A 57,671-nucleotide genomic window follows, 5' to 3' on the forward strand; every position below is an offset into this window, starting at 1 on the left:
GCACTTGGTCATTACCTTTACCGGTTGCACCGTGCGCGACGGCATCAGCACCAACTTTCAGTGCGATTTCAACTTGCGCTTTAGCGATAATTGGACGCGCCATCGACGTACCCAGTAAATAGCTGCCTTCATACAATGCACCGGTTTTCAGTACTGGGTAGATGTATTCCTTGATGAACTCTTCACGCAGGTCAACCACATAGCATTCAGAAGCGCCTGATTGCAGGGCTTTTTTCTCAACACCGACTAAGTCTTCTCTGTCTTGACCCACATCAGCAACGAATGCCACGACTTCACAGTCATCGTAGTTCTCTTTTAACCATGGAATGATAGCCGACGTGTCTAATCCACCGGAGTACGCTAATACAATCTTCTTAATGCCCTTTTTCATAAATTACCTATCCCAATTCTTTTAAAATAAATGTGTTTAAAATAAATGTATGGCTTGTCTGTTTGCTTGCTCAGCCCATCACTCAAGAAGCAAGAATTCGTGTACCAATCGCGGTGCCATTAAATAGTGATGGCAACTGTTCCGCATGACGCCAGCTCGCAATATCCACTGGGCGTTGCAATGTGGAAGCCGCGTCCAATGCCGCATTCACTTTGACTATCATTCCATCCGTGATGATGCCTTGGTCGATAAGTTTTTGGGCTTTGGCTGTCGTCATTTCATCAATCTTTTGACCTTTACCATCCAAAATACCGCTCACATCAGAAAGCAGGACTAAATCGGCATTCAGTGCTTGGGCAATCGCCGTAGCGGCTTGGTCTGCATTGACGTTCATCAGTTGCCCCTCTTCGGTGATCCCGATAGAGCTAATGATTGGCAAGTATCCCGCAGACAGTAATAGTTTCAGTAACTTCGCATCACCCGCTTTCGCGCTACCCACATGACCTAATTCATCATTAATTTGCGTAACCACTGCGCTGTGTCCATCCCCAAGGGATAAACCCACCGCTTGCAATTGATGTTTAATCGCCCATGCCAACAAGGTTTTATTCGCGGTTCCGGCTAGTGCACCCGTAATAATGTCAATTTGATCTGCTGGCGTGACGCGCAACCCTTGCTTTTTCACAACAGGTAATTGCAGTTTTTGCATTAATTCATCGACTAAACATCCGCCACCGTGAACAATCACCAGCTCACGTTGATGAGCCTGACGGTAGGTTTGGATCGCCGTAAATAATCTTTCTAGGGCTTCTTCGCTATCGAGTAGCACACCACCCAATTTAATGACTAAAGGTTGCATGGGGATTTATCCTTAATAAATTGCCATAAGAGCATTAAAGTAATGACTGCGTTTCGTTGAAACCAAACCGAATATTCATGCACTGAACGGCTTGCGCTGCGGCACCTTTTAATAGGTTATCTTCTGTTCCCACTAAAATCAGGTGCTCACCTTTCAATACAAAGCCGATATCACAAAATGGCGTGCCAACCACCGATTTCAGTGCAGGAACCCCTTTGTCATATAAACGGACTAACGGTTTGTTGTGATACGCATCTTTAAATGTTTGGCTAATTTGCTCCGCTGTAACGCCGGCTTTCACTTTGCAAGTGATGGTCGCCAGTATGCCCCGTGCAAAATTGCCTAAATGTGGCGTGAAAATCACGTCTCTACCTAGATGTGTCGCGATTTCAGGTTGATGACGGTGGGTGAAAATACCGTAAGGCTGTAAGCTCACTTCGCAAAAGCTGTTCGTCATGGAGGCTTTACGCCCTGCCCCTGAAACGCCACTGGTCGCATTAATCACTGGCCACATGTTTTCATCGAGTAAATCCGCTTCAATCAGCGGCTTTAATGAAAGTTGAGAAACCGTTGGATAACACCCCGGTACCGCAATCAGTTGAGCTTGACGGATTTTATCTGCCTGCCATTCCGCTAAACCGTAAACTGCTTGCATTAACCACTGGGTATTTGTATGTTCGAAGCCGTAGTATTGCGGATAAAACGCCGCATCTTGAACACGATAAGCGCCCGAAAGGTCAAACACCACGCAGCCCGCTTCAAGAAACTGGGGTGCGATGTCATGACTGACTTCATGGGCGGTCGCGAGGAAAACAACATCGACCCCTTTTGCTGCCTCAGCTACATCGGTAAGCGGCTGAACCGGAAGATCGATAATGCCTTTATACTGGGGATGTAAATCAGAAAAGTATTTACCCGCATCCGCACTTTGTGCGGAAACCATCAGCCCAGAAAGATGAATATCGGGATGACGTTGTAAGTAAGCGGCTAATTCTGCTCCAGTATAACCACTGGCCCCGATAATGAGTGTGTTCAACATGTGTTTTCTACCTTGTACTCGTGACCCAAACAGTTTAATGTGTATTTTTATTCAGATAAAGTGCATGAATATTGATACTATTATGGATAAAGGCTGTCAACAGTGAATATTAAATTACCTGCATTTATTGAGATTTATCGTCAATTAATCGCCACGCCGTCGATTAGTGCGACCGATTCGCAACTCGATCAGAGTAACCGAGCGCTGGTGGAGCTATTAGGTGGATGGTTAGAAACCTTAGGCTTTACTGTGAATATTCAACCGGTCCCTGATACCCGAGATAAATATAACCTGTTAGCCTCGATTGGCGAGGGTAACGGAGGGTTAATGCTATGCGGTCATACGGACACCGTGCCATTTGATGACGGACGCTGGAGCAAAGATCCGTTCAAGCTCACCGAACATAATGGCAAGCTGTATGGGCTAGGCACCGCCGATATGAAAGGCTTTTTTGCCTTTATTATTGATGCATTACGTGATGTTGACCTCAGCACCTTAAAGCGTCCTTTGCATATTCTCGCCACGGCAGATGAAGAAACCTCGATGGCTGGCGCTCGCTTTTTTGCCGCCAGCACGCAATTACGCCCTGATTTCGCTATCATCGGTGAACCGACGTCATTACAGCCTATTCGCGCACATAAAGGGCATCTTTCCAATGCAATTCGCATTACAGGTCAATCTGGGCATTCCAGTGATCCAGATAGAGGCGTTAATGCCATTGAATTAATGCATGAATCTATCTCTCACTTAATGACCTTAAGAAATACATTGAAAGAGCGCTATAACAACCCTGCGTTTGTGATCCCTTATCCCACCATGAACTTCGGTCATATTCATGGTGGTGATGCAGCAAACCGAATTTGTGGTTGCTGTGAATTACATATGGATATTCGCCCACTACCAGGTTTAACGTTGAAAGATCTGGATGAACTGCTCAATGAAACTCTCGAACCCGTTCGTGCAAAATGGCCGGGGCGCTTAGCCATTGAAGAGATGCACCCACCGATCCCCGGCTATGAATGCCCGACAGATCATAAAATGGTGGCGGTCATTGAGCAGTTATTAGGTAAAAAAGCGGAAACCGTGAACTACTGTACGGAAGCGCCATTTATCCAAGAACTTTGCCCAACACTGGTGCTGGGTCCCGGCTCAATTGAACAAGCGCACCAGCCTGATGAGTTCATCGACATGAGCTTTATTGAACCAACCCGCCAGCTAATCAGCCAAATGGTCGAACACTTCTGTTTTACTGAATAGTGTTTTACTGAATAATGTTGTTCCACATGCGGAGTCACTCGGCTCCGCATTTCCCTATCATGAATTTTTCTCTTGTTGCGTCTGAAAAAACATCAATTCCAAATTTGATTTAGGAGTTGACTCTCACTCAATATCGCGTAATCTCTATTTAGACGTCTAAACGTATAGAAGTATAAACAGATGCATATAATCGAATAACGAAAATAGTCATTAAATAATGAGTTTCTTGAGGCGAGGTCACAGGGTATGAGTTTCTTTCACGCAAATCAGCGCGAGGCGTTGAACCAAAATTTAGCTGAATTAGATGGGCAGATTAATGTCTCATTTGAATTTTTCCCACCTCGCTCAGCAGAAATGGAACAAACATTGTGGAAGTCTATCGATAGGCTCAAGGTCTTAAAACCAAATTTTGTCTCTGTCACCTACGGCGCTAACTCCGGTGAGCGAGATAGAACCCATAGCATCATTAAAGATATCAAAGATAAGACAGGATTAGTGGCCGCACCGCACTTAACGTGTATTGATGCCAGCCCTGATGAGCTAAAAACCATCGCTCGAGACTATTGGAATAACGGTATTCGCCATATTGTAGCACTACGAGGAGACCTTCCTGATAACAGCCGTAAGCCCGATATGTACGCTGAGCACTTGGTTGAGTTACTGAAAACTGAAGCTGACTTTGATATTTCCGTCGCCGCTTACCCCGAAGTACACCCTGAAGCCAAAAGTGCTCAGGCAGACTTAATCAATTTGAAGAAAAAGATTGAAGCCGGAGCCAACCGAGCTATAACCCAATTTTTCTTCGATGTCGAAAGCTATCTACGTTTTCGTGACCGCTGCGTAGCAACAGGCATTGACGTGGAAATCGTACCGGGAATTTTGCCTGTCTCTAACTTCCGCCAGCTAGAGCGTTTTGCCAAGCTCACCAATGTGCGTATCCCTAGCTGGATGAATAGAATGTACGAAGGCTTAGATGATGACCCTGAAAGCCGCAATCTTGTTGGTGCGTCAATAGCTATGGACATGGTGAAAATTTTAAGTCGTGAAGGCGTAAAAGATTTCCATTTTTACACCTTAAACCGCTCTGAATTGACTTACGCCATTTGCCATACATTGGGCGTTAGGCCGCAATAGCCACTTTATTACATATCACTTATCGGGTTAATTCATTTATCGTGAATTAACCCAGTAATATTCGCCTTCCCTCTATTCTATTTATCGCCATTCTCTATAATTAATGCAAACCAAAACCAGTCATTATTAGACTAGATATTAAATGTATTGCAGAAATAATTTCTTAAACATATCCAAATATAATAAAAACACAGTAAATATTTAATTAAAAAACTGAAATTAGATCAATCCAAAAAAAATAGTCTTTTATTGATGTGATGATTAATATCATTAAAAATCACATAAAACGCTATTTTATCCTTATTCACCACGATTTCCCTAACAATGGAAATATTGTTTTTCAATAGCTTACATACCCAGCAAAAACACATACACCATTGATGCAACTCATTTTTTTACATTGAATGACTTAGTGAAAACCCAGATTAACAATGTTATTGATTTGTTATACCTGATTAACTTCAAATTTAAATCATATTTACCATGAAAACAAATAATCAAAATAACCACTATTAAAATAAGACTTTCTTTTAAAGAACTTTATTCCAATTTATTTTTATGCTTATATGAAAATATAAGATTATTGATCCTTCCTAGTAATAACATCTCAATTATTGAGGAGATTCGTTGTATGAATAATAAATCAGTATCTTCAAAATATAGTGAATTAGATGATGTCTATGCTTCATTTGATTTATCCCAATCCTTACCAAAAACGAAATTCCCAATCAAAGAAAGCGACCCGAGAAATGTATTTAGCGCAGTACGTGATGAGCTAATGCTAGATGGTAATTCCCGACAAAACTTAGCGACATTTTGCCAAACATGGGTAGATGACGAAATTCGCAGTTTGATGGATCTCTCTATCGACAAAAACATGATTGATAAAGACGAATATCCGCAAACCGCTGAAATTGAAAACCGCTGCGTGCATATGCTCGCTGATTTATGGCACTCTCCTGACGCACTCAATACATTAGGCTGCTCAACTATTGGCTCTTCAGAAGCCGCAATGTTAGGGGGACTAGCGTTAAAATGGCAATGGCGTAAAAAACAAGCCGCCAAAGGAAAACCAACCGATAAACCTAACTTAATCTGTGGCCCTGTGCAGATTTGTTGGCATAAATTTGCCCGTTATTTTGATGTCGAGTTGCGTGAAATTCCGCTTGAAGGCGACCGCCTGATCATGAGCCCAGAAGAAGTAATCAAACGCGTCGATGAAAACACTATCGGTGTTGTTCCGACTCTAGGTGTGACGTTCACTTGCCAATATGAACCCGTGAAAGCCGTTCATGATGCATTGGATAAACTGCAAAAAGAGACTGGCTTAGACATTCCTATTCACGTAGATGGTGCAAGTGGTGGTTTCCTCGCACCTTTCTGTGCGCCTACTCTGGAATGGGATTTCCGCTTACCACGCGTTAAATCCATCAACGCATCTGGGCACAAATTTGGTTTAGCCCCATTAGGTGCCGGTTGGGTGATTTGGCGTGAAGCAAAAGATCTCCCAGAAGAGCTCATTTTCAATGTGAACTACCTTGGCGGTAACATGCCAACCTTCGCATTAAACTTCTCGCGTCCAGGTGGACAAATCATTGCACAGTATTACAACTTCCTGCGCCTTGGTCGCGAAGGCTACGCGAAAATTCATAATGCCTGCTATGCCACTGCTCAATACCTTGCCCGTGAAATTGAAAAACTGGGTCCATTTGAGATGATCTTTGATGGCGATAGTGCCAAAGGGATCCCAGCACTGGCATGGAAATTAAAAGACGGTGCGAAAACCAGTAACTATTCTTTATATGATATTGCAGATAAATTACGTAGCCGCGGCTGGCAGGTTCCCGCTTACTCAATGCCAGCAAACCGTGAAGACTTGGTTATCCAACGTATCTTAGTTCGTCATGGTGTCAGCCTCGACCTTGCCTCATTACTCATCGAAGACTTCAAACGCACCCTCGAATATTTCGATAAGCACCCTGTCAGTACACCACTTTCTGAAGAAGAAAGCGGCGGTTTCAATCACAGCTAATCCTTAGTCGTTATCCAGTCGGCGTATTCATTTATGCGCCGACTGACTTCGTAAAACATATGACAGGAGAATAGGCATGGCGACGTCAACAACAGCTCCAGCCGCAAAACAACTCACCTTGTTAGGTTTTTTTGCGATCACCGCGTCTATGGTGATGGCGGTCTATGAATATCCGACATTCGCCACATCGGGTTTCAGTTTAGTCTTCTTTTTACTCTTAGGGGGATTTCTGTGGTTTATCCCCGTCGCCTTATGTGCTGCCGAAATGGCTACCGTTGAAGGTTGGGAAGAAGGGGGGATTTTTGCTTGGGTTTCCAACACATTGGGAGAACGTTGGGGATTTGCGGCGATTTCATTTGGTTATCTGCAAATTGCGATAGGCTTTATTCCGATGCTGTACTTTGTACTCGGCGCTCTATCCTACATATTAAATTGGCCAGAACTCAATACCGATCCCGTCACCAAAACCATCGGCGCTCTGGTCATTTTATGGGTTCTCGCCTTTACCCAATTTGGTGGAACCAAATATACGGCAAGTATCGCAAAAGTCGGTTTCTTTGCTGGGATTTTATTACCTGCTTTAATTCTCGTTGGGTTAGCGATTAGCTACTTGGAAAGCGGTGCACCTTTAGCTATCGAAATCAGCGCAAAAACCTTTATTCCTGACTTCACACAAATCGGCACATTAGTGGTCTTTGTCGCTTTTATTCTCAGCTACATGGGTGTTGAAGCTTCAGCAACCCACGTCAACGAGATGAAAAATCCCGGTCGAGATTACCCTATAGCAATGTTTTTACTAATGATTGCTGCTATTTGCTTAAGCTCTATTGGCGGTTTATCTGTTGCTGCCGTGATCCCTAACAGCGAAATCAACCTGTCTGCAGGTGTGGTACAAACCTTTAATGTCTTAGTTACCCACCTAGACCCTAGCTTACAATGGGCAGCACGAATTATTGCCGCCTTACTGGTTCTTGGTGTATTAGCAGAAATTGCCTCTTGGATTGTGGGGCCTTCCCGTGGGATGTATGTCGCTGCACAAAAAGGAATTTTGCCGAAAAACTTTGCCAAAGTGAATAAAAATGGCGTGCCCGTCACATTAGTAATTTCCCAATTACTGATCACCACAGTGGCGATTATTGTCCTCACTAACACGGGTGGCGGTGGGAATATGTCCTTCCTGATAGCGCTGGCATTAACTGTCGTTATCTATCTGTGTAGCTACTTTATGCTGTTCCTTGGCTATATGCATTTAGTCTGCAAACAATCAGATAAAAAACGGGCATTCAACGTTCCGGGCGGTAAAAGCTTTAAATTGTTAATCGCTTTTGTTGGGTTAGTGATCTCAATTCTGGCATTTGTGGTGTCATTCTTCCCGCCAAGTTCATTGCCGGGCGGGGCAGATGATACGACTTACGTGACGTTGCTAGCGGTCAGTTTTGTAATTATCTTCCTGCTACCTTTTGTGATTTATGCATTCCACAATAAAGCTGGAAAATCCACCAATGTATCCATGGTGCATATCAAAACTCACAATGCCCCAACAAACCATTTCTTTATCCACCCACGGGCGCGTTCGCCTTATCATTTAATTCAAAAATCATCTGATAAATAATTTATCGTATGAAATAAGGGAATGCTTAATTGCATTCCCTTATTTTAAACTTAGCTTGCGAAATAGGTGAAATACGCTTTGTGTTCTTCAATTAGCGCCTCTAGCCCTGTGAAATCTGCATTATCATCGGTATAAGCGGTATATTGCATAAAATCATTCATCCATAACTCATTCACTGCGACGAACAGCAACATACTGTGATCAATTTCATCAAGATAGTGGATAAATTGCGTCATTAACTCCGATTTCTGGGTCAGCTCACCGATTTCTTTCTTAAGAAAATTCAGCATATCATCGACAAAAATACCCAATCCTTCAATCTCAGAGGATGATGCGCTCTCTAGCTGCGGGGATTTCACGTTATTTTTCTGTAAGGCATCTAGCTTAGCTTGAAGATATTCAATCTTTTTCTGCATCTTGCCATTTTCTTCAAGTAACCGTTGAGTAAGCGCCATGATATTCGCATCTTGGTAAGATTGGTGGGCCATACTGTATAAATCACTGGTATACCCCATCAAAAATCTCAGTATTCTTGTTGCATTACGCTGTTGCTCTTTAGCATTGATAATATCGATAAGTTCCAGAGTGTTTAGCTCCGAATTAATATAGAGATAGCCACAAGACTGAGCATCTCTTATTCGTTGAAAATAGACGAACAGGTTGCGGTATGAGCTAATAAGAATAGGATCAAACTTATCAAATTGCGTTTTCGTTAATGCTAGATAGCCCTCTTCCAACGCTGATCGTCTGATTTGTCTAACATCTTGCATGAGATTCCTTTTTTAAATTAATCAACAATTCCTTAAAACTAAGTGGAATTAACACGTTAATCAATTTTGAAAAAAGGCAGATAACCGATAGAAATTAACGATACTGTTTTTTAATAAGCCTGCCGATAAAGAGGCAGGCTTACCTCAACATGAAAATAACGTATTTAGCCCGTGTTACGCATTCCTGCTGCAACACCCGCAATGGTCACCATCAACGCTTGCTCCACACGCGGGTCTGGATGCTCTTGTTGACGAGAACGATGCAATAGCTCAGCCTGCAATACGTTCAGTGGGTCGGTATAGACGTTACGTAGTGCGATAGATTCCGCAATCCACGGTAAATCCGCCATCAATGCTTCATCTTTAGAGACCGCTAAAACACTCTTAATATCTTCGGATAACTGGTCACGCAGCTTTTGTCCAAGTGGCCATAAACGTTTTTCCACGAGGCAATGGTCATAGTATTCCGCCAGCCATAAATCGGCTTTCGCGTAGACCATTTCCAGCATCGCAATACGGGTTTTAAAGAATGTCCACTCTTGCCACATTTCATCCAGAACCGCTTGTTTTCCCTCTTTTTCGATGACATGTTTCAGCGCTGCACCTGCGCCTAACCATGCTGGTAACATCAAGCGGTTTTGTGTCCACGCGAAAATCCAAGGGATAGCGCGAAGGGTTTCAACGCCCCCAGTAGGACGACGTTTTGCAGGGCGAGAGCCTAATGGCAATTTACCCAGCTCTAACTCTGGGGTCGCCGCGCGGAAATACGGGACAAAATCAGGCTGTTCACGCACATAATCACGATACATTGCACAAGACACGTCAGACAGCGAATTCATCACCGCCTTCCACTCTTCTTTTGGCTCTGGCGGTGGTAGTAAGTTAGCTTCAAGAATAGCGCTTGCGTACATGGCCAAACTGCTAATCGTCACTTGTGGTAGACCAAACTTAAAGCGGATCATTTCCCCTTGCTCTGTGACTCGCAGCCCACCTTTTAAACTTCCCGGTGGTTGGGAAAGTAATGCGGAGTGCGCTGGCGCACCGCCACGACCAATAGTGCCGCCACGACCGTGGAACAGAGTCAGTTTCACGCCTTCTTTATCGCACAACTTAATCAGGGCATCTTGTGCACGATACTGCGCCCACGATGCTGCCATTACACCCGCATCTTTTGCAGAGTCGGAGTAACCGATCATCACCATTTGGCGATCATCAATCAGCTCACGATACCACTCAATGCTGAGCAACTTAGTCATCACGCTTTCGGCGTTATTTAAGTCTTCCAGTGTTTCGAACAGTGGTGCAACTGGCAATTTAATCGAAGCACCCGCCTCTTTTAGCAGAAGCTTAACCGCTAAAACATCGGATGGTACTTTCGCCATCGAGATCACGTAAGCAGCGATGGAGTCATTTTTCGCTTTGGCGATGACACGGCAAGTTTCGAACACTTCTTGCGTTTCTGCTGTCGGTTGCCAGTCTTGTGGGATCAACGGACGGCGAGATTGCAACTCAGTCAATAAGAAATCTTGTTTCTCTTGTTCTGACCAATTGCCATAGTTACCCAACCCTAAATATTCTGTTAGCTCAGACAGCGCATCGGTATGGCGAGTGCTCTCTTGGCGCACATCGATACGCACCAATTGCAGGCCAAAGCTGCGAATACGGCGCAGTGTATCTAACAGTGAACCATTCGCAATAATGCTCATATTACAGGCAACTAGCGATTGGTAGCAGGTATAGAGCGGATCCCACAATTGCGCGTTATCCGTCAGTAAATCCGCTGGCGGAAGAACTTGCTCGCCTTTCACTCGACGCTCTAAATATTCCAATGTAGAAAACAGTTGGCTACGCAGATTTTTGGCAATTTGGCGATAAGGCTCATCCACGTCATCACCACCTGCCAATGCACGCAGTTCTGGCGTTGCTTCCGTCATAGAAAGCTCCGATACCAAGACCTGAATATCTTTCAAGAATAAATCGGCAGCTTTCCAGCGGCTTAATAATAGAACGTGGCGAGTGACTTCCGCCGTCACATTCGGGTTACCATCACGGTCGCCCCCCATCCATGAAGTGAAGCGAATAGGGTTTGCTTCGACCGGTAATTGAGCACCTATGGACTCTTCAAGCTGCTCATTGAATTCCCGTAAAAATGCAGGAACGCCTTCCCACAATGAGTTTTCAACAACCGCAAAGCCCCATTTAGCTTCATCGATTGGCGTAGGGCGAATTTTACGAATTTCATCGGTATGCCAAGATTGCGCCACCAACTGGCGTAAACGGCGCATAATATTGTTGCGTTCGTAATCCGCTAAATCATCATGATCGAGTTGGGATAAACAGGTGTTCACCTCAACCAGTTTGTGAATTAAGGTGCGACGGGCGATTTCCGTTGGATGGGCAGTCAGCACCAGCTCAATAGAGAGCTCTTCAACGGCTTTTTGAATATCACCGTGGCTAAAATCGTGCTCTTTCAAACGCCCAAATAATTTCTGCAGGGCAACAGGGTTACTGGCCGCTTCACCATGGGGAGAAATACTGTGGTACTGCTCTGCCACGTTGGTTAAGTTTAAGAATTGGTTGAATGCCCTCGCAACGGGTAATAACTCGTCGTTGGTGAGTGTTTGCAAGGTCATTAATAATTTTTGGCGCTGAACTTCATTACCTGCGCGGGAGGATTTGGATAGCTTGCGAATAGATTCGACTTTATCGAGGATATCTTCACCAAGAGCGTCTTTGATGGTATCACCGAGTAGCTTACCCAACATACTGACATTACTGCGCATTGCGGAATATTGCTGATTCATGGGACTCCTGATCTTGTGCTGTTGGCAGGATGCCGCCCCGCTTCTCGTGAACGGTTAACAAACTGCGCTGGATTTCCTGTAATAAAATTTCAGTCGGCTAGAATTATGTTTTGTGATGCAGACCGCGAATTTCACCCTGTACCCTATATTCATATCAGAAAAAAAGTGCTTTGGGTGATTTTTATGAAATTTAATTACAACTCTATTTTTATTAATTTTTCTTATTTAAGTATTGCGTCAGCGCAATCTATCGTCGATTCAGCACTTTTAAGTCATGAATCTTATTTAAGAATAAAATAGGAATGGGAAAATTTGAGAAATGAAGAGAACGCACGAGTTTATCTAACCCGTGCGTTGCTGATTTTATAAAAGCTGAGAAAGTCGATTCAAGTCAGATTGGATAGCACCGGCTGTCACATCGCGACCCGCTCCTGGCCCGCGGATCACCAGTGGGTTATCACGATACCAACGGCTTTCAATGGCAAAAACGTTATCCCCCGGTAATAAAGAGGCTAATGGATGCTCAGGTTTAACCGCCTCAACACCCACTTTTGCTTTACCTTTCACCGCATCAAACCGCGCCACGTAACGTAGCACTAATCCCAGCTCCTTCGCGGCTTCTAAGCGCTGCTGCATCTGCTCGTTAATCACTGCACTGTTTTCAAAGAACTCATCCAGTGAGCCAGTTTCCGCTTGCGTTGGCACTAACGATTCCACGCGCACGTCATCCGGTTCGATGTCATAACCCGCTTCTCGCGCCAAAATAATTAACTTGCGCATCACATCTTGCCCAGATAAATCAATTCGTGGGTCTGGTTCCGTTAACCCTTGCTGCCAAGCTTGCTCAACAAGCTCACTGAAAGGCACTGAGCCATCAAACTGCAAGAATAGCCACGATAATGTACCGGAGAAGATCCCGCTGATCGCCAGAATCGCGTCACCGCTTTCTTTGAGATCGCGCACTGCGTAGTTGATCGGCAACCCAGCACCGACGGTCGCATTGTAAAGCCAATGCCGCCCTGTTTTCGCAAATGCATCTCGGATTTCACGATATTGTTGAGTTGGTGCTGCCCCTGCGAGTTTGTTTGCACTGATAACATGGAAACCGTAGCTCGCAAAGTCCACGTAACTATTGGCAAGCTCGCCACTGGCGGTGACATCCAACACAATTAGGTCATCATAAGGGTGCGCTCGCATCCATAAAAACAGATTATCGTCCTGATGCTCTACCGCTTCATCATCAAAGAAAGCTAATGCGCGGCTTGGGTCGATACCTTGGTAATTCAATAAACTGCGGCGGCTATCCACCACGCCCGCCAAGACAAAATCAAAGTCACTACGAGCAGAAATATTGTGCTGCTCGACTGAAAACAGCTCTAACCAGCGGGCACCAATATTACCTTTACCAAACAACACTAAACCAATGCGCTTTTCGGCGCGGAATAAGCTTTGGTGCATACCTTGAATAATATGCTCAGTTTGATTAGTACGCAGTACCGCGACTAAGCTAATGCCATCTTCTGAGTGCCAAATAAACTCAACAGGCTGCCCTTTGAGCTCTTCATAAAAACGGTGGCTGTGCAGCGGTTTTTTACACACGCCAGCACCGACCAGAGCAACCAATGAAAAACCTTCACGTAACGAAAGAGACCCCGGCAATGCCGCTTCTTCCAACACATTCAATGCGCTTTCCACCACTTCCGAGGTGTAACACAGCTGCAAGATGGCGCGATCATGGTGAATACCTCGTGCCAGTGGGCGAAGTTGGACGCGTTTTAATAATAAATCTACATCCTTGCAGATTTGGTTAAAGTCGCGCCCTGTAGCAATTCGCAGTTCAATTAAGCACACGTCGTTGTGGCTGGTGACAATTTTTGCGCCTGTACCCGAGGCTAATACACGCTCAATTTTGGTGGAACCTTGTTCCGGCTGGTAGCTACAGCGCAGCTGCAAATCAATATTGCTAACAGAGACAGGCTGCAAAGTACGCGTATGCAATACAGGCGCGGCAAGACGTGCCAATTCGCTCGCTTCATCTAAACGCAACAACGGTAATAGACATGCATCTTTCACCTTGCGAGGATCCGCACTGTACACCCCCGCAACATCACTCCAAATGGTGACTTTGCCGACATCTGCCAATGCACCTACTTGGGTGGCCGAGTAGTCACTACCATTACGCCCCAATAGGACGGTTTCACCTTTTTGGTTGCGGGAAATAAACCCCGTGACCACAAGACGGCGCTGGGGATGTTGCACTAATAATTGCTGTAAGAGATGGCGGGATTGAATCTCATCCACCTGTGGCTGTGCGGCTCTTTCTGCGCGTAAAAATGTACGAGCATCTAACCAAGTGCTTGCCATATCAAACTGTTCGAGCACTGCGGACATTAAACGCGCAGACCAAATTTCACCGTGCCCCACGACTTCTGCGTAAGTGGCATCATTGATAGGTTTATCCAATAGCCCGCTGAGGCGTTCTAAATCCGCAACAAATAGCTGGTTGAGTTCATCGGCCTTCTCTTCAGGAAGTAGACCGCTAATCAAATCTTGCTGGTAACGACGTAGCGCTTGCTGCACTTGATGAGCTGAAATGCGGTCACTTTGGCTTAATTTTAGCCAGCTAATCAGCTGATTTGTGGTACTCCCTGCCGCAGAAACAACCATTAAATCGCCCGGCTGGCTATAATTCGCCATAATGGTGGCGACTCGCTGATAACATTTCACATCCGCTAGACTACTGCCGCCAAACTTATGTAACTGTCGGTGACAAGGGATCACCTCAAATGCTGTTATTGCACTCATCAAAAACTCCGCTAACGTTATGACGCAACCTTAAATGCGTGGCTTAAATCTGCGATAAGATCCTGACTATCTTCAAGACCAACCGAAATGCGCAGTAAACTATCAGTAATACCTGCTGCGGCTCGCGCTTCAGGGGACATGCCTGCATGGGTCATGGTCGCCGTATGGGAAATCAAAGTTTCTACACCACCGAGAGACTCCGCTAATGTAAACAAGCTCAGCGCCTGTAAAAACTGACGCAGTTGCGCTTCATCGCCTGCAAATTCAAAGCTTAACATTGCGCCAAATCCAGATTGTTGCGCGGCAGCAATGTGATGTCCCGGATGGTCACTCAGGGCAGGATAATATATTTTCTTCACCAGCGGCTGAGTTTTAAGATATTTTACGATTTCACCTGCATTATGCTGCTGCTGTTTTATGCGAGGCAACAGTGTTCTCATACCTCTGAGTAGCAGATAACTGTCAAATGCACCGCCAGTGACACCGATATTATTCGCCCACCACGCTAATTCTAGAGCCCATTTCTCTTCTTTTGCAATTACAGCACCCGCAATAATATCTGAATGACCATTGAGATATTTTGTACAAGAATGTACAACAAAATCAGCGCCTAACGCTAATGGTTGCTGTAATGCAGGGCTTAAAAATGTGTTATCCACCACCACCAAAGCCCCTTCTTGATGTGCCAACGTCGAAATATGTTGAATATCGTAAATTCTCAGTAACGGGTTACTTGGGGTTTCGATCAGGACCAGCTTGGGTTTTTTCGCTAATGCCGCTTGTAAGGCAGACTCGTCGCCTTGGTCAACAAATTCAACCTGATAAGCGCCTTTTTGGCTCAAGCTGTTAAATAAGCGATAGCTGCCGCCGTAACAATCGTGAGGAGCAACGAGTAAATCACCCGGTTGTAATAATACGGTGCATAATAGATGGAGAGCCGACATCCCGCTGTTAGTCATCACGGCACCACTTCCCCCTTCTAGCTGTCCCAGTGTTCGCTGCACAATATCTCGTCCAGGATTTCCACGACGGGAGTAGTCATGGGTTCTCGGCTCATTGAAATCCGTAAAATTATAGGTGCTAGATAAATAGATGGGAGGAACAACGCAACCAAATTGCGAGTCTTCATTAAGTCCATTATGTATCGCGATAGTGGATGCTTTGTATGTCATGAGTGTCTCTCCAAGTATGGGATAGCTCAAATCATACTCAAAGCAAATTTGGCCGTCAACATGTCCAGACGTCTAAACCTCTTTACGTTTATAAGAACTAATGGAATAATCAGCCATAATAATTATGTGCCAATGGGTAGTGAGACCACATTACTGGCATATAGAAAGACTTAATTTATTGATTTTAATATGTATTAAATAATAACTTAAGCCCTTTATTCTTAACCCGTATGCTGAGTGCATCTTGAAAAAAATTCATCTTCAGGATCAGGAAACTGACACTCGTATATTATTTTATTATCAATGAATATATCCAAGGTATCTCATGGCTGAATGGAACGGTGAATATGTCAGTCCGTATGCTGAACATGGCAAAAAAAGCGAGCAAGTCAAAAAAATTACAGTATCGATTCCTTTAAAAGTACTGAAAATTTTAACTGATGAACGCACTCGTCGTCAGATTAATAACTTGCGCCACGCGACTAACAGTGAATTACTGTGCGAAGCCTTTTTGCATGCGTTTACTGGTCAACCGCTGCCGGATGATGATGATTTGCGTAAAGAACGCAATGATGAGATCCCTGAAGCAGCAAAAGAAATCATGCGCGAGCTGGGTATTGACCCAGAAACTTGGGAATATTAATCCCTCTGCGTCCTTCTTTAACACTCGGCTTACTGATGTGGGTCGAGTGTGACTTATCTTAGCAACCTACCTCACCAAAATAACTCTCTTACCCTCTGCTCCCCCATCATTTATTTTCATTATCTTCATGCTGTTAAGCAATTTCATTTGTTGCCGATAACCAATATACGCCTTTTGCCATGGATTAATCTTTTGGACACTTAATCCGTCAGATAAAGCGCGATTTTTCTTTCCTCTAAAGACTATTTAGACAGCTAAATGCTTAATTATATTAAAAAACAATAAAGCCTGCTGTATATCAAGTTTTATAGGGATCCTGCATAGATAAATTAAATAGTTATCTATACTCATATTGCGTAATCCGAATACATAGCTAAATGGAATTTATAATGAAAAAAATTATTGCCGTATCTCTACTCAGTTTGGTGTCTAATGCTGCCTTTGCAGGGGCAGAAAGCCTGTATGTCTCAGGTAAAATCGGGGCTTCAATTGTCCAAGTTTCAAATCAAAAATGGCTCACTAGCGATAACGAATTTGAAAAAACCAATCTCGGAAATACCAATGATTCTGTTTTCGGTGGCAACATTGCCGTCGGTTACGATTTTTCTAAAACCACCACATTACCTCTGCGTACCGAACTTGAATTTGGGATGAGAGAAAAAGCCTCCACAAGCCATAACTTGGCGTCCTACAACGACCACGTCGATTTAAGTAGCTCGGATGATGTTAAAACCGATATCACCTTAAATACGGTAATGCTCAATACCTATTACGATTTCAAAAATGACACCAAATTTACCCCGTATGTGAGCGTCGGGTTAGGTATGGCAAGCATTAACCACAAAATGCGTTACGACTACAATGAACATATTGTTAGCATGAATCAATTCACTCATGAAAAATTCACTAAATCCAAAACCACCACTAACTTTGCGTGGAGCGTCGGTTTAGGTTCACAGTACAGAGTGAATAATCACGTTTCATTAGATATGGGATACCGCTTCTTAGACGCAGGAAAATCTGAAGCAAGTTACTACGCAGATAGCCAAGAAAATACCTCTAAAGTCAAAGTGAGAAGCCATGACATTATGTTTGGTGTAACTTACCGATTCTAAGCATTTTCAGTGAGTACCTTAATAAATATTATTGAGGTGCTCACTCATCAATACTAACCATTAAATCTCAACATTCCAATTAAGGCAGGTATTTAGACTAAGAAATGAATGATAATTGATATTTAAATCCAGTAACTGCTCATTTTATTGACTCTTTTTAGCTCAATACCTCAAAGTTTCTTACGCTGACTATAACTCCGCCTACATCACTTATACTCCAGTAAGGTTTCTATCAGAAATAATTAACTGGTGCTTAATAATGAAAAATTTACTTTTGGCTTCAAGTTGCTTGTTGTTTGCTAATTTAGCAATAGCATCCAGTAATAACGGTGTTTATATATCAAGTAAAATTGGTGTATCGGTTTTGAATATGTATGACAGCAAATTCGAATATAACAATGAAAAAAAGCCCGACTATAAACTGCTAAAGTTTAATGATAAAAGTCACCCTGCTTTTGGTAATTTTATCGGTATTGGCTATGATTTTTATGACCGATTTTCAGTACCTATCCGTGCAGAGTTAGAAGTGGGTATGAGGGGTAAAGTGAGTGATACTCACAACCTTAATACTCTTTCCACAGTCCCAAATAGTTCAGCGGATATGAAAAACGAAGCAACACTGACGACCGTCATGTTGAATAGCTACTATGATATGAAAAACCAAACTGCATTTACGCCCTATATCTCCTTTGGGCTAGGTTTAGCAAGTACGCGATATGAAATTACACAACGATCAGAATTCGAAATTTTTGGCCTTAAACAACGTTCCAATCAATCAAAGTCAGATAGAATCAATAAGCTAGCATGGAGCATAGGATTGGGTAGCCGATATGCCTTCAGTGATAATCTCTCATTTGACTTAGGTTATCGGTTTACTGAGGCGGGGAAATATAAAATTTCCATGCAGAATGCTTTCGACAAAGATGCCACTGACACCTCAACCATAAACCTAGCCAGCCATGACTTTATGTTTGGTGTCGCTTACCGTTTTTAATACACCTAATTCGGTAAATTTTAGGCAATAAAAAACCTGTTCAATTGAACAGGTTTTCTTACTGAATACGTTAAATCAACTTCAACGTGACAGGTTTTATTACTTTTTAGCACCTGGGATGCTGAAACGCTGGTTGAAGCGATCAACACGACCACCAGTAGCAACATCACGTTGTTTACCAGTATAGAACGGGTGGCAGTTACCACAAACGTCCAGGTTCAGAGAGTGACCAGCTGTTGAGTTAATTTTCATTACGTTACCGCAAGAACAAGTTGCAGTAACTTCTTCGTATTTAGGGTGAATACCTTTTTTCATGGGAGAACCTCTAATAAGGCCGTGTCGCCATTCCAGCCCTAACGCCGGACACCACACGTCGTGTTGATTAAATTTAGTTTATTGGCAAAACAAAATTAATTGATACCAAAGGCGGCGGATCATACAGAAAATCTGTTTATCACGCAATGAAAATAGCATGATTTTTGTGGTATTCTAACAGAATACCCTCATATTTTTGTACAAAAAACAGACGGAAATCCAGCTATGATCGTCGTTCAGGTGGCGTTACCTGTTCCTTTAAATCGCACATTTGATTATCTCTTGGGTGCAAATATGCCAGTCCCCGTCATCGGTGGACGGGTCATGGTGCCTTTTGGCAAACGCCAAGCCCTTGGTGTGGTTGTCAATTTGAGTGATAAAAGCGAATTTCCTGAAGACCAACTCAAAACCGTGGAGCTGGTATTAGATTCACAAACCCTGTTCCCTGATGATCTCTGGCAGCTTCTATTATGGTCATCTCAATACTACCATTACCCTATTGGTGAAGTGCTATTTCACGCGATGCCGACCCTACTACGCCAAGGGAAACCCGCTGAATTTACGCCGATCTGGCAATGGCAAGTCACTGAAGAGGGCCAAGCCGCAGATCTGAATGAACTAAAACGATCGCCAAAACAACAGCAAGCGTTAGCGCTATTACGCCGCCGTCCAGTTTATCGCCACCAAGTTGGCGAGCTTGAAATCAACGAAAGCGCTCTGCAAGCTTTGAAGAAAAAGCAATATGCCGAGTTGCATCCTATTCAACCCGTTGCAGAAAAGTGGCAATCCCAATTTACCGTCAGTGGAGAACGTCTACGACTCAATAGTGAGCAAGCTACTGCAGTGGGTGCAATTCGCGCAGAAGATGATAATTTTTCGCCGTGGTTACTGGCGGGGATCACTGGATCTGGAAAAACGGAAGTCTACCTGAGCGTGTTAGAAAATATTCTGGCTCAAGGTAAACAAGCCTTGGTATTAGTCCCTGAAATTGGCTTAACACCACAAACCATTAATCGCTTCCGTGAACGTTTTAATGTGCCTGTCGATGTTTTGCACTCTGCGCTCAATGACAGTGAGCGCTTAGCGGTTTGGTTACGCGCCAAACAGGGTTCTAACGGTATTATCATCGGAACACGCTCTGCCTTGTTCACACCATTTGCCCGTCTTGGCATTATTATTATTGATGAAGAGCATGACAGTTCGTATAAACAGCAAGATGGCTGGCGCTACCATGCCCGTGATTTAGCCGTCTTCCGAGCAAAAAAAGAAAATATCCCAATTATCATGGGAACTGCAACACCATCACTCGAAACACTGAGCAATGTTCAACAGAATAAATATCGTCAATTAAATCTCACTATCCGCGCGGGAAATGCACGCCCAGCTGAGCAGCATTTGATTGATTTAAAAGGACAGCCACTTAAATTTGGGCTATCCCATTTACTGATCCAACATATTAAAAATCACCTCGCACAAAATAATCAGGTCATTTTATTTTTAAACCGTCGAGGTTATTCGCCTGCACTTATCTGCCATGAATGTGGCTGGATAGCCGAGTGCCAGCGCTGTGATCATTACTATACTTTGCACCAAAATTTTCATCAGTTACGTTGCCATCACTGTGATAGCCAGCGCCCTGTCCCACGCCAATGCCCACAATGTGGCTCGACGCATTTAGTGCCTGTCGGGATGGGAACGGAGCAACTGGAAGAAGGGATTTCCGAGCTATTTCCTGATGTGCCTGTCACCCGCATCGACCGAGATACCACCAGCCGCAAAGGCGAACTAGAGCAACATTTAAACGCTGTGCATGAAGGTGGCGCGCGAATTTTGATCGGCACACAAATGCTGGCAAAAGGGCACCACTTTCCAGACGTCACTCTCGTGGCATTGCTGGATGTAGACGGCGCTCTATTTTCGAGCGACTTTAGAGCCGCTGAACGTTTTGCTCAATTATATGTACAGGTCTCAGGACGAGCAGGGCGAGCAGGCAAGCAGGGGGAAGTGTTCTTACAAACTCACCACCCTGAGCACCCTCTTTTGCTCACCTTATTAGAAAGTGGCTATAACGCCTTCTCTGCAGAAGCTCTTGAAGAGCGCCGGGTGGCAATGCTTCCGCCGTTTACTAGCCACATTCTTATTCGTTCTGAAGATCATAATAATCAGGATTCAAGGCAGTTTTTACAGAATGTTCGCCAATATATTAGCCAACACCCACAAAGTGACTCACGCTTATGGATTTTAGGCCCTGCACCGTCCATTCAAGCCAAACGAGGTGGACGTTTTCGCTGGCAACTTTTATTGCAGCATCCATCACGCGCCTATCTCCAACAGTTTACGGCGCAATTATTACCTGAGTTACTAAAGCAACCGGAAAGCCGCAAGGTAAAATGGAATATTGATGTGGATCCTACGGACGGTTAACACCACTAATTTACCCGAAACACAGGTAATGTAACTAACTGACTATAATAACTAAACCGTCATTTTTTGCCATAAACGCATGGATTAAGAATTTGGATTAAGTGGTTATCACTATAACTATTTTTAAAATTTGCGAGGCAGCTCTAAAAAATGATGTAAGTCACACTTTTTATGCAAACTAGGTAACAGATATTATTGTGAAACTCTTTAGAATGTCTTTTAATTAGCAAAATGACGTGTTTGCGCCATTCAAAAAAAGCAATCGATTAAATAGACAAAGGAAGGCGTTGTGGAAAGTAAAAAGCACAATAATACGGCGACCATGAAAGATGTCGCGAACGCAGCAGGCGTATCAACAGCTACCGTTTCTCGGACGTTGATGAACCCTGAAAAAGTCTCCCTACAAACACGTCAAAAAGTTGAGCAAGCCGTCTTAGACGTTGGCTATTACCCTCATAACCTTGCCCGCAGCTATAAACGCAATGAATCCAAAACTATTCTCGCGATCGTTCCTGACATTAGCGATCCATTCTTCAGTGATGTGATCTGCGGCATTGAAGAAGTCGCCGCCAATGAAGGTTACTTCGTCTTAATCGGTGACTGTAAACATCAACAGAAACAAGAAAATGCCTTCATCAACCTGATCATTACCAAACAGATTGATGGCATGGTGCTGCTGGGCTCTAATTTACCGTTTGATGTCTCAACCGAAGAACAAAAAAACCTACCGCCAATTGTGATGGCCAACGAATTCGCGCCAGAGTTAAAACTCCCAACGGTGCATATTGATAACCTCACCGCGGCATTTAATGCCACCCATTACCTGCTAAAACAAGGTCATAAGCGCATTGCTTGTATCGCAGGACCTGAAGAAATGCCACATGGCCAATACCGTTTAGAAGGGTATAAAAAAGCCATGTTACGCACCGGAGAGGGGTTAAGAGAGAGCTATATTGTGCGTGGGGATTTCTCTCATGAAAGCGGTGCCGAAGCATTAAAAACATTGCTTTCTTTGCCTGAGCCACCTACTGCCGTTTTCTGCCATACTGATATCATGGCATTCGGGGCAATGTGGCAAGCGAAGAAAATGGGTCTGAAAATTCCCGACGATATCTCTTTTGTCGGTTTTGATAACCTTGAGCAAGCCAAATATACATTACCTGCACTGACGACCATCAACCACCCTCGCAGAGAAATTGGTCGCCATGCGATGCTATTATTGCTAGAACAGCTACACGGAAATAGTGTCACCGCAGGTTCTCGTCTCCTAGATTCTGATTTAATCGTTAGAGAGAGTACAAAAGCGCCTAAATGCTAGGCAAAATCGTTAAGGTTAAGTAACATATGACCTAAATAACGATTAACAACTGACAACTAGTGAATTAATAGCGTGGCACAAAAAGATTATGTAGCTCGAGGACGGTCGTCCGCTCGTAAAAAAAGCAAAGGCAAATCGAAGAAAGCCCAAGGGCTACCGCTAACCACATTAATTGTGGCGGTCGCTATTGTGGTGTTATTCGTCGGTGGGCTATTTTTTATTACTCATAATAAAAAAGAAACGCCTCAAACGGCTCTCCCCACTCAAGCTGCAAAACCAGGTAGCACGTTGCCACCTAAACCTGAAGAACCTTGGCGCTATAAAAGGGAGCTGGAAGAGCCATGGCAAGATTACACTTCGCCATCGCAACCAAGCACAAATAGTGGCAATATTCGCCAGTCTGATCTCACCAGCGAACAGCGCCAGTTGTTAGAGCAAATGGATTCTGATCGTCGTCAGCCTGTGACCAACCTGCAAGAAGTACCATTTAATGGTAAACCGGTACCGCGTTCACAAGTGGTGATCAACGAACCAGCAAAACCAATTGAAACTTCGACCCAACGCAAACCGTCGATTATTGAGCCAAAACCTGAAACACGCCCAGTTGCGCCTGTTCAGCAAGCTCAGCCTGTCACAAAACCGGAAGTGAAGGCGGAAGTAAAACCCGAGCCCAAACCTGAGACAGCTCCTGTGAATAAAATGCAGAATATGCTCGTGCAATGTGGTTCATTTAAAACGGCAGAGCAGGCTGAATCAGTACGTGCCACACTCGCATTTGCGGGTATTGAAAGTCGCGTCACCGCAGGTGGTGGCTGGCATCGTATCGTATTAGGTCCGTATTCTAAATCCACCGCTGAAAGCATGCGTGACCGTGCAGCAGGCGTTGGCGTGAGTGGTTGTATTCTTCGTGCTTCTGGGGGTTGAAAAATCCCCCCGTCCCCCCCATCTACTGTTTTAACGTACTCGTAAGCAGTTATTTTTGAGCTCAATCTCTTTCAAGTGATAGTGAATTCACCACTATCACTTGAAATTTATCTATCAAAAAATGAAATCAACTGCATTCTTTTTGTAATACAACCAGGGGCTAACTCATGACAACAATCGTAAGTGTTCGCCGTAATGGCCAAGTTGTAATCGGTGGTGATGGACAGGCGACGATGGGTAATACCGTCATGAAAGGCAATGTCCGCAAAGTACGCCGTTTATATAACGACAAAGTCATTGCAGGATTTGCCGGTGGCACCGCAGATGCATTCACTCTCTTTGAACTGTTCGAGCGCAAACTTGAACTCCATCAAGGACACCTCACTAAAGCGGCGGTGGAATTAGCCAAAGATTGGCGTACCGACCGCATGCTACGCAAACTAGAAGCATTACTTGCCGTCGCTGATGAACACACTTCATTAATTATTACGGGTAATGGCGACGTCGTTCAGCCTGAAAATGACCTGATTGCGATTGGCTCCGGTGGCCCATATGCACAATCAGCAGCACGCGCCCTTCTCGAAAATACAGAATTAAGCGCTCGCGAAATCGCGGAAAAAGCCCTCGCGATAGCGGGAGATATCTGTATTTACACCAACCATAATGTCAACTTTGAAGAAATTTCTTCAAAATCATAAGGATTGCCAGCATGTCCGAAATGACTCCACGCGAAATTGTCAGCGAACTCGACAACCATATTATTGGTCAACATAAAGCTAAACGTTCAGTTGCTATCGCCCTGCGTAACCGCTGGCGTCGCATGCAGTTAAATGAGCATTTACGCCATGAAGTGACCCCAAAAAATATTCTGATGATTGGTCCTACAGGGGTAGGTAAAACCGAAATCGCACGCCGTTTAGCCAAACTGGCAAATGCGCCATTCATCAAAGTTGAAGCCACTAAGTTCACGGAAGTGGGCTATGTAGGTAAAGAAGTTGACTCTATCATCCGTGATCTTACCGATTCTGCGGTAAAAATGGTGCGTTTACAGTCTATCGAGAAAAACCGTTATCGTGCCGAAGAAATGGCGGAAGAACGCATTCTCGATGTGTTGATCCCTCCAGCAAAAAATAACTGGGGACAAGCAGAACCTGTTGATGAGCAATCACCAGCCCGCCAAGCATTCCGTAAGAAATTACGTGAAGGTCAATTAGACGATAAAGAAATTGAAATTGAAGTTTCCGCAGCACCAATGGGCGTTGAAATCATGGCTCCTCCGGGCATGGAAGAGATGACCAACCAACTGCAATCTATGTTCCAAAACTTAGCAGGTCAAAAGCAAAAGCCTCGTAAGATGAAAATCAAAGAAGCTTTCAAACTGCTGGTAGAAGAAGAAGCTGCAAAACTGGTTAATCCTGAAGAGCTGAAAGAACAAGCTATTGAAGCGGTTGAACAAAACGGTATCGTGTTTATTGATGAGTTCGATAAAATCTGTAAACGCGGCGGTCAAAGTTCTGGCCCTGATGTGTCCCGTGAAGGGGTTCAGCGTGACCTATTACCATTAATCGAAGGTTGCACCATCTCAACCAAACATGGCATGGTTAAAACTGACCACATCCTGTTTATCGCATCTGGGGCATTTCAAGTCTCTAGCCCATCTGATTTGATTCCAGAATTGCAAGGTCGTCTGCCAATTCGTGTTGAACTTCAGGCGCTGACCACTGAAGATTTCGAGCGAATCCTAACTGAGCCTAATGCTTCTTTAACTGAACAGTACAAAGCGCTGATGGCAACAGAAGGTGTTAGCGTCGAATTCACCGCGGATGGTATTCGTAAAATTGCAGAATCTGCATGGCAAGTGAATGAATCAACCGAGAATATCGGTGCGCGTCGTTTACATACTGTGCTAGAACGTCTAATGGAAGATATATCTTTCGATGCCAGCGAACGTGACGGACAAAGTATTACAATCGATGCTGAGTATGTCCGCCAGCACCTAGACGAACTGGTAGCAGACGAAGACCTGAGTAGATTTATTTTATAATCTTATTAATTATCAGGTTTTCATGTATCCTTAATGGATGTTAGCTAAAGTGCAGCAATCTTGCTGCACTTTTGACATATAAAATCCAACTTAATAAGAACATTTACTCCCAGTAATTCAAACGGTCACTCAGCAGCAAAGCCATGTTACCCATTGAAATATCTCGAGTACGGTGAATAAATTACATGAACTCATCTTCAATCAGCCGCAAACAAGCTTGGCTAGAAAGTTTACGACCAAAAACCCTACCATTAGGGGTGATTGCCATCGTCACTGGATCCGCATTGACCTATTTTACGGGTAACTTTAAGTGGCCAGTCGCTCTGCTTTCTATTATCACAGCAGGCTTATTACAAATTTTATCTAACCTCGCCAATGACTATGGCGATGCGATTAAAGGTTCAGACACCGCTGAACGCATCGGGCCTCTACGCGGAATGCAAAAAGGCGTTATCACCAAAGAAGATATGAAAAAAGCGCTAAAGCTAAATATCTTCGCGGCTTGCCTGTCGGGTCTATTGTTGATTATTGTCGCGTGTGAAAAACCAGAAGATGCCTTCGGATTCCTTGGCTTAGGGTTAGTGGCTATCGTGGCAGCCATCACTTATACCGTTGGTAAAAAACCTTATGGCTACCTTGGCCTTGGGGATATTTCTGTTCTCATTTTCTTTGGTTGGTTAAGTGTGATTGGTACTTTTTACCTACAAGCGAATAGCTTTAATATCATCACTATCCTGCCAGCAACAGCTTGCGGCTTACTGTCTGTGGCTGTTTTAAATATCAACAATATGCGTGATATTGAAAACGACATTAAAGCGGGTAAAAACACGTTAGCAGTGCGTTTAGGCCCACAAGGCGCTCGCATGTACCACGCCATTATCATCATCGTTTCAATCTTATGTTTGGTATTTTTCAATTTACTCTATTTAACAGGTTGGGCGGGCTGGTTATTCTTATTGGCGGTGCCAATGCTGATGAATCATGTACGCAAAGTCCTTTCTGATCCTACCCCTGAAGGGATGCGTCCAATGCTAGAAAACATGGTGAAAATTGCTTTAGTCACCAACGTTTTATTCTCCCTTGGGGTTATCCTGAGTAAATAGTCTCAATTATTTGCTGTTTTTTTGACTTTTCCCGCTTATTTTCTGGCGGGAATTTTGCCAATCAGTGACTAAAAGGGATATACTGACCTTCCTCTTGCAGCAAAAAAGACCTAAATCCTATGAAATATGATACTTCCGAACTCTGCGACATCTACCAAGAAAGCGTTAATGTAGTAGAACCTTTATTCTCCAACTTTGGTGGACGTACTTCATTTGGCGGTCAAATCATTACAGTAAAATGCTTTGAAGATAATGGCATTCTGTATGATTTGCTGGAAGAAGACGGCCATGGGCGCATCTTGCTGGTGGATGGCGGTGGTTCAGTGCGTAAAGCGCTGATTGACGCTGAACTAGCGCGATTAGCGGTAGATAATGGCTGGGAAGGTATTGTGATTTACGGTGCCGTCCGTCAAGTGGATGCATTAATGGAGTTAAATCTCGGCATCCAAGCTGTTGCAGCTATTCCTGCGGGTTGCCCTGACGAAGGTATCGGCGAAAGCGATATCCGTGTTAATTTTGGCGGCGTGACATTCTTCTCCGGTGATTATCTGTATGCCGATAACACGGGCATGATTTTATCCGAAGAACCGCTTACCCAAGCAGCCAATGACGATTTCGACGAAACCATCGACGAATAATCCCCACCAAATTCCACAAAAAAGGCAGATATCACTATCTGCCTTTTTCTTTTCTGCTCTGTTTTCTATTTTCTGTTTTTCACTTCTTTCAGAAAACAGATTTCTACACACCTCTAAATAATTCACATTGTAGGTAGGCGGCAAACGAAGGTATTCCTAGGAACATACAAAAATATGTGACTAGGATAACTGAGTGCAGCCAACCCCCCTACAATGCGAAGTATGACGAGGAAATTAGACTTCTTCCATCTTGCCGAGCAGAGTACGTAACCTCTCCTGCCAAGTCGCCTGCTCTTGCTTCAGCTGTTCATTTTCACGAACCAGTGATTCGGTACCTGATTTGTTAGCTTGTAACTCTTGGCTTAATGCACTGTTTTGTTCTTTCAGTTCATCAATTTCCATTTGCATTAATGCGATGGTATCGATGGCTTGTTGAACTTTGGATTCTAGTTTCTCAAATACTTCAAATGACATGTTCGGATCTCCCTTTATAAGCGCTTTCCCCCGATTGTAAGTAGCATGATCCTCTGTGTCCAGTGACTTACACTTGATTACAAACATTATTCTTTTAATTGTTTCGACCGTGACTATTCAAATGTTTGAATTCGACCTTAAAAATGATTGTTTGTTTTCGTTTTTTGGTGATTTGACACACAGTTTTCACAAATCGCAATATTCGATTATCTTTTTTCTCGCTAAATTAACAGAATAAATTTTCGCGAAGAAAATTTTACTCGTGCAAAACGCCCCCTATATTGACTATTGCAGGATGAATAATTATGAGCAAAATGACACCTTCAACACTGACAGGTCAGTGTATATCGGAGTTTCTTGGAACTGCTCTGTTGGTTTTTTTTGGTTTAGGATGTGTCGCGGCTGTACGTATTGCGGGTGCCCAGTTAGGTCTTTGGGAAATTAGTGTGATTTGGGGCTTCGGCGTCGCGCTGGCAGTTTACCTAACTGCGGGCATCTCTGGCGCTCACTTAAACCCTGCCGTCACATTAGCATTATGGTTATTCGCGTGTTTCGATAAGCGAAAAGTGGTTCCTTACATTATCGCTCAAATGCTCGGGGGCTTTTGTGCTGCTGCCCTAGTTTACTCAATGTATTCCCCTGTCTTTTTCGATTACGAACAAGTTCACCATATTGTTCGTGGTACGCAAGAAAGTTTATTTACTGCGGGTGTCTTCTCAACTTACCCTGCACCACAAATTAGCGTGTTCCATGCGTTCTTTATTGAAGTGGTGATTGCAGCCATTTTAGTCTGCTTAATTTTAGGTTTAACCGATGATGGTAACGGCGTTCCTAAAGGTCCATTAGCGCCATTATTAATTGGTATCTTAATTGCGGTTATTGGTGGCTCTTTTGGTCCATTAACTGGGTTCGCCTTAAACCCAGCGCGTGACTTTGGTCCGAAAGTCGTGGCTTATTTAGCTGGATGGGGTGATATTGCCCTGACAGGTGGACGTGATATTCCTTATTTCCTTGTCCCATTGACTGCACCGATTGTTGGTGGTCTGCTAGGGGCATTCGGTTACCGTAAACTAATAGGTCGCCATCTGCCTTGCATGACTTGCGAGTCTGATGAAGAAGAGAAAAAATCCTCTTAATACCGTTTTTTATTTCCAAGCTAGGCTTACCCAAAACTGGGTTTACCTAAAGCTAAGTTTACCCAAAATATGGTTAACCCATTGCTGAACAGGTTTAAATTATGACAACAGAAACCAATATCGTTAAAAAATATATTGTCGCTCTTGATCAAGGCACAACCAGTTCACGAGCTGTCGTTCTCGACCATGATGCAAATATCGTCAGTATTTCCCAGCGCGAATTCACGCAAATTTACCCAAAACCAGGCTGGGTAGAGCATGACCCAATGGAAATTTGGGCAACACAAAGTTCGACTTTAATTGAAGTTCTCGCTAAAGCTGATATTCGCACCGATGAAGTGGCGGGTATCGGTATCACCAACCAGCGTGAAACCACGATTGTTTGGGAAAAAGCGACAGGTAAACCCGTCTATAATGCGATTGTTTGGCAATGCCGCCGTACCGCTGATTTTTGTACCCATTTAAAAACCAACGATAAAGAACTTGAAGAGTATATTCGCCAAAACACCGGTTTAGTGGTCGACCCTTACTTCTCTGGAACCAAAGTAAAATGGATCCTCGATAACGTCGAAGGTGTTCGTGAACGCGCAGAAAAAGGTGAATTACTGTTCGGTACTGTCGACACTTGGTTAGTTTGGAAAATGACTCAAGGCCGAGTCCACGTCACTGACTATACCAACGCCTCTCGTACCATGTTATTCAACATTCGTAATTTAGAGTGGGATGACAAAATCCTTAAAGCATTAAATATCCCTCGTAACATGCTGCCTGAAGTCCGCCCTTCCTCTGAAGTTTATGGACAAACCAACATCGGTGGTAAAGGCGGTACGCGTATCCCAATTTCGGGTATTGCGGGTGACCAACAAGCGGCACTGTACGGTCAATTGTGTGTAAAATCCGGCATGGCAAAAAACACCTACGGAACAGGCTGCTTCTTATTAATGAATACTGGTGATACTGCGGTTCGTTCTAACCATGGTCTATTAACCACGATTGCTTGCGGTCCTAAAGGCGAAGTGAACTATGCCCTTGAAGGTGCAGTGTTTGTAGGCGGTGCCTCTATTCAGTGGCTGCGTGATGAGCTGAAATTAATTGATGAATCTGAAGACTCTGAATACTTCGCCACCAAAGTAAAAGACAGTAACGGTGTGTATGTGGTACCTGCATTCACTGGTTTAGGTGCACCGTATTGGGATCCGTATGCGCGTGGCGCTATCTTCGGTTTAACCCGTGGAGCAAACCGTAATCATATTATCCGTGCCACATTGGAATCTATCGCTTATCAAACCCGCGATGTCCTCGATGCGATGCAAGCCGATTCCGGTGAGCGCCTCAAGGCATTACGTGTCGACGGTGGCGCTGTTGCCAACAACTTCCTGATGCAATTCCAGTCTGACATTCTCGGTACCTCTGTAGAGCGTCCAGTAGTACGTGAAAGTACAGCACTAGGTGCGGCTTACTTAGCAGGTATCGCTGTTGGATTCTGGGAAAGTTTGGATGAGCTGCAAAGCAAAGCCAGCATTGAGCGTATCTTTAAGCCGGGCATTGAAACCACCGAGCGTAACTATAAATACGAAGGTTGGAAAAAAGCAGTCGCCCGTGCCCAAGAGTGGGAAGATCGCGCGTAGTGATTAATTTTTTCTACTAAAACTATTTTTCGATCAAAGCAGTGCTTCGGCGCTGCTTTTTTATGATGTTTTCTTAACAAGCCCCACAAAAGTAATTAGCTAATAAATAAAAAGGCAATTATCAGACGAATAATAAATTAGAAAGAAGTCACCCGCTTATCTAGAATTCCCTCCAGCAATAACTGTTTTTATGAATAAATTCTTTCATAAATAACCATTTTTATCTTTGGAGCTTTGGTTATGGATAACCGCAAAAAATACCCATTCAATTCGACAAATCAGCACGCCGCACAACTAACATCTCAAGCCATAAAGAATGGCCAACTACAGCTTGGTCAATACCGCTCACGAGGGCGCGTTGCTAAAATCCATGTAGATAGTGCACATTTTGAGGGATTAAAATCCAATCCTCAGCAAACACACTCTGGGCAAACGGCTTTCAACCTCATGAATTGGCTACTGGATAAACCTCGTCTACCCGGTGAACAGCATCAAAGTTTTCTATTTAGCACGCTAAATGGTCATAAATTTTCAGGTTTTGAGTTCCATCCGCAACATAACATATGGGTTGATAGTTTCCGATCACCCCATCAATGGCGTGATGGTGAGCCCCGCTCTCAAGCACAACTCGCTGATGCCTTACTCCCAAGTGGGCAATGGTATCGTCACTATGACACTGTGATACTTGCCAGTAATGCCAATGATTTGCAGGTCGAGATTGTTCGCCACTGGCTTGAATTAACTGGCGGTAGCCTCATCATCATTGTCGATGATAAAGAAGAAGTTTCATTACCTATTCAGCAGCTACTTGATGAGCTGGAGGAAATTGGAATTGACAGCGCCCCACTGGCAGCCCCGACGGAACAAAAATCAATGGGAATGCACGTTACTGCCTACCAAAACACATCCCAAGGGATAGAAAAAACGACGCATACCATTTCCAATTTAACCCACTATGCAAGTGGGCTACCTGAGAATACAGCAGCCACAGTCTGGGTTTATGAAGGCGTGATCACCGCCCCTGAATCTGAAATTCTTCGTCTCCATTTGGACACGCAATATCATGGAAACGATCTTACTTTTGAAGTTGACCAGCAAGCACAGCGTAGCCCTAAACACGATAAATTTGATGAAATAATCCTACATGAAATTAAAGCTGGCCAAAAAATTTCCTTTAAAATCACCACGACCACTCAAGGGCCACCACCAGAAATTCGCTTAGCTTGGGGGCTTCCAAATGGCAAACCTATTCAATTTATTCCTAATGAAGTCATTCACCATAATCAATCACCTATTTCTGATACACCGTCTATAGCCGCATCCTCGACAACGCTGGCGGCATTTAATCCCTATGGTTTTCAGCAATCAGTATCACTGCCAGCGACATCGATAAACTCCCTATCGTTAACAAAGAACACACTGAAAAATAGCCATTATTTCTCTATCATTATCAACAGCTCACCAAAAAATATTGTTTTGAGGCTGGATAATATCGAGCTATCTCACCGAGATTCTTGGGAAGCATTAGCAACTGAAATTGAAAGCCATATTAATCAACAACTGGCGGAGCGTGAGCAACCTACCGTTGCTGTGCATTACACCAACCACCAACTCGTTATCGAGTGTGATGGCATGCAAATTTCGCAATTCCAACTAAAAAATCAGCAACTTTATCCTATTCTCGTCGCAGAGAATCCTAATCAATTGGCTAATCAGTTTGTTGTTGGTGCCATCTCTGGAACGTTGCCAATTATCGATGAAGTCGCGTCATTTCACCTTATTGAAGCCCCTTTATTTGGGCAAGTTGAGCTCAACCAGCAAACAGGAGAGTGGCAATATCAGCCATTCCATCATCAAACATTTAAAGGGCATGACCAATTTGATGTGATAGCGGTGATGGAAGATGGTCGCGTTTCTGCCCCGATGTCTATTCAATTACAAGCGGAAGATGCTCCGCAACTTTCGATTCCGGGGCAACGCACCTTCTCACTACCCGATCCTATTTATTCTCAACCATCATTGCGTCATCAGCCTGTTCCTGATGATATTCAGGTTCATCGTATCCAATTGGCACAGACCCATTTACTTTCCCCTAATGACCCCTATTTTAGTTTAACCGCCGATCGCTGGGCGCTGTTAAAAGTCGACATTACGAGCCCATCTGCAGTCAATGCCCCCGATATTGTGGCCACCATTTTTGATAAACAAGGGAATCAGATAGAAAGTATTATCTTAACTGGCCCATCTAGGCTGCCTACTGATCTCGATGCCCCGCCCACAACACCGAGTGTGGATGCGCAAAATATGCATCGCAATAGTTATACCGCCCCCATAAAAGGCAAATGGATTCAGCCTGATATGCAAATTCAGCTCAAGGTTGGGGGTATCCCTATCACTCAGCCATATACCAATCCTGAGGGGATTTTTTCACCTGCAGTGATGTCGGTGACTCCAATGACCACCCACGTCACTCACACTAATTTTTATCGTGAAGGCCATGGATTTTACTCATACTCGCCATTGAGCTGGGGACTGGAGGCGCACACTAAGTTGCCAACACATCAATTCACACTACTTAGCTACCCTGCGCTTACTAAAAAAACCAGCTTGTTCCCGTATATTGTGAAAGATGGGCAAGGTTTTCTAGATAACACAACGCTAATACACCTCCAGTATGATGCGCCCCAGAATATTGCTGAGCCATTCATGTCTCAAATTAATTGTGCTCTTATGCATAGCAATTACGCTACGCAGCGCAGCAAACTACCCTCCGAATTTTTCTATTCATCCATTGAATCCTTTCCGATGCCTGGTGGAACATACGGCGTAATAGGATTAGCGACGCATAAGTTTGGTGGAGGGATCACGGCTCCAAGTATTTTGTGGCATGAAGTGTTTGGACATGCATTAAGCCAAGGACATACTACCAACGCTGATTATCCTTATCCTTCGGAAAGTAATGGAAAAAACATCGCTTTCGACCAATACCGTCAGCAATACACCACTTATTACCAAGAAAACCAAAGCAATGAAATCATGCCTGCCATGTACCCTGCTGATTATGCTCACTACTCCGAACAATATGATGCATTTTTAGCTCACTCAGATTATTTAACCCAACAAGCTCAACAATTTTTAGCTAAAATTCATGATCAAGAAACCGATCGCGAGTACCAATCTGTTTATCAACTTGTCGGCGTTTTATTACCTTTATCCGATGGAACACTGCACCCATATAGCTACCTTTCAGCCACTCAAACTGTAGGACACGTACACGTAGTCCCACAAGATCATTCTAATTCGATTTACAGTTTGATGGTCACCTATAGAACACCATCGGGATTAATTACCGAAAGCCTAAAGGTTTCATTGAGATATAATGAAATCAATCTGAATGTCGCTAATAAAGGTGAGTTGGTTCGCCTTGATGTAATCAAAACAGACAACGGAACAGAAACGATTGTATTTCAGTATAAAAACCCGGAATCACTGGCAAATCGTTTATTCATTCATAGTGATGGCAAATCACTGCCTGAAAAAATACAGATGGATAACTACTGGCGCGGCAGTAAATTATTTTGGTCGGTCAGTGAAGATAACCTAGCTGTATGTGCAAAGTGGGTCGAAAATGGGCGATTAAACCTGCAATACTTTTCATTAGACCCATCGCAGCCCCTTGTGGATACTGAAGCAACATTTACCCCGCTCAACCATTTTGATTTATATGAAGAAAACTCATTCGCATCATTCCCTCAATTGGCCGTACTATCCGATGTTCAGTTACTGTCTGATGTGCACATTAATCAACAAATTGATATTGGCGAATTGGCATCATCGAACAATACCTACTGGGCAACCCTCTGTCTTTACAATGAGCAAGGTGAAATTCAAGAATATGCGCCTCTAGAGCCTTGGTACCTTTCAGCTCAAGATGGCATTTTGACGGTAAAAGGTACCATAGACAGCACCCCAGGTTTAAATATTGCAGGGATCAAAGTGTATATCGACCAACATTTGCAGGATGATGTTGAAGCCAGTTCCATCTGGATACAGCAAAATCATCAAGGCACTCTCGCGGAAAACCAAGAATTTCTCAATTACGATCGCCCCGTGGAATTTAACGCACTGATTTCACAGATGGCGGGAATAAAAGAAGATGCTATCCATACACAACAAAATGCAGCCCAATGGGTTGAAGCTGCGCAATTTATTCCATTAGTCGCATAATAAATCAGGGGGCTTATTTGCCCCCTGAACATAAATCTTAATCAATATTCTAAATTAGACCATACGCTCGGTATGGCTCATTCGGCGTGCCAGCGGTAACCAACACAGCACCACCAACATCGACATCAAAAACATCAGCAAGCCAAGGCTAAACTGGCCATTTTGTGGCATTAACGCTGAAACCCATGTTGCGACACCAGAACCCACGTTCTGTAAACCGCCCACTAATGCCCCCGCCGCCCCCGCCAAATAGGGGAATGGTTCCATCGCGCCAGTCGTCGCTAACGGGAATAACATCCCTGCGCCAAAGAAGAAAATGGAGGCAGGCACCAGCAGTGTCCATGTGTTCATGATGCCAAACCAACCCGGCACCCACATCATGATGCCAGCAGCTAAACAGATTAATACCGACTGCCACATCAATGTGGAGAAATTCTTACCTTCACGCCCTGCATACCAAGCACCAAAAAATGCCGCAGGAATAGGCAGAATAAACAGAATACTGACGGTAATACTGCTCAAACCTAAGACGCCGCCCATCAATACACCGCTACACGCTTCAAAAACCGCGATCCCCGCCAGTGCACCAATCAACATCGTCAAATACGAAAGAAACGAACCGTTAGATAATAATTCACGGTATGATGCCACTAAATTATGCTTTTCAGGTGAAATAGGACGCGTTTCTGGCATCCAGCGATACATACTGAACAACACCGCGCCACCCAACAGGAATAAGAAAATATAGCAGGCGTGCCAGCCAAAAAAGTACGCCAAAATCCCACCAAACATAGGCGCTAACAACGGGCTCACTAACACCCCCATATTGAGCAGACTATTGGCATAACGTAGCGCAGTGCCTTTATACAAATCGCGAGGCATGGTTCTCACCATCACTCCCGCAACCCCTGTCCCTAAACCTTGCAAACCACTTGCGACCGTTAATACAGTCAGTGTGGGAGCAAAAATAGCGATAATCGTTGAAACTAAGAAGATAGATAAACCCGCAAGGATCACCGGGCGACGACCAATTTGATCGGATAGCGGGCCATACAGTAGCTGGGAAAAACCGTAAGAAAACAGATACGCCGCCATAACGCGCTGTACAGCCCCCGAAGGCTCACCGAAATACACCGCAATTTCAGCGATAACCGGAACATAAACAGTTTGAGTCATTTGCCCAACTGCAGCGAGGGCAATCAACATTAATAACAGATTAAAATTTTCAAGCTTTCTCATTTTGCTCTCAGACACTCATAATTCCTGAGCACACAATAGCGCCGTATTATTAAAGTTTAATAACACAAACGGTTGCACTCAGGATTAAATAATAGATTTTTGTTCGTTGTTTTGCCCATTACATTGGAATTATATAACTAGCAAACAATTGATATTGTTCTTGTGTGATAAAGATAACAAAATTTATGAATTTTTCGAGGTAGGGCACCATTTTAATTTACTTCGCTTTGGCAGTAATATTCGCCACCTCTGTCAACTTAACTGTACATTAAAATTACCGAACTCCCCATTTACAGAACAATCAACTAAAACACTTTATCGATAAGCATAAACAATGAACTGATCTAGTATGAAATCCTATTAAGTTCAGCAATGTATATCTTAAATAATTCACACTGTTGGATACTTTCTCTGAGGCTTTTTCGATAAGAGGGGCAAATTTATGGCAAATTGGGTGACAGGTCGGGTGGTTGAAGCCAAATATTGGACAGAAACCTTGTTTAGTTTAGTGGTGGATGCGCCTATTCAACCGTTTATTGCAGGACAATTTGCTAAACTCGCCCTTGAAGTTAATGGGGAACGCATTACCCGCGCCTACTCTTATGTGAATGCCCCCAGCGACAACCGACTTGAATTCTATTTCGTCATCGTTCCCAATGGAAAACTGAGCCCGAAGCTAGCTGAGCTACAAATCGGCGATACACTGCAAATCACCGATGAGGCTTCAGGCTTCTTTGTGCTGGATGAAATTCCTGAATGTAAACATCTTTGGATGCTTTCTACGGGTACAGCTATTGGTCCATTTCTCTCTATTTTACAAGAGAATAAAGGGTTAGAACGCTTCGAGAAAATCGTCTTACTGCATGCCGTGCGTTATCAAAAAGATCTGAGTTACCTGCCGCTAATGCAGCAATTAGAGCAGCAATTCCAAGGAAAATTACGCATTGTCACCGTCGTGAGCCGTGAGCACGCACCCGGCTCGCTATATGGACGAGTTCCCGCATTGATTAAAGACCATCAATTGGAAGACTTTGTTGGATTGCCGATTGATGCAGAAAATTGCCATATTATGTTGTGCGGCAACCCAGAAATGGTGCGCGATACTCGCGATACACTCAAAGAAACTCACGGGCTTATCAAACATCTACGCCGTAAGCCGGGGCATATTACCAGCGAACAGTACTGGTAATAGCCTAACTGCTAAGACAGATAATCCACTTTATCTGTCTTTTCCCCATACGCATTTTCACCTTCCATTCCCACAAAAACACCACAATCAATCAGCATCATCATCGTAATCAGTAACGGAAGAAAGCGCCCAATTCCCCATTGCCAAATGTCCGCCAATTGACTGACATCAATGGAAAAAAGGGCAAAAGCTAACACAACTAAAGCAAACCATCCCCCGGGTTTACCCCTATCATGAAGGCGCTTGGTGAAAATTGCGGCAAGGGGATAGAGTAATAAAATAAATAACACCATCACAACGACATCCGGTAATGAAAACGCATTTTGAAAGAGAGAAATTAGGGTCATCAAAATAAAACAGCCTGCAACACCCGCCCAAAATGGTCGCCGTCCAATTCTGCCTTTAAAGGAAAAAGCCCATTGTAGTAATGTCATTGTGTGTAATCCTGATACAATATTAATCTCTGAAGAATAAGTGGCAGAAAAAATGGCTCAACCAATATTCCGTTCCATGTCCATCATCATAACCGCTTTTGTATGCTATTTTCCACAAATGGCACATTCCCAAAAGGTTCCGACGTTACCTGATACCGACTTAAGCGTCGCGTATTTAGCACCTGATGCGCCAACCTTTAATCTCACGATCCCAGAGTTACGTAGCCAATTTAATCAGACCTATAAAGATTTGTATCTTCACGAATACAAAGTGATTGCTAGCCAAGATATATCCGCGCCCTACATTCGAGCCGCATCACGTATTAATCAACAAATATACTCATCTGCCGTCCTCGAACGGGGTAGTGAGAAAATTAAAAGCTTACAAATTACATTATTACCCACTGACAACGAAGCTGACGCCCAAGAAAGCCGCCAATTAATTGAACGCTATATTATTGCCATTATTCATCAATTTGACCCCAATGTTTCTCTGGATAAAGCCCCTGAGCTGACCGCAGCGCTGAACAAGTTTATCGCCAATAAAAATCCAACCCGCGCGGAAGAAGCTAGATTGGGAGCATTGCGATATATTTTGGTAAAAAGTGACAATAATGTGCTTACTTTTGCTGTTGAACCGATTAAGCTAGACCAACAAGCAAGTGAAAATAGTAAATAATTAAGAGCAACAAACACGCGAAATGGATGATGATCACGCTCTGGTAATAAGCATGATGAAAAGCAAAGCTATTATTATCCATTGTTCCTATAATGCAGGAACAGCGACAGAAACGTCTCGTTGCGCGTAATACCTTGATCGCGTGATGAAAAACTAATCGATAAATCATTCAAACTTTTTGGTTGGAGGAAATAACATGCGACATCCATTGGTAATGGGTAACTGGAAACTGAACGGCAGTACCCAGATGGTCAATGAACTGATTGCCGGCCTGCGTAATGAACTGAGCAGCGTTGATGGCTGTGACGTAGCAATTGCGCCACCAGCGATGTACTTAACTCAGGCTAAACACGCTATCGCAGGCAGCCGCATTGCATTAGGCGCACAAAACGTTGACGTCAACCTGTCAGGCGCATTCACTGGTGAAATTTCTGCTGAAATGCTGAAAGATGTCGGTGCAAAATACATCATCATCGGTCACTCAGAGCGCCGTACTTATCACAAAGAAAGTGATGAGTTCGTTGCAAAACAATTTGCAGTGCTGAAAGAACAAGGTTTAATCCCAGTTCTGTGCATCGGTGAAAGCGAAGCTGAAAACGAAGCTGGCAAGACAGAAGAAGTTTGTGCTCGTCAAATCGATGCTGTCCTAAACACATTAGGTGCAGAAGCATTCCAAGGTGCTGTTATCGCTTATGAACCAATTTGGGCAATCGGAACGGGTAAATCTGCAACTCCAGCGCAGGCGCAAGCAGTGCATAAATTTATCCGCAGCCACATTGCGAAGAAAGATGCAGCTGTCGCTGAGCAAGTGATCATTCAATACGGCGGTTCTGTTAACGCAGGCAACGCGGCTGAGTTATTCACTCAACCCGATATCGATGGTGCTTTAGTGGGCGGCGCGTCCTTAAAAGCAGATGCTTTTGCGGTGATTGTTAAAGCTGCTGCTGAAGCAAAAAAAGCAAAATAATTAAGTCCTATATTTAATTATTTTATTTAACCGTCTATTTAAAATTAACATTAAATAGACGGTTTTATTTTACCTTCTATTAAATAAAAGATAGTAATAAAAGAATTTAAAAAATCATTAATTAAAAATATAAACCATTGGATTATATTTAAAGGAACACTGTAAAATAAAAGAAAATATAAGTATCAGACAAACTCCAATTTCATTATAAATATAAATAAAAATCGAATAAACACAGTCAATTAGGTAATAAAATATTAGCTAACCCACTAATTTATCTACCTATCCCATTAAAAAATAACCATAGACAGCATAAAGATAATTCATTTAGATTGCTTACGTCGGCTCGCCGACTTTTCATGATTGGTATTTTTTATTCAGTAAATTAGTTGCGTAATAAAAATCAATGGCTCCTTATTAATTATAGTGGCATCCTTCTTCAAAAAAACCGAGAGACTCTTGCTTATTATAATTAATTCGTGAGCCCATTGATTTTCAATCATTAAATAATTAAAGCATTCTATAAAGGATGAATATGACGTCTATAAAGGGTTTAATTCTTAATACCGCAATTCTTAGCACAGCAATCATTTTCCCTATCTCCGGCCATTCTCAATCTCAGTCCAGCGATGATCATTGGCGCATTAAAACCAATGTGTATGTCGAACTCGAAGAGTATCAAGGTCAGCGAGATTCACTGAATAACAAAGTGTATGACAAAGCCAGTATGATAGGTAAGTTATCGCTGAGTAATCCGACATCCGCTTGGTCGTTTGATCTCGAACACCGAGAAACCTTAAGAAATCATGGAAAAAACTTCGCCAATTCCCGAGATTCCTACATTCGTAATCGAACCCAAATCGGTGTAACCAAACAATTCATTAAAGATAAAATTTCCAACCTCGATATCAATTTCACTTACCGCAAAGAATCCAATGATGGAACACCAGGCTCTAAAGCCCGCTCCTCTAATAGCCTTTATTGGGTTATGCCTTCCGGTTCAATCAACCTTGATGAACGATGGACATTTAATTATTGGGGCACGCTTTACTACTACAGTAATTTCTACGAGGCCAATAGCTACGAATTTGAATCTGAAGTGGGCGTGAGCTATAAACTCACTGATAGCATTAAAGCCAAGGTCAGCTATTACAGCGATAAAGCGTGGGATAATGAATTCACCACCCAATCCTTACAACGCCAAATTCGTCTTGGCTTACCCGTGACTATTAACCAAGATTGGAGCATTTCCCCTTATTTCCGCTACCTCATTAATGATAATGACTACAACAATAGAGGCTCTCTCACTCAGCAACTACGCAGTGGCTACCGTATCGGAACTCAAGTGGAATACAAAGTGACACCGAAGTTAGCATTGTGGGGCGGCGTTGCTTATGAACCCACTAAATGGAAATACTCGAAAGGCAGTGAAAAAACATCAGGGAACAGTAATAAACAAACGATGTATCTCGGTCAGCTCGGCGTGAAATATAGCTGGTAGAAATAACCATTTGGCAGTTATAAATTCCTAGCCGTTCCGCCATGATAGCGGACGGTTAGGAGCTTAATGTTGTCTTTAAATCGTTATCAATTAGCGGCGAATGATTTCATCAAAGATCCCACCATTAGCAAAATGCGTTTTCTGCGCTTGTTGCCAACCACCAAAATTTTCATCCACGGTGAGCAATTTCAATTGTGGAAACTGGTTTTGATATTCTTTGGCTACTTGAGGATCTCGGGGACGATAATAGTTTTTTGCGGCAATTTCTTGCCCTTTTGGTGAATACAAAAACTCCAGATAGGCTTGCGCCACTTCACGGTGATCTCGCTTATCCACCGTTTTATCGACAACCGCAACGGTCGGCTCTGCCAAAATAGAAATGCTCGGGGTAACAATTTCAAAATCCCCCTTCGCGCCTAACTCATTAATGGCTAACAACGCTTCATTTTCCCACGCGATTAACACGTCACCAATTCCGCGCTCTACGAAGCTGTTTGTTGCGCCTCTCGCGCCAGAATCTAGCACTTCAACATTTTGATAAAGCTGCTTCACAAACTGTTTTGCCTTTTTTGGGTCATTCTGATTTTTTTCTAATCCATATCCCCATGCCGCCAAATAATTCCAGCGTGCGCCGCCCGATGTTTTCGGGTTCGGCGTCACCACCGAGACATCTTTACGGATTAAATCATCCCAATCGCGAATATTTTTCGGGTTATCTTTACGTACTAAAAAGACAATGGTTGAAGTATAAGGAGCTGAGTTATCAGGCAGTTTTTTCAGCCAGCCTGGATTAATTTTGCCACTTTGAGCAATCGCATCCACATCGTATGCCAAGGCTAATGTCACCACATCTGCCTCTAACCCGTTAATCACCGAAGTGGCTTGTTTACCGGAACCGCCATGAGACTGGCGCACCGTCACTGTATCCCCCGTTTTTGCTTTCCAATAATCACCAAACTCTTGATTATATTGTCGATAAAATTCGCGAGTCGGGTCATAAGAGACATTTAAAATTTGGATATCTTTCGCCCATGCCCCTGCGGTTAATAGCAATAAAGAGAATGCCGCTATGGGATAGCGTGAACTTTGCCAGAAACGTACCATCATCCTTTTCTCCATTAATTGAACACAGGATCAGGCTGACAGATAGCAACAACAACGGGAAATACCGAAAAGGTAAATCTTATAAATAAGAGGAATATCGAGGAAAACAAGGGCAATCTTCGCCGATATGGTCAGCATAAGGCCAACCATACCGGTGAGATTTGCAATAATAGAGGTGAAAAACTAGTACAGTTTTTTCGCTGTTTCCAGCCAATCTTTCTTGAAGACGCGTTTCATATTCCTGACCGCATCAACAATATCATGGTGAACTAATTTTTCATTTTGGATCCCTACACAACGCCCGCCGTAGCCTTCAAGCAGCAGTTGAATAGAGTATGCGCCCATGCGAGAAGCCAAAATACGGTCATAAGCCACCGGAGAACCACCACGCTGGATGTGACCTAATACAGTTGCACGGGTTTCATGACGAGTTTCTGCTTCAATATATTTCGCTAATTCATCGACATCGCAAACGTGCTCGGTGATCGCGACAATCGCATGGCGTTTGCCTTTTTCAATCCCACGTTTGATTTCCGACAATAACTCTTCACGGTCAAATGGCATTTCTTCTTCTGGCAGAACGACAAATTCACAGCCACCTGCAATTGCCGCAGAGAGGGTGAGCTCCCCACAATAACGCCCCATCACTTCAACGATAGAGATACGCTTGTGAGAAGTCGATGTGTCACGTAAGCGGTCAATCGCTTCAACCACAGTTTCTAACGCAGTGAAATAACCGATAGTGTAGTCTGTTCCAGCAACGTCGTTATCAATTGTGCCCGGTAAACCAATGCATGGGAAACCTAATTCAGTTAGGCATTTAGCACCAAGATAAGAACCGTCACCACCAATAACAACCAGCGCATCTATTTGATTTTTCTTCAGGTTTTCAACCGCTACCGCGCGGACTTTTTCATCACGGAATTCAGGGAAGCGAGCAGAGCCTAAGAATGTACCGCCACGGTTGATCATGTCCGAAACGCTATAACGGTCTAATTGCTTCATGCGGTTTTCATAAAGGCCAAGGTATCCATCAAAAATACCCATTACTTCTAAACCTTCTGCAAGAGCTGCACGTACTACGCCGCGGATCGCTGCGTTCATACCCGGTGCATCTCCACCGCTCGTTAACACTCCAATTCTTTTAATCTGCTTGACCATGATGACCTCTGATTAATGAACATAAATTGCAAATCTATGAAAAACCACCGCACTGTACTGATATTCACTACAACTTGCTGACGGATTAACTGCTAAAATTCAGAAAATAATATTGCTGAATTGATTCAACAAGCGAAATAATACGACAAAGCACGGATTATGCATGGGTTTTCTCGCCAACTTTTATGTTTTCTTGTGATCTCGATTACATAATTTTAGCTCAAATGACGAAAACTAACCCACTCAACGTAATCATCTTACTTCGAAGTAAAAATTAAGTCTCGATGATAGCATGTTAATCTCAGCGCGACCCCATCATTGCAAGATGCGGAGTATTTTCCTATAAAAAAAGCACCCTAAGGTGCTTCTCCAGTTGAAAATCTAGGGATAACAGCCTATTAGGTATAAAAATAACGCGTTAGGTGGAAGAAAATTGGTGCGGCAAAACAGAGGGAGTCAATTCTATCTAACATTCCGCCATGCCCTTCAATGATGGCACCAAAGTCTTTGATCCCACTATCGCGTTTAATGGCAGACATGCACAGTCCACCAACAAAGCCCATTAAGGTAATCGCCAATGACATTAACCCTGCCGCCCACCAACTAAATGGCGTCACCCAGTACAAACAGATACCAATCAGCACTGACGTTAATATTCCGCCGATAAATCCTTCGACGGTTTTATTTGGGCTAAGCTTAGGCACAATAGGGTGTTTACCAAGTAACTTACCAAAGACATATTGCAGCACATCAGAGATTTGTGTGACCACAATTAAGAACAGCAGCAGCTTAACGTTTTCGCCTTGGTAGCCTTCAATATTCAGCATCAATAATGCCGGTACGTGGCTCAAGCAGAATACCGTGACCAACATGCCCCACTGTATTTTCGCCGTACGTTCGAGGAAGTGGTAAGTATCCCCTGCCAACGCGATCCGCGTCGGTAAAAATAAGAAGACAAATACGGGCACAAAAATCGAGAACATCCCATACCACTCAACCCCAACCAGTACATATTGCAGAGGAAGGAAGACGAAAAAACACCAAAATAGCGCTTCATGGTCGCTACGGCGAGTCGGTGCTAGCGTAATAAATTCCCTTAATGCAAAGAAAGAGATCAGCGCAAACAGGATAACGACCCCGATATTCCCAAGTACCACCGCTAAAACGCAGACAATGCACATCACCCACCAAGCACGAATACGCGCATTTAGGTTATCGATGGTTGGGTTACTTTTTTCCCCTGAATAACGGTATGCCAGAATACCGCCTATCACGCTGGCAACCATCAAAATACCAAAGACACCGGATAACAGCAGTGCTAATTCACGATCCCAAAGACTCATGGCATCATCTCCTCAAGTGCAACTTTCGCTCTTTGCAAAAAATCCGCCTTATTTTCATATTCAGTCAGTGGGGATAGTGGCTTCCCAACCGTGGCTGAACAGATAACTGGAACCACGAGTTTCGTTCCTTTCGGTAGCACACGATTTAAATTTTCCAAATACACCGGGACGACTTCAACATTGGGGTATTTTTTCGCTAAATGATAAATCCCGCTTTTGAAACTCCCCAGTTCCTCGCCATCTCCTCGAGTTCCCTCTGGAAATAAAATTAATGAATGGTTTGCAGCAAGCACCGCTTCTAGCGGCTCAAGGACAGACTCTTTTGCAGGTTTGTCCCCTTTTCTATCAACCAATACGGCTCGAAACACGTTATTGACGAGGTAGCGGCGAAATGGCGTACCATCCCAATAATCTTTTGCGGCAACAGGGTGAACAAAATGGCGCATTAAGGGTGGCAACCCTGACCAGATAACCAACCCGTCGAGGTGACTTGAGTGGTTGGCATAGTAGATGCGAGGAGTAATAGCCGGTTGGCATCCGACCCAACGTGTACGGACTCCCGTTAATAAACGGCAAGTACCGGACAACAGCATTCCCATTCCTTTCGCCAATAGAGAAACTCGCTGTGTTTTTTCCATCTTTTTTCCTTGCTCTCTTATCGAGCACAAATAAAACAATGATAAAAAAAATTCTTAATCGTATTTTCTTAATAAGATATGCAGCGTCGAACAAGAGTACAACTGGATAAGTTCTGATTTGAGACTTTATTTTCACCATCAGAATTAAGATAAAATGCAAACTATATGAAAAACCCAGATGTTAGATAAAAAATAGGGAAGCCTTAGCTTCCCCATTAATATCATTCAAGATAAAAATTATTTTTTATCTGCCGCGATACGGTCACGGATATGCTGTGCACGCTCATCTGACGGTGGGTGGGAATCAAACATGCTGGTTTCTTTGCTACCCAGTTTTGCTAATTTGTCAAAACCAGTCACTAAACCGTTGGTATCCACACCACGTTTTTTCAGCAGATCATAAGAGAAATCATCTGCTTGGCTTTCTTGGTGTTGAGAGAACTGAGAGTTAACCAGTTTTTGACCCAGCTCACCTAACTGTGAAGAGCTTAATTGAGTCGCAACATCGTTACCAGATGCTGCTGCCGCAGTACGTGCTGCAACTGCTGCATACGCAACTTGCATTGCTTTACGGGTATGACCTAAAGCAACGTGACCCATTTCGTGACCCAGAACGCCTTCAACTTCGTTGTCGTTCATGATGTCCATCAGGCCGCTGTATACGCGTACACAGCCATTTGCCATTGCCCATGCGTTCACATCTTTGGTCAGGTAAACTTTATAGTTAACCGGAGTACCGTCAACTTCACTACCCAGTGCTTTAGCAATTTTGTTTAAGCGTTGAGTGTATTTGCTTGAAGCTGGAGCAATTTTGTTTTCTGCGTCCATCTCTTTACAAGCGTCATCGCTGAATTTTTTAACATCTGCATCAGATAATGTCGCAGCTTGGAATAATTGCATTCCAGAGTTGGTCATCAGCCCAGTGTCCATACTCTTACAGCCAGTCATAATGACCGCAGAAACTGCGACCGCAACAAGCGCCTTCATTTTCATCTTCTTTTTTTCCTTGCTACAAAAATTATATTACTGTTTTTAATAAACCATTCTCGTTCTAATAACGATTAAGAGATACAGCCTAAAGATTTTGTTTAAAATCACAATAAGAATAAAGCCATTAAATAAGCAATCTATGAATTTGATAACAATTTTGTCCAAAGAGTGAAATTATCAGAATTATCCGCTAACTAAATAGTCGCGATTTGATTGAGTTAAATCACTCCAAAATGACTTAAATGGCTTTGTAGCGTTATCTTTCAAATAACTCAATCACACAAAAGTCCCCATGATGCTCAGGAGACGCAATATATTGCACAGGAGCACCTGTTTTTTCGATCAATAGGCTTTCAAAATCATTTAAGACTGAGTGCTGCCCATCTACCTGCAATTCTAGCTTGCCCTGTAAGTTAAAAATCAGCACACAGTTTCCATTACTGATCCACGAGTTTGCTGACTCGCAAGATACCCACTGCAGCCGAGCTGAATACTTTTTAGGGTTATAAATCAAATTAAAATCGCGGATGGCTTCATTGATTAATTCGGCATACACATCACTTTCACCATTAAAGGCGTAAAATTGCTTTTGTAATAAAGAAACTGGCGAGTTTTTATCTATCTGCAGCACAATTCCGGTGCCTTCCAGTACACCAATGATGCGCTGCTTATTGGGGAAAAAAGAGAATGAGCCCGCGGATTTTACGTCTGCAATCGACACTCGCCAGTCAAAGTTTTCTAGCCCTTCCCCGTGGCTTCTCACCAGTTCTAACGTAAATCCTTGCCCATTTTTCCAAGGCATTTTTTTATAATCTTGAGCAGTAAGTTTCTGGATCATGGCGCAATATGGCCTCTTTAGATGTGTAAAAATCTATTTTGCAAGTGTTCAGAATAATCGTTGGAAATAAAGATAGTACGTGGAAAGTGAATGTATAGACAACATATCAGTAATAAAAATATTACCGATAGTATAGAAGAATAAAAAATAGGGTTATCTTGCGCTCTTAAATTGCAGCTTTAGTCCGAGTGAATGAACTATCTTCAAGATAGTGGTAAATGCAGGGTTACCTTCACCAGATAGTGCCTTATATAGCCCTTCTCGGCTCATGCCCACTTCCTTTGCTAATTGGGTCATATTTCTCGCTCTCGCAATATCGCCTAATGCAGCAAGAATGAGTGCCGTATCGCCTTCTTCTAGTATTTCATTAAGATACAGCTGAATTTCTTCTTCGTTCGTTAAATGCTCAGCAATGTCATACTCTTTTATTTTAATACTCATAGATCACCTTCAATTTCACGAAAAATTTGTTTGGCTTTGTCGATATCTTTTTGCTGCGTTGATTTATCACCACCACTAATTAACAATACGATTGTATTATCAATCTTTCTTAAATAAACGCGATATCCTTTCCCTTCATGTATTTTTAATTCAGAAAAACCATCACCTATCGGTTCGACATCACCAAAATTGCCTTGTTTCAAACGCCGAATTCTTACCTGAATCTTTGTTTTTGCTCGAATATCTTTCAGGTCATGCATCCATCTATTAAAGATATCTGTCGTTAGTACGGTCAACATAGAGCCTCCCTTCTCACTATCTGTTAACTATAGTCATCATACTCACACTGTCAACTATAGTTAACAAAAATGCGTTTAGCATAAAAAAAAGCCCCTAAAAGGGGCTATAAAGACAGGGATGGTGTCTATGGCAAGGAAAAACTTCAGTTATTGCTACTTCACTACTTACTTCGAAACTCAACGATACAGCTTAAAAACTCAACTACAGGCTTTAAAAAACTCAACTACACTCACTACTAGGAATCTCTACTGCATAACTTGATATTCAACGAACTTATGCTGATTAATTTGCTCAAGCTGCGCCTTCTGCTCTGGCGTCAATAACTGGTAAAGTTCGTGATGGATACGAGCCATCTCAACGCGTTCATCCAGTTCTTTTTGCAATTGTTTCTCAAGTTGCGCTCGGACAGCTTTATCATCAAAGCGATCCGCTATAATAAGTTTGTGTAATGACTCACGTTCTTGTATTGAGGCAACATTTTCACCATGACGGTGGCGCTGGGTAGCCATCAGGTCACGAAGCTGTTGGCGCTGTTTTTCACTCAACGTGATACCATTAAACATAAATTCACTGGCACGTTCGTCGCTATTTAATGATTCAGGGATCTGAAATTGAATAGCAATATGTGTGGTTTGTAGTGGCTGATCAGGTTGCATTTGAAGCACTAATGATGGTTCATCATTAACATTACTTTCAGATGCTTCACCAAACGCAGCGACTGGCCCGAAAACAAATGCAGAAGCTAAAACGTATGCGGCTGTTTTATGTACTGAACTGTGTTTTGTTCTGTGTACTATTCTTTGCATTTAGATACCTTGTCTCCGAACGATGCTCGTGATTCAATGGAGTTAAATATACGCGGTCGGCTGCAAACTAGCGTCAGAGCATGTAAAAGAACGTAAAGTCATGGAAACGTGAAGATTGTTATCGTATTTTGGCAGTTGGAGGAGTTAATTAATGCATAAAATCCTATTAGTTGATGACGACCGTGAACTCACGTCGCTTTTAAAAGAACTGCTGGAAATGGAAGGTTTCAATGTTGTTATCGCTTATGACGGTGAGCAAGCATTACAGCAAATCGATTCATCCATTGACCTATTATTACTCGACGTCATGATGCCGAAGAAAAACGGTATTGAGACATTAAAAGAGTTACGCCAAATTCACCAAACGCCAGTCATTATGTTAACGGCGCGCGGCAGTGAATTAGATAAAGTGCTGGGCTTAGAGCTCGGTGCAGATGACTATTTACCAAAACCATTTAACGATAGGGAGTTAGTGGCGCGAATTCGTGCGTTACTGCGCCGCTCAAACTGGAGCGAGCAGACTCAAGGGGACAACAGCAACACCCCAACCTTACAAGTGGATAAATTACAGCTCAATCCGGGTCGTCAAGAAGCCAGCTTCGACAACGAAATCCTTGATTTAACTGGCACCGAGTTTACTTTGCTCTATCTATTAGCCCAGCATTTAGGGCAAGTGGTTTCAAGAGAGCATTTAAGCCAAGAAGTTTTGGGTAAGCGCCTCACGCCATTTGACCGTGCTATTGATATGCATATTTCAAACTTGCGCCGCAAACTTCCAGAACGCACCGATGGCCAACCTTGGTTTAAAACCCTGCGTGGACGCGGTTACTTGATGGTTTCTGCCACATGATCAACAGCTTAACAGCTCGAATATTTGCGATTTTCTGGTTTACCCTCGCACTGGTTTTAATGCTAGTGCTGATGGTGCCTAAGCTCGACTCTCGGCAGCTCACCGTCCTAATGGAAAGTGAGCAACGCCAAGGGGAGATGCTTGAGCAACACATCGAAGCCGAACTCGCGCAAGCACCAATGAACGACCTACTTTGGTGGCGACGGATTTCCAACGCCATCAAAAAATGGGCCCCCCCAGGGCAACGGCTGATTATCGTGACCAGTGAAGGCCGAGTGATTGGCGCGATGCCGAGTGAAATGCAAGTGATCCGCAACTTTATTGGCCAATCCGATAATGCTGACCATCCGAAAAAGAAAAAATATGGACGCGCCGAAATTCTGGGGCCATTTTCTATTCGAGACGGTGAAGATCACTACCAACTCTATTTAGTTCGCCCTGCAAGCAGCCCACAGTCAGACTTTATTAACCTGTTGTTTGACCGACCGTTTTTACTCTTGATTGCCACCATGTTAATTAGCGCACCGCTGTTATTATGGCTATCATGGAGCTTGGCTCGCCCTGCCCGTAAATTAAAAATGGCAGCGGACGATGTGGCAAAAGGTAACTTACGCCCACACCCTGAACTCGAATCCGGTCCCCAAGAATTCTTATCAACGGGTAACAGTTTTAACCAGATGATCAGTGCGTTAGATGGCATGGTTACTGCTCAGCAGCGATTGATTTCTGACATTTCTCACGAACTACGCACCCCACTCACACGATTACAGCTCGCGACGGCATTATTACGTCGCCGACATGGTGAGAGTAAAGAGCTGGAGCGCATCGAAACAGAAACTCACCGTTTAGATAGCATGATCAATGATTTGCTGGTGCTCTCTCGCAGTCAGCATAAAAATGAAATTCTTCGCGAACACATCAAAGCCGATGAGTTGTGGGGAGATATTCTTGATGATGCAAGCTTCGAAGCGGAGCAGATGAACAAAACGCTGGATGTCACCTCGCACCCAGGTTCATGGCCGTTATATTGCAATCCATCCGCCATAGGTAGTGCATTTGAAAACATAGTGCGTAACGCACTGCGTTACTCAAACACTCATATTGCGGTTGATTTCAAAGAAGAAAATAACGGTATTTTGATTACTGTCGACGATGATGGTCCGGGGGTTAGTCCTGCTGACCGCGAGCATATCTTCCGACCGTTCTATCGTACCGATGAAGCTCGCGATAGAGAAACCGGCGGTACAGGGCTTGGTTTAGCGATTGTTGAAACGGCAATTTCTCAACATAAAGGCTGGGTGAAAGCTGACGACAGCCCGCTAGGTGGATTACGCCTACAGATTTGGCTACCAGAACACGGGCGCTAATCTAGCATTATGAAGGTCTTTGGTACCCATGCGCCAAAGGCCTTTTTATATATCAGCCATATATTCCTATCTTATTTCGCCTAATATTCCCTACCAAAATCAATCTAACTGATAATTAACTTATTCACATTCACAAACAGTGATAAAATTAATGTCTCAAACATTTGGCGATATTTGCTTATGCGGGTTTACCACATACACTTATAAGTAAGAAATAGCTCAGACAATTCTTATAAATATTATATTTCAGTGATTACATCATTATTCGAGTAATTACCTTTTCCTTTGTCACATGTACGTGTTCTATTTATATATTAATAACATACATCAAGTTACTGCTGTGATTATCATTATTTTTTATACTATCTAGCCGCGAGCATGCTTTTTCTTGACTATCAGGTTAGCCCCTAAGTATAGATACCACTCAAACCAATATACCACCCAATGTGAAATTAATAATTTTTAATTGTGTCACATGCAAAGAAGTCACTTAATGGTTTCAAAAAAGTGATCAGAAGATTACTGGCAAAGCCGTGATTTTTAGGCGTCTCACACTGATAGTCACCCCGATACTTTAGTGCTATTATTAAGGGCTTTTGATTGATTGTGCTTACGGCGCGAGCCAACCTATACGGGAAGGCTATCATAAGCAGTGTTTGTTAATTGAGCGATTCTGTAAAAAATGCAGTATTTTCAATTAATAAACACTAAATTCTGAAATTCAATGGCGCTCTGGGACCCGATAACCCAGTGCGGTAGCTATGGGTTTATCCAGTAAATAAATCTTTAATAAATTATTTACCCATCAAAAAAATATACATATTATTTTGCAAAATATCTTAAGAAAATTAAAGAATAATCCCAATATATATAAAATCATTAGTAATAGTAGTTGGTTACTATTTGATAAATTTACTCGCATGGGATTAGGATTATTAGTCAGTGTTTGGATAGCTCGCTATTTAGGACCATCTCAATATGGTGAGTTAGCCTATGTTTTAGCATATCTAGCTTTTTTCCAATCAATATCAACTTTAGGTATGGATAGCCTAATAGTTCGGGATATTGCAAAAAATAAAAATATTGCAAATGAAGTTTTAGGTACCGCATTCACATTACGAGCTTCAACCGGTTTAATATGTTGGATACTAGCTATCATTGGTATGGGATTATTAAATGGCTGGAATAGCCAAAGTATCTATATTACAGCTCTAGCTGGAGCAACATTAGTTTTTCAATCAGCAGATACTGTTGATTTATGGTTTCAAAGCCAAAGCCAAAATAAACGCACTGTCATTGTAAAGCTTTCAGCTTACATAATAGCAAATGGTATTAAAGTTGTTTTAATACTTAATGAAGCACCATTATTAGCTTTTGCTGCTGTCATCACATTTGAAACAAGTGCTATTGCTTGCGGTCTTTTTTATGCATACAGAAAGTTTCCTTGCTCAAACTTATGGAATAGAACAAAGCAAAGAGCCATTACCTTGTTACATGAATCTTGGCCATTTATGATCAGTGGCTTGTCTATTGTTCTTTATATGAGAGTAGACCAGTTAATGATCAAAAATTATTTAGGTGATGCAGAGCTAGGTATTTACGCAGCAGTTCTTCCGTTGGCAACACTATGGCAATTTCTTCCTATGACACTATCTGTCAGCCTTGCCCCAATGGTAGCTCAAAGCAAAGCTCAGGGGGATGACCAGTTTTATAAAACACTGGGTTATATTTTCCGTATTTTTGCAATGCTTGGTTGGCTAATTTGTATTCCAATATCCATTTTATCTTACTTTATTGTGAATATATTATTTGGTGAAACTTATATTGCAGGTGCACCTGTATTATCAATAATTGTATTCACAAATTTATTTATAAATATGGGTGTAGCACAAAGCTTGTGGATAGTTAATGAAAGAAAATCAAAATTAAGCCTTTACAAAACACTTATGGGGGCAGTGGTATGCGTTACAGCAAATATAATTCTTATTCCATACTATGGAATAATTGGAGCTGCTATCAGTGCAGTATTAGCACAAGCTGTTTCAGCCATGCTTTCTAATATAATACTCAGTAAAAAAATCTTATATTTACAGTGTAAGAGTCTACTTTTAATTAAATGATCAGAAATCAATCATGAATCAATCTAACTTGGCTCCCGTTGTATTATTTGTTTATGGACGCCCTATTCATACACAACGAACTATCGATGCTTTATTGCAAAATCCAGAATCAAAGGATACTGATTTAATCGTTTATTCTGACGGACCAAAGCAACATAACGATACAGAAAAAGTAGAGTCCGTCAGAGAAGTAATTAAAAAAACATTAGGATTTAAAAGTATTAATTTAATAGAACGAACTGAAAATCTTGGTTTAGCTGCAAATATTATTGATGGTGTAACAAAAGTCTGTGAAGAATATGGAAAAGTGATTGTATTGGAAGATGATATCGAAACATCATCTACATTTTTAGAGTATATGAATAATGCTCTATGTTTTTATCAAAATGAATCTCGCATTATTAGCATTTCAGGTTACAGCTATCCTATAACTATTCCAGACAACTATAAAGATGACTTTTATTTCCTGCGAATTCCATTATGCTGGGGGTGGGCCACGTGGAATGACAGATGGAAATTATTTAATAAAAGTGACGCGACTATCAATAAGATACAACCTGAAGAAATAGTATATGTTAACTTTAATAATACTCTAGATTTTTATAGCCAGGCCACTGATAACATGAGTGGAAAATTAAATACATGGTTTATATTTTGGTATTTATCTTCCTTTATTAATAAAAAACTATCTGTTTTTCCAACCAAGAGCCTAGTAACTAATATTGGAAATGATGGTACTGGAGAAAACTGCGGTGATGATGAAAGACATTTAAATATTTCATATAACTTTCATATAAAATTAACTCATAAGGAAGTAGTCGAAAATAATGAAATCATCAAGAATCATGAAAATCTTTTTAAATCATTCAAATTATCTTTTTATCAAAAAATAATTAAAAAATTAAGAAAAATAGCACATGGGATTATTAGATAGGCTTTGCTGGCTTACCAGAGCACATACTCTGAGGAAAAAACATGATGGCTTTTATGCCAGTATAAAATCATATGCTTCCTCAGATTGTAAATTCTCCAACAATGTTAGACTATATGGTAAAACACAATTAGGAAATGTACAGGTTGGCTCTCATACTTATTTTGCAGGAACGATTTCAAGTAATGCAGTTATAGGAAAATATTGTAGTATAGGTCCAAATACACGGATTGGAGGGCTTGGGCTACATCCAACCAACTATATCAGTACACATCCAATATTTTATTCAACAAAGAAACAATCAGGAAAAACATTCGTAAAAATAGATCATTTTATCGAGTATAAAGAAACCATTATAGGTAATGATGTTTGGATTGGTGTTAACTGTGTTATTTTAGATGGCATCAAAGTGGGGAATGGCGTAATTATTGCTGCAGGTTCAATCGTAACGCAAGATATACCTGACTATGCCATTGTAGGTGGTGTGCCAGCAAGAATAATAAAATATCGCTATTCTGAGTCAGAAATTTTACTACTCAATCGTTTGAAATGGTGGAATTTATCTGACATTGAATTAAATGAAATGCAGCAAGACTTTAGAGATAATAATATTACTTCCATCTCTAAAAAAATTAGCGATTAAACTTTATTATTTATAATAACATTAGGCTAATATATGGAAAAAACATACAAAGATAATCCACCTTTAAATCCAAAATATCTATACCTCTATTATTTAGTGTTTTTCTTCTCTGGTTTTAATAGCTTAATTATCTTTTTAATATTAGCCTCCTTTACATTTATAGTAAATATAAACATATTTCTCAAAACGAAAATAAACCATCAAATACTATTTAGTATATTAATATTTTGCACATATATTTTGATTACATTTTTTATTGGCCATGATAGATTTTATATATCTAACCCATTAAATCCCATGCTAGTTATTTTAGCGAACTCTATTTTCCTTTGCATGATTTTATTTACTGTAAATGATGCTAAAAAGAAGCAATTGATAACTATGTATATAATAGGATTAGCAGCTCAATCACTCTTCATTGTTATCTATAATTATATTCAAGGTGGAAATTATGGATACGGTAATTTATTAAATCCATTCACTGGAAATAGAATGAACTCTCCTTCTATTAGTAATAGTTTAGCACTTTCTCTTTCACTAGCTCTCTATTATGTATTCAACTCAAAAAAAATCATTAGACTTACTTCTATATTTTTTACAATCTTAATTCTTGCATGTGGAATTTATCTTTCTGGAAGAACCTTTTTCTTTCTTTCATTAATAGCACTAACAGCTCTTCTAGTTAAGAATTTAAGAGTGAAAAACATAGCCTATTTTTTACTCTTAGTTATATTAGCCAGCCTAGCAATTATATACTTACTACCAGAAAACCTTAGTAAGCATCTTGAATTTACATTATCACGACTACATGAAGGAATAGAAAGTAATAGATTTAAGCATTATTATTATGGAATTACAACTTTACCTGACTATCCTTTCGGAGGATTCACCATTGATTTTTCTATCGAAAATACATTGTGGTTTCATAATATATTCCTTGATACTGCAAGAGTTGCAGGCTGGATACCGATGTTTTTATTAATATTATTCACCATTATGTCTTTAGCTCGATATTTTAAAATAAGAAAAGATAACTCAGCATTTTTTGGATTTTATGTTTTTCTTATAACTTTTATTATCATGCAGCAAGATGTTGTTCTAGAAGGGGAATATCGAATCCTAATCATATTCTTCATCTCGAGTCTTATGTTTATCCCTTCCCCTAAAAACAAAACTTGTTAAATATATGAAAATAACTATCATTACTATAAATTATAATAATACCCACGGATTAGAAAAAACAATAAAAAGCGTTATCCAGCAAACTGCTATTATAAATAGTGACTTTGAATACATAATTATAGATGGGGCATCAACTGATAACTCTCTAGAAGTCATATCTAAATATGGCATCAATTACATATCTGAACCTGACCATGGAATAAGTGATGCTTTTAATAAAGGAATAAGATTAGCCTCGGGAAAATATATTCTCATGCTAAACGCTGGGGATGAATTATTCGAAAATAACACTATTAGCAAGGTACTATCTTACATAGATAAAGATGAGTGTGAGTTGTATTATGGAGACGTTATCAATAGTGAAACCCATCAATTTGTTGGCCGAAAGACACAATATACATACCCAGATACCATTCCTCACCAAGGTGCTTTTGTTAAAAACAAGCATTGTAATGAATTAATGTATTCCACAAAATTCAAAATACGAATGGATTATGATTTCTTCTCACGCTTAATAAAAAGGAAAATAAAAATAAAAAAACTACCTTTTACTATAGCAAAGTATGAGGATGGTGGTGTATCTATGAATATAAAAAACCGCGTAACGTTTTATTTAGAGGCAATAAAAATTGACTTTAGAGATAAAAACATTTCAATTGCTTTCAATATTTTTCGCTATACATATCATAAAATAAGAGGTTTATTCTGATGGAAGAACAGTTTGAGGTTGTTTTAGTCGTTGCAGGTGATGATTTATATAAATTAAATATTGTCTGTGATAACTTAGTAAAGAATTCAAACCCATCAAAAATCAGCATAATTACGAATGATATTGAAAAAGCAAAAGAAATAATAGGTGGACAACAAGAAATAAAAATAATAGATGAAAAAACCATATTAAAACCATTTAATAACGAGCAACAGTCAAAATACAGCATTGCTGGTTTTCCCAAAAGGTATTTTTGGTATTACCAACAGTTCTTAAAGATGGCTTACTCCTATTACTGTGAAAGTCAATACTACTTAATTTGGGATGCAGATACTGTACTAACTAAAAGTATAGATTTTTTCAAGGAAGGTATCCCAATCTATACCCAAGGTAAAGAGCCTTTACATCCTGAATATAAGAGCACGTTTAATAACCTTTTCTCACAACCATATTTATCTAAAAATTCATTCATAGCTCAGCACATGATCATTGATAAAGACATAATGCAAGAGATCATTAACAAATTAGGCGGCATTAACTCTTTTCAAGACACAATCATTGATAGTCTATGTGGTAAAACACAAAGTCAATTTAGTGAGTATGAAACTTACTTTAACTATATCTTAGCTCTTAATAAACCACACCTTATTCTGAAGAGAAATTGGTTTCGTTATGGTGCAGCTCTTGTTGGATTTAATCCAAAAGATAAGGATATATCTAAATTATCTAAACATTATGATTACGTTGCTTTTGAAAAATTTGACGTTGGTTTTTTAAAAAAAATTAGAGCAAAATTAGTACACTTCCTCTCTATCTGGAATAGATAAATATGAATATTATATTTCAGCCATACTATTACTGGACAGGGCACTTTAAACAATACGCTGATTCATTATTGGGTAGCGATGATATTTTAATAAAATCGAAGAGAAATAAAAAATATTCTGGATTTATTTCTTATTGTTACTTTCGATTCTATTACTTCACAATAAATTTATTTAAATTAATAAAATACAAAAAAAATATTAATAATATTTTTATCTTGGATTTCGAACCAATATCAATCCTATTATTTAATGGATTAATATTTAAAAAAGAAATTCAATATATCATAACAATACATGCTATTGAAAAAAATGATTATAAGTCTACTTTTAAAAATAAAGTGGCAAAATTCCAACGTTTTGCTCTTAAATCCGCATTAGCTACTATAAATAAGAAATTTAATTGCAAGTTTGTAGTCCATACTCATGCTCATCAAACTCAATTAATTGATTTTTTGAAAACTGAAAATCTAAACATCAATGTAATTGAATATCCAGCACCTCAGCCTGTTTCATCGCCCAATTCACTAGTAAAATCATTCAATATATCCCCTAAA

Annotated in this window: 50 protein-coding genes (2 of these 50 only partly in view); 30 read left to right on the plus strand and 20 right to left on the minus strand. The window is 41.9% G+C overall.

The features are described 5' to 3' along the window. The 3 genes from LDO73_RS17405 to argC all read right to left on the minus strand — a co-directional run. Positions 1-391, minus strand: the start of a protein-coding gene (locus tag LDO73_RS17405) for an argininosuccinate synthase (RefSeq protein WP_224059555.1). It extends 830 nt beyond the left edge of the window; only the first 391 of its 1,221 coding nucleotides appear in the window; the start codon lies at positions 389-391; its stop codon lies beyond the left edge, outside the window. Positions 392-473: 82 nt separating this feature from the next. Beyond that, on the minus strand, positions 474-1,250 hold the full coding sequence (gene argB, locus LDO73_RS17410) for an acetylglutamate kinase (RefSeq protein WP_224059556.1): 777 nt from the start codon (positions 1,248-1,250) through the stop codon (positions 474-476). A 34-nt stretch (positions 1,251-1,284) separates the two neighbouring features. Beyond that, positions 1,285-2,289, minus strand: a complete 1,005-nt coding sequence (gene argC, locus LDO73_RS17415) for an N-acetyl-gamma-glutamyl-phosphate reductase (RefSeq protein WP_224059557.1) — start codon at positions 2,287-2,289, stop codon at positions 1,285-1,287. A gap of 102 nt (positions 2,290-2,391) precedes the next feature. Between argC and argE the strand changes: the two genes are divergently transcribed. The 4 genes from argE (at position 2,392) to gadC (ending at position 8,324) form a co-directional block, all read left to right on the plus strand. Then, a complete protein-coding gene (gene argE / locus LDO73_RS17420; protein WP_224059558.1) occupies positions 2,392-3,546 on the plus strand; it encodes an acetylornithine deacetylase in 1,155 nt (384 codons plus the stop codon). Positions 3,547-3,792: 246 nt separating this feature from the next. Further along, the gene (gene metF / locus LDO73_RS17425) at positions 3,793-4,680 is read left to right on the plus strand and encodes a methylenetetrahydrofolate reductase (protein WP_224059559.1); all 888 of its coding nucleotides are present in this window, start codon (positions 3,793-3,795) and stop codon (positions 4,678-4,680) included. Between the two features lie 631 nt (positions 4,681-5,311). Beyond that, the gene (locus LDO73_RS17430) at positions 5,312-6,712 is read left to right on the plus strand and encodes a glutamate decarboxylase (protein WP_224059560.1); all 1,401 of its coding nucleotides are present in this window, start codon (positions 5,312-5,314) and stop codon (positions 6,710-6,712) included. A gap of 76 nt (positions 6,713-6,788) precedes the next feature. Further along, entirely contained in the window at positions 6,789-8,324 is a 1,536-nt protein-coding gene (gene gadC, locus LDO73_RS17435) for a glutamate:gamma-aminobutyrate antiporter (RefSeq protein WP_224059561.1), read from the plus strand. A 50-nt stretch (positions 8,325-8,374) separates the two neighbouring features. Here gadC and LDO73_RS17440 read toward each other — a convergent pair whose 3' ends face one another. From LDO73_RS17440 to metB, 4 genes are all read right to left on the minus strand, one after another. Continuing rightward, complete coding sequence (locus tag LDO73_RS17440) at positions 8,375-9,094, minus strand: hypothetical protein (RefSeq protein WP_224059562.1); 720 nt, start codon at positions 9,092-9,094, stop codon at positions 8,375-8,377. Between the two features lie 164 nt (positions 9,095-9,258). Beyond that, positions 9,259-11,898 carry a phosphoenolpyruvate carboxylase gene (gene ppc / locus LDO73_RS17445; RefSeq protein ID WP_224059563.1) on the minus strand — a complete coding sequence of 880 codons (2,640 nt, stop codon included), beginning with the start codon at positions 11,896-11,898 and terminating at the stop codon, positions 9,259-9,261. Positions 11,899-12,261: 363 nt separating this feature from the next. Further along, entirely contained in the window at positions 12,262-14,703 is a 2,442-nt protein-coding gene (locus LDO73_RS17450; protein ID WP_224059564.1) for a bifunctional aspartate kinase/homoserine dehydrogenase II, read from the minus strand. A gap of 17 nt (positions 14,704-14,720) precedes the next feature. Then, entirely contained in the window at positions 14,721-15,875 is a 1,155-nt protein-coding gene (gene metB / locus LDO73_RS17455) for a cystathionine gamma-synthase (protein WP_224059565.1), read from the minus strand. Positions 15,876-16,200: 325 nt separating this feature from the next. On the opposite strand from metB, the gene metJ reads away from it, so the two are divergent. From metJ to LDO73_RS17470, 3 genes are all read left to right on the plus strand, one after another. Continuing rightward, the gene (gene metJ, locus LDO73_RS17460; protein ID WP_036950870.1) at positions 16,201-16,518 is read left to right on the plus strand and encodes a met regulon transcriptional regulator MetJ; all 318 of its coding nucleotides are present in this window, start codon (positions 16,201-16,203) and stop codon (positions 16,516-16,518) included. A gap of 389 nt (positions 16,519-16,907) precedes the next feature. After that, positions 16,908-17,633, plus strand: coding sequence for an outer membrane protein (locus LDO73_RS17465; RefSeq protein WP_224059566.1), 726 nt, complete (start codon positions 16,908-16,910; stop codon positions 17,631-17,633). Between the two features lie 259 nt (positions 17,634-17,892). Further along, complete coding sequence (locus tag LDO73_RS17470) at positions 17,893-18,627, plus strand: outer membrane protein (RefSeq protein ID WP_224059567.1); 735 nt, start codon at positions 17,893-17,895, stop codon at positions 18,625-18,627. A gap of 99 nt (positions 18,628-18,726) precedes the next feature. Here the strand turns inward: LDO73_RS17470 and rpmE are convergent, their stop codons facing one another. After that, positions 18,727-18,942, minus strand: coding sequence for a 50S ribosomal protein L31 (gene rpmE, locus LDO73_RS17475; RefSeq protein ID WP_036950864.1), 216 nt, complete (start codon positions 18,940-18,942; stop codon positions 18,727-18,729). Between the two features lie 225 nt (positions 18,943-19,167). On the opposite strand from rpmE, the gene priA reads away from it, so the two are divergent. From priA to rraA, 7 genes are all read left to right on the plus strand, one after another. After that, a complete protein-coding gene (priA, locus tag LDO73_RS17480; protein ID WP_224059568.1) occupies positions 19,168-21,366 on the plus strand; it encodes a primosomal protein N' in 2,199 nt (732 codons plus the stop codon). 289 nt (positions 21,367-21,655) lie between these two features. Continuing rightward, positions 21,656-22,684 (plus strand): DNA-binding transcriptional regulator CytR, encoded by a 1,029-nt coding sequence (gene cytR, locus LDO73_RS17485; RefSeq protein WP_224059569.1) that lies wholly within the window; start codon positions 21,656-21,658, stop codon positions 22,682-22,684. A gap of 72 nt (positions 22,685-22,756) precedes the next feature. Next, complete coding sequence (gene ftsN, locus LDO73_RS17490) at positions 22,757-23,608, plus strand: cell division protein FtsN (protein ID WP_224059570.1); 852 nt, start codon at positions 22,757-22,759, stop codon at positions 23,606-23,608. 167 nt (positions 23,609-23,775) lie between these two features. After that, entirely contained in the window at positions 23,776-24,306 is a 531-nt protein-coding gene (gene hslV / locus LDO73_RS17495; RefSeq protein WP_224059571.1) for an ATP-dependent protease subunit HslV, read from the plus strand. Between the two features lie 11 nt (positions 24,307-24,317). Beyond that, complete coding sequence (hslU, locus tag LDO73_RS17500) at positions 24,318-25,652, plus strand: HslU--HslV peptidase ATPase subunit (protein ID WP_108479178.1); 1,335 nt, start codon at positions 24,318-24,320, stop codon at positions 25,650-25,652. A 185-nt stretch (positions 25,653-25,837) separates the two neighbouring features. Continuing rightward, positions 25,838-26,755 carry a 1,4-dihydroxy-2-naphthoate polyprenyltransferase gene (locus tag LDO73_RS17505; protein ID WP_224059572.1) on the plus strand — a complete coding sequence of 306 codons (918 nt, stop codon included), beginning with the start codon at positions 25,838-25,840 and terminating at the stop codon, positions 26,753-26,755. A gap of 119 nt (positions 26,756-26,874) precedes the next feature. Further along, positions 26,875-27,393, plus strand: a complete 519-nt coding sequence (rraA, locus tag LDO73_RS17510; RefSeq protein ID WP_224059573.1) for a ribonuclease E activity regulator RraA — start codon at positions 26,875-26,877, stop codon at positions 27,391-27,393. A 234-nt stretch (positions 27,394-27,627) separates the two neighbouring features. Here the strand turns inward: rraA and zapB are convergent, their stop codons facing one another. Beyond that, entirely contained in the window at positions 27,628-27,867 is a 240-nt protein-coding gene (gene zapB / locus LDO73_RS17515) for a cell division protein ZapB (RefSeq protein ID WP_108479177.1), read from the minus strand. Positions 27,868-28,172: 305 nt separating this feature from the next. Here zapB and LDO73_RS17520 point away from each other — a divergent pair, with 305 nt between their 5' ends. The 3 genes from LDO73_RS17520 to LDO73_RS17530 all read left to right on the plus strand — a co-directional run bounded on the left by LDO73_RS17520 (position 28,173) and on the right by LDO73_RS17530 (position 34,858). Further along, positions 28,173-29,003 (plus strand): MIP/aquaporin family protein, encoded by an 831-nt coding sequence (locus LDO73_RS17520; RefSeq protein ID WP_036950846.1) that lies wholly within the window; start codon positions 28,173-28,175, stop codon positions 29,001-29,003. A gap of 101 nt (positions 29,004-29,104) precedes the next feature. Next, positions 29,105-30,631 carry a glycerol kinase GlpK gene (gene glpK, locus LDO73_RS17525; protein WP_224059574.1) on the plus strand — a complete coding sequence of 509 codons (1,527 nt, stop codon included), beginning with the start codon at positions 29,105-29,107 and terminating at the stop codon, positions 30,629-30,631. A 240-nt stretch (positions 30,632-30,871) separates the two neighbouring features. Continuing rightward, positions 30,872-34,858, plus strand: a complete 3,987-nt coding sequence (locus LDO73_RS17530; protein WP_224059575.1) for a hypothetical protein — start codon at positions 30,872-30,874, stop codon at positions 34,856-34,858. A gap of 54 nt (positions 34,859-34,912) precedes the next feature. Here the strand turns inward: LDO73_RS17530 and emrD are convergent, their stop codons facing one another. Continuing rightward, the gene (emrD, locus tag LDO73_RS17535) at positions 34,913-36,097 is read right to left on the minus strand and encodes a multidrug efflux MFS transporter EmrD (RefSeq protein ID WP_224061218.1); all 1,185 of its coding nucleotides are present in this window, start codon (positions 36,095-36,097) and stop codon (positions 34,913-34,915) included. Positions 36,098-36,539: 442 nt separating this feature from the next. Between emrD and fpr the strand changes: the two genes are divergently transcribed. Continuing rightward, a complete protein-coding gene (gene fpr, locus LDO73_RS17540) occupies positions 36,540-37,286 on the plus strand; it encodes a ferredoxin--NADP(+) reductase (RefSeq protein ID WP_224059576.1) in 747 nt (248 codons plus the stop codon). An 11-nt stretch (positions 37,287-37,297) separates the two neighbouring features. Here fpr and LDO73_RS17545 read toward each other — a convergent pair whose 3' ends face one another. Further along, a complete protein-coding gene (locus LDO73_RS17545) occupies positions 37,298-37,720 on the minus strand; it encodes a DUF805 domain-containing protein (protein WP_224059577.1) in 423 nt (140 codons plus the stop codon). 52 nt (positions 37,721-37,772) lie between these two features. Here LDO73_RS17545 and LDO73_RS17550 point away from each other — a divergent pair, with 52 nt between their 5' ends. The 3 genes from LDO73_RS17550 to LDO73_RS17560 all read left to right on the plus strand — a co-directional run bounded on the left by LDO73_RS17550 (position 37,773) and on the right by LDO73_RS17560 (position 40,867). Further along, positions 37,773-38,399: a DUF1454 family protein gene (locus LDO73_RS17550; protein WP_224059578.1), complete on the plus strand. Its 627-nt coding sequence runs from the start codon at positions 37,773-37,775 to the stop codon at positions 38,397-38,399. 196 nt (positions 38,400-38,595) lie between these two features. After that, positions 38,596-39,366 (plus strand): triose-phosphate isomerase, encoded by a 771-nt coding sequence (tpiA, locus tag LDO73_RS17555; protein WP_036950832.1) that lies wholly within the window; start codon positions 38,596-38,598, stop codon positions 39,364-39,366. Positions 39,367-39,895: 529 nt separating this feature from the next. Further along, positions 39,896-40,867 carry an OmpG family monomeric porin gene (locus tag LDO73_RS17560; protein WP_224059579.1) on the plus strand — a complete coding sequence of 324 codons (972 nt, stop codon included), beginning with the start codon at positions 39,896-39,898 and terminating at the stop codon, positions 40,865-40,867. A gap of 90 nt (positions 40,868-40,957) precedes the next feature. Here LDO73_RS17560 and LDO73_RS17565 read toward each other — a convergent pair whose 3' ends face one another. The 9 genes from LDO73_RS17565 to LDO73_RS17605 form a co-directional block, all read right to left on the minus strand. Beyond that, a complete protein-coding gene (locus LDO73_RS17565) occupies positions 40,958-41,971 on the minus strand; it encodes a sulfate ABC transporter substrate-binding protein (RefSeq protein ID WP_224061219.1) in 1,014 nt (337 codons plus the stop codon). Positions 41,972-42,154: 183 nt separating this feature from the next. Beyond that, entirely contained in the window at positions 42,155-43,132 is a 978-nt protein-coding gene (gene pfkA, locus LDO73_RS17570; protein ID WP_224059580.1) for a 6-phosphofructokinase, read from the minus strand. A gap of 398 nt (positions 43,133-43,530) precedes the next feature. Further along, positions 43,531-44,475, minus strand: a complete 945-nt coding sequence (locus tag LDO73_RS17575; protein WP_154603265.1) for a phosphatidate cytidylyltransferase — start codon at positions 44,473-44,475, stop codon at positions 43,531-43,533. Continuing rightward, positions 44,472-45,113, minus strand: a complete 642-nt coding sequence (locus tag LDO73_RS17580) for a lysophospholipid acyltransferase family protein (RefSeq protein WP_224059581.1) — start codon at positions 45,111-45,113, stop codon at positions 44,472-44,474. The genes LDO73_RS17575 and LDO73_RS17580 overlap by 4 nt, the downstream gene beginning before the upstream one ends. 237 nt (positions 45,114-45,350) lie before the next feature. Continuing rightward, positions 45,351-46,106 (minus strand): M48 family metallopeptidase, encoded by a 756-nt coding sequence (locus LDO73_RS17585; RefSeq protein WP_224059582.1) that lies wholly within the window; start codon positions 46,104-46,106, stop codon positions 45,351-45,353. A gap of 253 nt (positions 46,107-46,359) precedes the next feature. Beyond that, positions 46,360-46,941 carry a HutD/Ves family protein gene (locus LDO73_RS17590; RefSeq protein ID WP_224059583.1) on the minus strand — a complete coding sequence of 194 codons (582 nt, stop codon included), beginning with the start codon at positions 46,939-46,941 and terminating at the stop codon, positions 46,360-46,362. Between the two features lie 153 nt (positions 46,942-47,094). Continuing rightward, the gene (locus LDO73_RS17595; RefSeq protein WP_224059584.1) at positions 47,095-47,382 is read right to left on the minus strand and encodes an addiction module antidote protein; all 288 of its coding nucleotides are present in this window, start codon (positions 47,380-47,382) and stop codon (positions 47,095-47,097) included. Continuing rightward, the gene (locus LDO73_RS17600; protein ID WP_224059585.1) at positions 47,379-47,681 is read right to left on the minus strand and encodes a type II toxin-antitoxin system RelE/ParE family toxin; all 303 of its coding nucleotides are present in this window, start codon (positions 47,679-47,681) and stop codon (positions 47,379-47,381) included. The genes LDO73_RS17595 and LDO73_RS17600 overlap by 4 nt, the downstream gene beginning before the upstream one ends. Before the next feature lie 246 nt (positions 47,682-47,927). Beyond that, positions 47,928-48,488, minus strand: a complete 561-nt coding sequence (locus tag LDO73_RS17605; RefSeq protein WP_224059586.1) for a Spy/CpxP family protein refolding chaperone — start codon at positions 48,486-48,488, stop codon at positions 47,928-47,930. A gap of 151 nt (positions 48,489-48,639) precedes the next feature. Here LDO73_RS17605 and cpxR point away from each other — a divergent pair, with 151 nt between their 5' ends. From cpxR to LDO73_RS17650, 9 genes are all read left to right on the plus strand, one after another. Next, the gene (cpxR, locus tag LDO73_RS17610; RefSeq protein ID WP_006660535.1) at positions 48,640-49,338 is read left to right on the plus strand and encodes an envelope stress response regulator transcription factor CpxR; all 699 of its coding nucleotides are present in this window, start codon (positions 48,640-48,642) and stop codon (positions 49,336-49,338) included. Then, positions 49,335-50,705, plus strand: a complete 1,371-nt coding sequence (gene cpxA, locus LDO73_RS17615) for an envelope stress sensor histidine kinase CpxA (RefSeq protein WP_036950809.1) — start codon at positions 49,335-49,337, stop codon at positions 50,703-50,705. Before cpxR ends, cpxA begins: the two co-directional genes overlap by 4 nt. A gap of 827 nt (positions 50,706-51,532) precedes the next feature. Then, positions 51,533-52,825: a flippase gene (locus LDO73_RS17620; RefSeq protein ID WP_224059587.1), complete on the plus strand. Its 1,293-nt coding sequence runs from the start codon at positions 51,533-51,535 to the stop codon at positions 52,823-52,825. 13 nt (positions 52,826-52,838) lie between these two features. Beyond that, the gene (locus tag LDO73_RS17625; RefSeq protein WP_224059588.1) at positions 52,839-53,759 is read left to right on the plus strand and encodes a glycosyltransferase; all 921 of its coding nucleotides are present in this window, start codon (positions 52,839-52,841) and stop codon (positions 53,757-53,759) included. Continuing rightward, positions 53,743-54,399 carry a CatB-related O-acetyltransferase gene (locus LDO73_RS17630; protein WP_224059589.1) on the plus strand — a complete coding sequence of 219 codons (657 nt, stop codon included), beginning with the start codon at positions 53,743-53,745 and terminating at the stop codon, positions 54,397-54,399. Before LDO73_RS17625 ends, LDO73_RS17630 begins: the two co-directional genes overlap by 17 nt. 33 nt (positions 54,400-54,432) lie before the next feature. Further along, on the plus strand, positions 54,433-55,581 hold the full coding sequence (locus tag LDO73_RS17635) for an O-antigen ligase family protein (RefSeq protein ID WP_224059590.1): 1,149 nt from the start codon (positions 54,433-54,435) through the stop codon (positions 55,579-55,581). Between the two features lie 4 nt (positions 55,582-55,585). Further along, positions 55,586-56,290, plus strand: a complete 705-nt coding sequence (locus LDO73_RS17640; RefSeq protein WP_224059591.1) for a glycosyltransferase — start codon at positions 55,586-55,588, stop codon at positions 56,288-56,290. Further along, the gene (locus LDO73_RS17645; protein ID WP_224059592.1) at positions 56,290-57,117 is read left to right on the plus strand and encodes a DUF6492 family protein; all 828 of its coding nucleotides are present in this window, start codon (positions 56,290-56,292) and stop codon (positions 57,115-57,117) included. Before LDO73_RS17640 ends, LDO73_RS17645 begins: the two co-directional genes overlap by 1 nt. A gap of 2 nt (positions 57,118-57,119) precedes the next feature. Continuing rightward, positions 57,120-57,671, plus strand: partial view of a glycosyltransferase gene (locus tag LDO73_RS17650; RefSeq protein WP_224059593.1) — the 5' portion only. The gene runs 492 nt beyond the window's last position; the window shows 552 of its 1,044 coding nt (coding positions 1-552); the start codon lies at positions 57,120-57,122; its stop codon lies beyond the right edge, outside the window.

It is taken from the genome of Providencia alcalifaciens, assembly GCF_915403165.1.
GTDB classification, from domain to species: Bacteria; Pseudomonadota; Gammaproteobacteria; order Enterobacterales; family Enterobacteriaceae; genus Providencia; species Providencia alcalifaciens_C.

Bases quoted from the DNA above. Each gene is read 5' to 3' on its own strand.
- argB (WP_224059556.1), bottom strand. From the start codon at position 1,250: ATGCAACCTTTAGTCATTAAATTGGGTGGTGTGCTACTCGATAGCGAA.
- argC (WP_224059557.1), bottom strand. From the start codon at position 2,289: ATGTTGAACACACTCATTATCGGGGCCAGTGGTTATACTGGAGCAGAA.
- metF (WP_224059559.1), top strand. From the start codon at position 3,793: ATGAGTTTCTTTCACGCAAATCAGCGCGAGGCGTTGAACCAAAATTTA.
- LDO73_RS17430 (WP_224059560.1), top strand. From the start codon at position 5,312: ATGAATAATAAATCAGTATCTTCAAAATATAGTGAATTAGATGATGTC.
- gadC (WP_224059561.1), top strand. From the start codon at position 6,789: ATGGCGACGTCAACAACAGCTCCAGCCGCAAAACAACTCACCTTGTTA.
- LDO73_RS17440 (WP_224059562.1), bottom strand. From the start codon at position 9,094: ATGCAAGATGTTAGACAAATCAGACGATCAGCGTTGGAAGAGGGCTAT.
- ppc (WP_224059563.1), bottom strand. From the start codon at position 11,898: ATGAATCAGCAATATTCCGCAATGCGCAGTAATGTCAGTATGTTGGGT.
- LDO73_RS17450 (WP_224059564.1), bottom strand. From the start codon at position 14,703: ATGAGTGCAATAACAGCATTTGAGGTGATCCCTTGTCACCGACAGTTA.
- metB (WP_224059565.1), bottom strand. From the start codon at position 15,875: ATGACATACAAAGCATCCACTATCGCGATACATAATGGACTTAATGAA.
- metJ (WP_036950870.1), top strand. From the start codon at position 16,201: ATGGCTGAATGGAACGGTGAATATGTCAGTCCGTATGCTGAACATGGC.
- LDO73_RS17465 (WP_224059566.1), top strand. From the start codon at position 16,908: ATGAAAAAAATTATTGCCGTATCTCTACTCAGTTTGGTGTCTAATGCT.
- LDO73_RS17470 (WP_224059567.1), top strand. From the start codon at position 17,893: ATGAAAAATTTACTTTTGGCTTCAAGTTGCTTGTTGTTTGCTAATTTA.
- rpmE (WP_036950864.1), bottom strand. From the start codon at position 18,942: ATGAAAAAAGGTATTCACCCTAAATACGAAGAAGTTACTGCAACTTGT.
- priA (WP_224059568.1), top strand. From the start codon at position 19,168: ATGATCGTCGTTCAGGTGGCGTTACCTGTTCCTTTAAATCGCACATTT.
- hslV (WP_224059571.1), top strand. From the start codon at position 23,776: ATGACAACAATCGTAAGTGTTCGCCGTAATGGCCAAGTTGTAATCGGT.
- hslU (WP_108479178.1), top strand. From the start codon at position 24,318: ATGTCCGAAATGACTCCACGCGAAATTGTCAGCGAACTCGACAACCAT.
- LDO73_RS17505 (WP_224059572.1), top strand. From the start codon at position 25,838: ATGAACTCATCTTCAATCAGCCGCAAACAAGCTTGGCTAGAAAGTTTA.
- rraA (WP_224059573.1), top strand. From the start codon at position 26,875: ATGAAATATGATACTTCCGAACTCTGCGACATCTACCAAGAAAGCGTT.
- zapB (WP_108479177.1), bottom strand. From the start codon at position 27,867: ATGTCATTTGAAGTATTTGAGAAACTAGAATCCAAAGTTCAACAAGCC.
- LDO73_RS17520 (WP_036950846.1), top strand. From the start codon at position 28,173: ATGAGCAAAATGACACCTTCAACACTGACAGGTCAGTGTATATCGGAG.
- glpK (WP_224059574.1), top strand. From the start codon at position 29,105: ATGACAACAGAAACCAATATCGTTAAAAAATATATTGTCGCTCTTGAT.
- LDO73_RS17530 (WP_224059575.1), top strand. From the start codon at position 30,872: ATGGATAACCGCAAAAAATACCCATTCAATTCGACAAATCAGCACGCC.
- emrD (WP_224061218.1), bottom strand. From the start codon at position 36,097: ATGAGAAAGCTTGAAAATTTTAATCTGTTATTAATGTTGATTGCCCTC.
- fpr (WP_224059576.1), top strand. From the start codon at position 36,540: ATGGCAAATTGGGTGACAGGTCGGGTGGTTGAAGCCAAATATTGGACA.
- LDO73_RS17545 (WP_224059577.1), bottom strand. From the start codon at position 37,720: ATGACATTACTACAATGGGCTTTTTCCTTTAAAGGCAGAATTGGACGG.
- LDO73_RS17550 (WP_224059578.1), top strand. From the start codon at position 37,773: ATGGCTCAACCAATATTCCGTTCCATGTCCATCATCATAACCGCTTTT.
- tpiA (WP_036950832.1), top strand. From the start codon at position 38,596: ATGCGACATCCATTGGTAATGGGTAACTGGAAACTGAACGGCAGTACC.
- LDO73_RS17560 (WP_224059579.1), top strand. From the start codon at position 39,896: ATGAATATGACGTCTATAAAGGGTTTAATTCTTAATACCGCAATTCTT.
- LDO73_RS17565 (WP_224061219.1), bottom strand. From the start codon at position 41,971: ATGGTACGTTTCTGGCAAAGTTCACGCTATCCCATAGCGGCATTCTCT.
- pfkA (WP_224059580.1), bottom strand. From the start codon at position 43,132: ATGGTCAAGCAGATTAAAAGAATTGGAGTGTTAACGAGCGGTGGAGAT.
- LDO73_RS17575 (WP_154603265.1), bottom strand. From the start codon at position 44,475: ATGAGTCTTTGGGATCGTGAATTAGCACTGCTGTTATCCGGTGTCTTT.
- LDO73_RS17580 (WP_224059581.1), bottom strand. From the start codon at position 45,113: ATGGAAAAAACACAGCGAGTTTCTCTATTGGCGAAAGGAATGGGAATG.
- LDO73_RS17585 (WP_224059582.1), bottom strand. From the start codon at position 46,106: ATGAAAATGAAGGCGCTTGTTGCGGTCGCAGTTTCTGCGGTCATTATG.
- LDO73_RS17590 (WP_224059583.1), bottom strand. From the start codon at position 46,941: ATGATCCAGAAACTTACTGCTCAAGATTATAAAAAAATGCCTTGGAAA.
- LDO73_RS17595 (WP_224059584.1), bottom strand. From the start codon at position 47,382: ATGAGTATTAAAATAAAAGAGTATGACATTGCTGAGCATTTAACGAAC.
- LDO73_RS17600 (WP_224059585.1), bottom strand. From the start codon at position 47,681: ATGTTGACCGTACTAACGACAGATATCTTTAATAGATGGATGCATGAC.
- LDO73_RS17605 (WP_224059586.1), bottom strand. From the start codon at position 48,488: ATGCAAAGAATAGTACACAGAACAAAACACAGTTCAGTACATAAAACA.
- cpxR (WP_006660535.1), top strand. From the start codon at position 48,640: ATGCATAAAATCCTATTAGTTGATGACGACCGTGAACTCACGTCGCTT.
- cpxA (WP_036950809.1), top strand. From the start codon at position 49,335: ATGATCAACAGCTTAACAGCTCGAATATTTGCGATTTTCTGGTTTACC.
- LDO73_RS17625 (WP_224059588.1), top strand. From the start codon at position 52,839: ATGAATCAATCTAACTTGGCTCCCGTTGTATTATTTGTTTATGGACGC.
- LDO73_RS17630 (WP_224059589.1), top strand. From the start codon at position 53,743: ATGGGATTATTAGATAGGCTTTGCTGGCTTACCAGAGCACATACTCTG.
- LDO73_RS17635 (WP_224059590.1), top strand. From the start codon at position 54,433: ATGGAAAAAACATACAAAGATAATCCACCTTTAAATCCAAAATATCTA.
- LDO73_RS17640 (WP_224059591.1), top strand. From the start codon at position 55,586: ATGAAAATAACTATCATTACTATAAATTATAATAATACCCACGGATTA.
- LDO73_RS17645 (WP_224059592.1), top strand. From the start codon at position 56,290: ATGGAAGAACAGTTTGAGGTTGTTTTAGTCGTTGCAGGTGATGATTTA.